We start from the raw sequence: 54863 nt of genomic DNA, 5'->3' as shown, positions 1-54863 counted from the left end.
TGTGTAGTGGAGCTGGTAGGGCAGAAAAAAACGCCCGCCATGCTTGATCGTCACGTCGATCAGCGCCCTTGTCAGCGCCCGCATCCTGGCATTGCCGTCGGCGTCTGTCGGCTGATTGATGTAGAGCACCAGCGAATAGGCCGGCTCCGGCGCATAATTCAGCGCCACATCCTCCTTGTGGACGATGCGTACCGACGCGTTGAGCACCGGCAGGGTCTGGTTGCGCAGGATCTCGCGCGCTTCCGCGATGAACGGGTTATAGGCCGCCCGCGGGATGAAATACTCGTGCAGGATGTCGGTCTCATCGAGCAGATCGTTGAACAGATAGGGCACTGAATCGTGCATCGGATTGTTGCGCGTGACGAGGCAGGCCTCGCCCTCGGCCATTGCCGTCGTCCGCGCCACCGTGCAGCTCTCGAATTGCGGCTCCAGCGTCTTTTCGGTGAACCATTTCAGCTCCTGGAACAGGCTGCCCCATTTCGCCAGGTTGATGATCACCCGCTTGAGCCCGACCGAACCCGGTTCACCGATTGCCGGCTGGTCGGCCGGCGGCTGGTCGGCCACCTTGTCATAGCGGTAGACGATCATATCCTCGAGGAAATTGCCCGGCGCAGTCGACAGATGCCCATAAAACAGACCGATCGCCCTGTTTGGCTCCAGAACCTCGGCGAAGAACGTCGGGAAATCGTCCGATTTGATGATCTCGCGCGAGGTCCGGTAGACGGCGTTCTCGACGATGTCGAGTGTCGCCTCCAGCACCACGCCGAACAGGCCGTAGCCGCCGACGACGTGGCGGAACAGCTCGGTATTTTCGGCCGGTGAGCAGGTCGTCACCGAACCGTCCGCCAGCATCACCCGCATCGATCGGATCGAGCCGGCGACCGAGCCGGCCTGGTGGTCCATGCCATGCGCGTTGACCGACAGCGAGCCGCCGACCGAAAAGATGTCGGTCGACTGCATCGCCTTCACCGCGAAGCGCGGGTGCAAAAGGTTCTGGATGTCGTGCCAGCGCGCGCCCGGCTGCAAGGTGATCGTCTTCGCCGTCGGGTCGACACTGACCTTGTTGAATTTGCGCATGTCGAGGACCAGCGCGTTGTCGTCGAAGGCGTGGCCGCCCATCGAATGGCGCACCGCCGCGACCGAGACCTTCAGGCTATTGGCGCGGGCAAGGGCCAGCGCGCTCGCGATGTGGTCTTCCTCGCTGACTTCGATAACGCCGTAGACCGGTGTCATCGACAGGCCGCTGGCATCGTTGATGTTGCCGCCCTTGGTCAGCCATGGCAGCGCCGGATCGTAGGCTGGCGGGCCCTCCAGCGGCTTCTGCGCCAGGTCGATCCCGTCAATGTCGGCGATGCGCCCGGAATTCTTCTGCCCCGACGGACCGCGCGCCAGCCGCGCCACGGTCGTCCCGCCCCAGAGCATCGCGCCGCCGACCACCGCCGCACCCAGCAGCAGCCGCCGCGACAGGCGAAACCCCTTGCGTTCCTCGACCATAGCCCCACCCCACTGTCCCAGGAATAGCGCCAGATGGAGACAAAAACCAGTTGCCATCAGACGTTCGGCAAATGATGATCACAGTCGTTCTGGCGAAAGCGTCGAAAGCAGCCGCACCATGAAGCTTGCCGTCCGTGCCACGATTGCCCTGGTACTCGCGTTTGCTCCGGTCTCAGCCGACGCCCAAAGCGGTGAAAAGGGAGTCCTCGGTGTGGCAAGGGACGATCCGGAGATGGCGGCGGCGATTGAGCAGGCCCGCGCCAGCCTGGATGACTTCCTGATCCTGTCCGAGGCGCCGCCGTCCGGAACAGCCACGTTCAAATTGAAGGTAAGGATCGAAGACGGAACCGCGACGGAACATTTCTGGATCATTCCCTTTCACCGAACGGCGAGCGGATTTGCCGGAATTTTAGCAAACGAGCCGCAGGCAGTGCACAACGTCGTCGCCGGCCAGGAGATCGAATTCACCCGGGACGAAATTTCGGACTGGGGATACACCAAGAACGGCCATCAGGTGGGCAGCTTTACCGTCTGTGTGATGCTCAAGAAGATGTCGAAGGAAGACGCGGACTATCTCCGCGACAATTACGGCTTCGACTGCTGATGTCCGAGCGCGAGGCGCTTTAGCCGCTACCCCGCCTCCTCGTCCTGCGCCCCGATCTTGCGCACCAGCGCCGCGGTCGCCAGGATCGTGGCCATGTCGGCGATGATCGGCGCAACATGCTTGACATAGTCGAGCGGCACAGAGATGTCCGGCAGCTCGAAGAAGTTCTTCGTCTGCGGAAGCAGCAGAAAGCCGTCGCTGCCGTTGAGCGCGACGCGTGCCGGTTCCTTCGGCCATGTTTCGCCAAGCCATTCGAGTGCCTGCGCCAGCCGGCCGGTCACCAGCGGCCGCGCCGCCTCGATATTGTCGGTGCGGAACTCGTAGGCGGCATCGAGCTCCGGCACGCCGCTGGACAGTTCCTGCATCTTGCTGCCTAAGATGCCGCGGAAGAAGCCGACGACCTTGTTGGTCCGGCGCGCGGCCACCAATGTGCCGGGGAACGGCACGATCGTCTCGAAGGCGACGATGACGCCCTTGAACACTGCCGTCGTGCTCTTGCCCGTCCCTTCCCGGAGATCTGCTTCGTAAAGCTCGAACGGAAACCCCTCATAACGGCCGGAAAAAACATCATCGAAAGATTGCCGGTTGAACGGACCAACCGTCTCGCGCGGCAACCGGTCGAACGAATTCGGCTTGATGTTGTGCCGGTACCGCATGTCGTCGATGAAGCCGAAGATGATCGGCAACAGCGTGCTGCGAAACGACTGCTGCAATTTGCTCGCCGGCTTGATCGCCTGGAAATAGAGCAGGATCGCGGCCAGGAATCCGCCGATATAGAGGAACACATGCGGGGTCGAGAACCACTGCTCGTTGGGGTCGGCAACCCCGTTGAAGAGCCAGGCCACAAGCGCCACGAACACCAGCACCAGCCCGATGAAAAGTGGCACCCGCCAGCGCGTCCGGCGATGGGCCGAAGCTCGTTGCGCCTCATAGGCCTCGATGTTCTTCCTGAGGCCGGCGATCACCGCTTCGTTCGGCATGAAATCCGCAGTTTCCATCACCCACCCGCCGCCACAAGCCTGCCCGCGCTGGGCATGATAGCCGGTTTGGTGGACTGCGTCAGCGCACGGCACCGAAGACCGCATCGAGGCGGGCTAGAACCCTTTGCCTGGATTTTCCCGCCAGCGTTTCAAGCGGGACCAGCCGCTCGTGATCGCCGGCGCGCAACCGCATGAAGGCATGCAGCCGGTAGGCGGCGATGGCCCCGCGCGTGCCGGGATCGTCGCTGATCTCGACGACGAGAATGGCGCCGATGCGGCCGGGCCATGGCTGCCGCGCGAAGGCGGTGCCGATGAAATCGCCGAGCCCATAGGCAACGAGCGTCTTGCCGATCCGCTCGATCGGCTGCACGACATGGGCATGATGTCCGGCGATCAGGCCGACGCCATGTTCGGCCAGAAGTCGCGCCATTGCCCGCGTCTTCGCACGTGGAAAATGCCGGAATTCCCAATCCCAATGCGGCACCGCGCAGAGGAGGTCGACACCCAAAGCGGCAGCGTGCGGCCATTGCGTCGGATCGGCTTGCATCGAGACTCGGCCCGCGAACTGAGCCTCGTCGGTATTGCGCCACAAGGTAAAGGCGGCAAGGCCTATGGTCAGCGAACCAACCGCAAACCGCTCGACCGGAGCCGCAGTGCCGATCGTGCGGATGCCTAATTGCTCCAGCGCGGCGACGGTCTCGTCGAAGCCGGCAATACCCTGGTCGAGCACATGGTTGTTGGCCAGCGACAGCACCAGTTTTTCACGCGAAATGCCGGCGGCGGCCAGCGCCTCGGCAAGGAACCGCTCGCTCATCGCGTGGTGCGTGCCAAGCCTGGTGCCCAAAACAGCGCTCGGCCGCTCCACCACCGGGCTTTCGCAATTGCCGACCACCAGATCGGCCGAGGCAAGCAGTGCCGCAATCGCCGGATCGCAGTCCGGCGCGCGGCGATTGGCCACCGCCGAGATATCGCCGACGAAAACCAGCCGCACCGTCCGCGCCGGCAGTGGTTCGAGCACGGCTGCGGCCGCCGGAGCAAAGCCGCGCGCGTCGCCATCGAGCGAAGGCCGGAGGAAGCGTGGCAGCCACGACAGTTTGTAGGAAAGCGGATAGTTCGACACGCGACGCCCAATCGTTTGCCTTGTGTAGACCGTCCGCCGGATTGATTGAAGCGTCGACTGTTGTGGGTGAACCACAGGGCCACAGGCGCAGCGAACCAAATGCGTGTATGATCCACTGCGGAGCGACAAAAGGGGCGATCACGATGAAGCGTTTTTCCAGGCTGGTGGCGTGCGCCATCATTCTTCTCCTGCCGCTGGCTTTACCCAGCGCCGCGGCTCCCGAAGCGGCGGCCCTGTTTGAGGCAAAAATCGTAGCCGAACGCGACAGCGCTCTTGCCGCTCTGGAAGCCGCCGCGCCAGGCGATCCGGCAGCCGCCTACGCCGCCGGCGCCGGCGAATTCTTCACAGCGCTGGAGATCCTGGCCGGCGGTCTGCACCGCCACGGTTTCGACAGCCCGCAATCCTTCATGCTGCCGCTGATGCGGCTGCCGGTGCCGGACAATGCCAATCCCGAGCCGCTGACCTACGAACAATTCCGCGCCATTCTCGTCGCCTTCCGCGACCGGCTGGAGAAATCCGCAGCCACGCTGGGTTCGGTACCCGCCGACGCGGACATCGGCATGGTCATCGACCTCACCCGCCTCGGCATCGACCTCAACGAGGACGGTACGATCGCGCCGGACGAAAGCGCCGCGGCGATCATGGCGTCTCTGTCACGCGGCGGCGGTGCGCCAGACGCGGCCGCACCCGCCCTCATCTTCCGCTTCGACCGCGCCGACGGCTACTGGCTGCAGGGCTATGCCGAGTTCCTGATGGCGCAGGCCGACTTCTGGCTGGCGCATGATTTCAGGGACACGTTCGACGGCTCCTTCCACATGCTGTTCCCGCGCGCCAAACTACCGCTGCAGGACACGCTCGTTCCGCCGGACGGCGGCATGAGCGGCGGCATTCTGTCGTCCGAATGGCGCATCGCCGATTTCATCTCGCTGGTCCATCTCATCAACTGGCAAGTGGTCGAGCCGGAGCGCCGGCAAGCGGCGCGCCGCCATCTCATGGAAATGATCCGGCTGTCGCGCGAGGACTGGAAAGCCATCCGAGCCGAAACCGACAATGACCGTGAATGGCTGCCCGGCCCGCAGCAAAAAGGCGCCAGCCCGCTGACCGGCCTCGAAGTCGGCGAGCAGCAGGTGCAGGCCTGGCTCGCCGCCTTGGCCATGGCCGAGGATCTGCTGGAAGGCCGCACCTTGCTGCCGCATTTCCGCATCGCCGACAAAGGCATCAACATGAAGCGCTTCTTCGACGAGCCGAAGCCCTTCGACCTGGTGCTGTCGATCACCGGCCCGGCCATCGCGCCCTATCTCGAACGCGGGAAGATTCTCACCAGCGAGGAGTTCGATCAGATCCAACGCCAATTCGGCGGCGCCGGGTTTCTGACGTTCGCGCTTTGGTTTAATTGAGCGGGAAACGTGGAGGGTGCTCCTGACACCCTTCTGTCAGCAGCTGGATTGCGCCTCGCGCCACCCGCCACTCCGCTCTTTCCATTTTGGCCGATACCTCCCATATTCGGGCCATGGCCAGACTGTCCGACAAGAAAACGCCTCCGCCGGCGAATGACGAGCGCGCTTCACCGCCCAAGCGGCGCAGTCCGCTGACCGATTTCCTCGATGCGTCGGAGCCCCTGTACAAGGGCGGCTTTGCCGAGGCGCCGCAGACCGAGTTCACCGGCGCCCCGCTGACCGGCTCGATCGCCGACTGGGCCGAGCAGATAGAGCAGGAAGCCGAGAAGGAAGGGCGCCAAATCTCCCCCCTCGAGGGGGAGATGTCGCCGAAGGCGACAGAGGGGGTCGCCGGAGGCAGCGCGGGACGCAAAGGAACGTCGAGTACTGCCGCACCGACCCCACCCGGCGGCTCCGCCGCCACCCTCCCCTCGAGGGGGAGGGAAGGCGCCAAGTCTGCCAAGAAAATCCCCGAGCGCTCCTCTTCCCCCGGCCGTACGGCACGCGGTACCTCGATGGGCGGCGCGGCTTCGGCGCGGGAGCGCACTGCGGCCGGTCTCAACCCTGTCGCCGGCCTCGATGTCTCACTGGAAGAGGCCGAGACAATGGCCTCGGGCGGCGTCACCGCCACCGTCGCGGCGCTGTCGGCGCTGATCGAATCCGGCAATCCGTTGCATAAGGACGGCGTGCTGTGGACGCCGCACCGTCCCGCCCGGCCGGAAAAATCCGAAGGCGGCATCGCCATCAAGATGGTCTCGGATTTCGAGCCCGCCGGCGACCAGCCGACGGCGATCAAGGATCTCGTCGAGGGCGTCAGCAGCAACGACCGCACCCAGGTTCTGCTCGGCGTCACGGGCTCGGGCAAGACCTTCACCATGGCCAAGGTGATCGAGGAGACGCAGCGCCCCGCTCTGATCCTGGCGCCCAACAAGACGTTGGCCGCGCAGCTCTATTCCGAATTCAAGAAATTCTTCCCGGAAAACGCCGTCGAGTATTTCGTCAGCTACTACGACTATTACCAGCCTGAGGCCTATGTGCCCCGGACCGACACCTACATCGAGAAGGAATCCTCGATCAACGAGCAGATCGACCGCATGCGCCATTCGGCGACGCGCTCGCTGCTCGAGCGCGACGACGTCATCATCGTCGCCTCGGTGTCCTGCATCTACGGTATCGGCTCGGTCGAGACCTACACGGCGATGACCTTCCAGATGCAGATCGGCGACCGGCTCGACCAGCGCGCGTTGCTCGCTGACCTCGTCGCCCAGCAGTACAAGCGCCAGGACATCAACTTCGTCCGCGGCTCGTTCCGGGTGCGCGGCGACACGATCGAGATCTTCCCGGCCCACCTCGAGGACCGCGCCTGGCGCATCTCGCTGTTCGGCGACGAGATCGAGGCGATTACCGAATTCGACCCGCTGACGGGACAGAAGACCGGCGAGCTGAAGAGCGTCAAGATCTACGCCAATTCGCACTATGTGACGCCGCGTCCGACCCTCAATCAGGCCATCAAATCGATCAAGGAAGAGCTCAAGCACCGGCTGGTCGAACTCGAACGGGCCGGTCGGTTGCTGGAGGCGCAGCGACTTGAGCAGCGCACCCGCTTCGACCTGGAGATGCTGGAAGCGACCGGCTCCTGCGCCGGCATCGAGAATTACTCGCGCTATCTGACCGGCCGCCAGCCGGGCGATCCGCCGCCGACCTTGTTCGAATACATCCCCGACAATGCGTTGGTCTTTGTCGACGAAAGTCACGTCACCATACCGCAGATCGGCGGCATGTATCGCGGCGACTTTCGCCGCAAGGCGACGCTGGCCGAGTATGGGTTCCGCCTGCCGTCCTGCATGGACAACCGGCCGCTGCGCTTCGAGGAGTGGGACGCCATGCGCCCGCTTTCCGTTGCGGTTTCGGCAACGCCCGGCGGTTGGGAGATGGAGCAGTCCGGCGGTGTCTTTGCCGAACAGGTCATCCGCCCGACCGGCCTGATCGATCCGCCGGTCGAAGTGCGCCCGGCCAAGAGCCAGGTCGACGACGTTGTCGGCGAAATCCGCGAGACCACCAAGGCGGGCTACCGCACGCTGGTCACCGTGCTGACCAAGCGCATGGCCGAGGATTTGACCGAATATCTGCACGAGCAAGGCATACGCGTGCGCTACATGCACTCCGACATCGACACGCTGGAGCGCATCGAGATCCTGCGCGACCTGCGCCTCGGCGCCTTCGACGTGCTGGTCGGCATCAACCTGCTGCGCGAAGGCCTCGACATTCCCGAATGCGGCTTCGTCGCCATTCTCGATGCCGACAAGGAAGGTTTCCTGCGCTCCGAGACATCGCTGATCCAGACCATCGGCCGCGCCGCCAGAAACGTCGACGGCAAGGTCATCCTCTATGCCGACCAGATCACCGGCTCGATGGAGCGGGCAATGGCCGAGACCAACCGCCGTCGCGAAAAGCAGATGGAGTGGAACGCGGCCAACGGCATCACCCCGGAATCGGTCAAGTCGCGCATTTCGGACATCCTGGACTCGGTCTACGAGAAGGACCATGTCCGCGCCGACATTTCGCAGTTCACCGACAGCGCCGGCGCGATGATGGGCAACAATCTGAAGGCGCATCTCGACGCCCTGGACAAGCAGATGCGCGACGCCGCCGCCAACCTCGATTTCGAGAAGGCCGCCCGCATTCGCGACGAGATCAAACGGCTGCGCGAGATGGAACTGTCCATCTCCGACGATCCGCTGGCCAAATATGCCGACATGGAAAGCCCGGTCTCGGGCCGCGAAAAGGGCAAGCACAACAAGGGCATGGCCAAACATCGTACGGCTGAGGAACAGGAGCGTTTCCGCAAGCTCGACGAGGCACGTGCCGCCGAAGAGGCGGCCCGGCCCAACCTCTTTCGCAAGCCCGCGCTCGACGAGATGGGCGCCGACGGCGCCGTACCGGTCAAGAAGCCGCTCTTTGCCAAACCGTCGCTCGACGCAATGGGGCCGGGCACCGACATGCCGACGCCGGCCGGCGCGGTGTCGCGTTCACTGTTCAAGAAACAGTCGGCCGAAGAAGCGCACGGCTCCGATTTCGGCATCCCCGGTGACTCCACCAAGCCGCTGTTCAGGAAGAATTCGCTGGATGAGATGACCGTGCGGCGCACAGAAAAGCCTGTTGAGGGAAGAGTGCCGGCGAAGCCGCAGCCGATCTCCCCCCAAGTGGGGGAGATGCCCGGCAGGGCAGAGGGGGGCGCGAAGGAACGCGACGATTCCGCCAAACCTGTTGCCCGCCAGCGCGCCGGCATCGGCTCCTACGAAGACCCCGCCGACGCCCGCCGCGAAAAGCGCCGTCCCGGCAAGACGGGACGGCCGGGACGGTAGCGAGCTTCCCTTCTCCCCTTGTGGGAGAAGGTGGATCGGCGCGCAGCGCCGAGACGGTTGAGGGGTGCTGGACGGATCGCCGTCGGTGCCAAGCTGGAGCACCCCTCATCCGACCGCTTCGCGGCCACCTTCTCCCACAAGTGGAGAAGGGGGAGCCTAGCCACTTGCCATCGGCCCTACCCTTGGTGTAGCCAGTTTCTACAACTCGAACGTCTTGAAAGGAGGGCTGCGTGTTATTTTCTCACCACCGTCAGCGCGGCCCTGTCCCTGCCCTGCGAGCTTGCTTGCAGGGCTGACCAGAGACGGTCCGGGTTTTTCTTCCCGCTTCGATTTTTTTGGTCCGCCCTTCGTGGTGCTGCAACGCTGAGCCTGATGGCCAGCCTGCGCACCGTCAAAGTGCATTGAACCGGAATTCACTCCGGACAGACCAGAGAAATCGACATGGCCCTGATCAGCCTCAAGTCTCTCGGCGTCACCATGAGTGCGCCGCTCTTGTCCAACCTCGACCTCACCATCGGCACCGGCGACCGGCTCGGCATCGTCGCCGCCAATGGTCGGGGCAAATCCACTTTGCTGAAGTGCCTGACCGGCGAGATCGAAGCCACCACAGGCGACATCACCCGCACGCGCGGCCTGCGCGTCGGTTATGTCGAGCAGGTCGTCCCCGCAGCCTTGGCCGGACGTAGCTTTCATGAGGTGGTGGCCGACGCCTTGCCGGCCGAGCAGGCCGAAAGCGAGCAATGGCGCGTTGACGTGGTTCTCGACTCGCTCGACGTGCCGGAGCCGATGCGCGAGCGGCCAATCCAGGCGCTGAGCGGCGGCTGGCAAAGGCTGGCGTTGATCGCCCGCGTCTGGGTCACCGATCCCGACGTCCTGCTTCTCGACGAGCCGACCAATCACCTCGATCTCGGCAAGATCAGCCAGCTCGAGACCTGGCTGAACGCGCTGCCACGTGAGGTGCCGCTGGTGATCGCCAGCCACGACCGGGCGTTCCTCGACGCGACGACCAACCGGACGCTGTTCCTGCGCCCCGAACAGTCGCCGGTGTTTTCGCTGCCCTATTCGCGGGCGCGGCTTGCACTGGACGAGGTCGATGCCGCGACCGAACGCAAGTTCCAGCGCGACATGAAGATGGCACAGCAGTTGCGCCGGCAAGCGGCCAAGCTGAACAATATCGGCATCAATTCCGGCAGCGATCTTTTGACGGTCAAGACCAGGCAACTGAACCAACGCGCCCAGCGCCTCGAGGCGGTCGCAGCCCCCGCGCATCGCGAAAAGTCGGCGGGCGCGATCAAGCTCGCCAACCGCGGCAGCCATGCCAAGGTGCTGATCACGCTCGACGAGTTGGTGGTCGGAACACCTGACGGCACGGTTCTGTTCAGCACCGGCAAGCGCCACATCCGCCAAGGCGACCGCATCGTCCTGCTCGGCCGTAACGGCGTCGGCAAGTCACGGCTGATCGGCCTGATCCGGAACGCCATCGTCGAGCCGGAAACGGCGGCGCGAAGCCTGAAGGTGACGCCGTCGACGGTGCTCGGCTATAGCGACCAGGCATTGTCGGGCATCGGCGGCGACGACACGCCGCTGGCGATGCTCTCGCGCAGATTCGATGTCGGCGAGCAGCGCGCCCGCTCGCTGCTGGCGGGCGCCGGCGTCAGCATCGACATGCAGGAGCGCAGGATCGGCGTGCTGTCGGGCGGACAGAAGGCACGGCTGATGATGCTGGCGCTGAGGCTCGCCAATCCCAATTTCTATTTACTCGACGAGCCGACCAATCATCTCGATATCGATGGTCAGGAAGCACTGGAAGCGGAATTGCTGGAACATCAGGCGAGCTGCCTGCTTGCCTCGCACGACCGCTCCTTCATCCGCGCGGTTGGCAACCGCTTCTGGCTGATCGAGAAACGGCGATTGACCGAGATCGACAGCCCGGAGGAGTTCTTCCGGGAGGTTGCCGAAGCCGGCGGCTGAAGGCTTGCGGAAAAAAATTCCGGCGCTCTGTCGGATGATGATCGCATGCCACGTCCTTGGGTTGCCGACACGGTGATGCCGGCGCCAATCGAGGAGAAAGCATCATGTCTATTCTGTCATCCATAGGTCACGCCGTGACGCGTTACTCGGCGGCTCGCGCCCGTTATCGCAGCGAACGCGCCATCCTTTCATTGCCGATCGAGCTGCGCAAAGATATTGGCTGGCCGGAAATCGTCGTCGACGCGCAAAACAGCCCGCGGATTCGCATCGAAGGTTGAAAGGTGGCATTTTGCCGTCGCGGCAGGCGCCATTTCGAATCCAAAAACCATCGGCCGTGTAGGATCGTCGCCGTTCCGTTCGTCCTGTGGTTCGCAAAGGCAAACCAGACGCAAAGAGGAGCATGACATGAATGACCAGCCGCAGACCCAGCCCGCCGCCAAAGTGCTTGGCGGATTGACGCCCTACCTTCAGCTGGACGGCGCTTTCAAAGCCGCAGAATTTTACCAAAAGGCCTTCGGTGCCGAGCAGGTCTTTGCCTATCCGCCGGACGAACAGGGCCGCACCATGCATATCCATCTCCACATCAACGGTTCGACCCTGATGCTTTCCGACTTCTATCCCGAGCATGGAATGGCCGCTGTGAAGCCGCAGGGCTACACCATGCAGCTCCATCTCGGTAGCGACGACATCGACGCCTGGTGGCAGCGAGCCGTCGAGGCGGGCTGCGAGGAAGTCGTGCCGTTGCAGGTGATGTTCTGGGGCGATCGCTGGGGCAATATGCGTGATCCGTTCGGCGTCGAATGGGCAATGAACGCACCGGTGAAGAAGGCTTAGCACATTCTTTCCTTCGCCCCTTGCCGGAGAAGGAAAACCTACCAGGAGGAAATCCAAATGTCTTATGTCGATGGTTTCGTTCTCGCCGTACCCAAGGCCAATCTGGAAGCCTACAAGAAAATGGCCGAGACGGCAGGTTCCGTCTGGAAGGAGCACGGTGCTCTTGCCTATGTCGAATGCGTCGGCGACGACGTCCCTTATGGCGAGCTCACCTCGTTCCCGCGCGCCGTTCAGGCCAAGGACGACGAGATCGTCATCTTCTCGTGGGTGGTCTATGAATCGCGGCAGAGCCGCGACGTGGTGATGGCCAAGGTGATGGCCGACCCACGCCTCAAGCCGGACTGGTCGACGATGCCGTTCGACGGCAAGCGCATGATCTTCGGCGGCTTCCAGCCCTTCATCGAGCTGTAGGCGCCCCTCGATCAAGTTTGTTGAGCAGCGGCTTCAGCCGCTCGCCATAGCGCTTCCACAGGTCGACCGAGCCCTGATACATCGGCTGGCGCACTTGCGCAGCCGACGCCGTTCGCACCGGCCGGTCGGTCTGGTGGAACGACAGCACGGCGTCGTCCCACGGCAGGCCGAGATGGGCGATCAGCGCCCGCGACTGGCCTTCCTGGTCGGCGACGAAATCCTCGTAGCGAACGTCGTGCACGACATCAGGCAGCACGGCGTGCCAGTGCGCCATGATGTCGGTGTACAGATTGTGGAAATCGGCGAGCTCGTCGAGATCGTAGCCGTAGCGATGGCTGTCGCCTCGGAAGTGCACCTTGTAGATCGACAGGCAGGTCGCCGCCGCATCGCGCGCGCAATGGATGATCTTGGCCTTCGGCAGCATCAAATGGATGAAGCCCACCAAGAGGAAATTGCCGGGCATCTTGTCGGTGACGTGCCGAGAACCCGGATAGCGGGCGTGCAGCATGTCGAGATAGGCCTGGCCGGCCTCGGCATAGGCCTTGTCGGGCATGTCGGCGATGCCCCAGGGAAAGCCGCCCTTCATGCTGAGCGGAAACTGCTTGCCGACCGCCGTCTTCAATATGCTGAGCTCGCCGGCGCCATAGACCTGCGGATGGCTGGCGATGATCTGCTCGACCAGCGTGGTGCCGGAACGCGGCATGCCGACGACGAAGATCGGCGTGTCGTCGGCTATCCCGCTCGGCCTGTGCCTTTCAAAAAAGGCCTTGTCGAACACCGCCTTCATCGCCTCGAACTCGCCGCGCGTCTTGCCGGCGTCGTAGTCGATGCCCTGGCGGCGGATCGCGTTGCCTTCGGCGAAATAGTCGAAAGCGCGGCCATAATCCCTGAGGTCGTCATTGGCCTTGCCGAGGCCGAAGGAAAGCTGCATGCGCGCCAGGCTGCCTTGCGGCGCCTTGGCGTGCTCCGCCTCCATGCGGGCAAACTCGGCGTCGCGCTCCTTCTGGCGCTTGACCTGGGTAAGCATCAGCCAGGCCCTCGCCATGCCGGGGTCCACAGCCAGCGCCTGCCTGAAAAGATCCGCAGCCTCGTCGAGATTTCCCTTTTCCATCAGCCCGACACCCAGGCCGTGCAAAAGATCGGCATCCTTCGGCCGGATCGTCAGCGCCTCGCGAAAGACAGCCAGTGCCTCATCCAGCCGGCCCGCTTCCTGCAGCGTTTCGGCAAGCCCGACGCGGGCGCGGACATGGAACGGGTTACGGCCGATCGTGCCGCGATAAATATCCTCGGCGCCTTCGAATTGGCCGAGCTGCTTCAGCGACGAGCCGAGATTGTCACGCGCCGCCAGCTGGTCCGGCCGAATCGCCACCACCTTGCGGAAGAGATCGGCGGCGGCCGCGACCCGGCCGAGGTCGCGCAGCACGGTGCCGAGATTGTTGAGGAAATCCGGATTGTTCGGTTGCAGACGCACCGATTGTTCGATCAGCGCCAGCCCCTCGGCGCTGCGCCCGGTCTGGTGCAGCAGAAGCCCGAGGAAATGCGCAGCAGCCGGGTGGTTGGCCTTTTGCGCCAGCACCTGTCGGTAAAGCGCCTCGGCTTCCTGCCGGCGCCCGGCCTGGTGCAGCTGCAGCGCCTGCTGCACGTGCTGGTCGAGCCCCAGCGGCGGCTGTCCGCCTGAGCCGTAACGTGCGCCTGCCGGTTGTCTCGGATCTCTGTTGATGGGAAACCTGCCGTGTTGTCCGCCTGCCGCGATCTAGGCCATCGCTGCGGCGCGTGCAAGAGCAGACGGCGGTCGCTACGAAGCAAAACTTCGAACCCGGGGGAGCCTACCGAAAGTCGGCCGGCGTCAGCACATACATGTTCCTGCGGCCGTGCGAGTAGGCTTGGCGCGCAATCTCGTGGATCGACGAACGCTTGGCGTCGAAGGCGCTGAGAAATTCGGCCTCGGCTCCGCTTGCTGCCGGGTTTGCCGCCGAAAGTGCCGCGACCTCGACAAAGAACGGGACTTCGAACATGCCGTCATGGCCGACGAAACGAATGCGCTTGGCCGCCGCGTCATAGGAGCGGCTGGGATTGGGAAAATTGAGCGTCATGGCTTGCGCGTCAAATCAGGCGGTTGCTTTCGGCAAGCTGGCGCGCCCGCCGCGCCGTGCCGTCGGTGTCGGCAATCCTTCGCCTTGCCGCCTCGTCGCTTCTTATCGTGAGACGCGGCGACAAGACCTTTATCGGCTTTGCGACAGGACTGACTGCAACTGTCGGGACATCCGGTGTTCTTGCGGAGTTCATGACTCTCTTCCTTCCATTGCTAGATAAATACAAATGCCGGAGGAATTTTTTCGGAAGTTCTTCAAACAATTTTTGAGGTGCACCGGGACCGTATCATCGTTCTGCGGATAACTATAGAAAAGTAATTTGACGTTGGTAGGGGTAAGAGGCCGAAAACTTCTTGAATAAGCCGCATTTTCAGACTATTGGTATGAAACCGTTTTGGGCCATGCTTGGCCCCGCGGTGTCAGGGATTCTCGGCCCGCCAAACTTATCCAAATCGCCGACACCTGGTACCGCAATGCAGGCTCCGCTTCCGGGGCAGGCCGGAAAGAAACTTCAAGGCACGAGAACTTCAAGGCACAAGCGAGAACTTCGAGGCACAAGAATGTCTGCTCGCACCACCCATTCCATAGCGCATTTCGCGGCACCTTTCGTGCTTGGCGGGCTGGATGGCGTGCAGCCGGCCGGCGACTATGACATCGACCACGACGAAGAACTGATCGACGGCATGTCCTGGCCTGCCTGGCGCCGCGTCGCCACTTTCATCCATCTGCCGGCAAGGACAGTGAAAAGCGCGACCAGCCAGCTTGTCGCCATTGACCATGCCGAGCTCGACGCAGCGCTTCGGCACGACCGGGAGAATGTCACATGATCCGCTTCCAGCAGAATGCGCGGCGCACGGACACGCCGGCGCATATCTTCACCGTCGGCCAGACCGTCCGCATGAAGAGCCGCACCGGCCTTGCCCAAAAGACCGCGGAGCTGTTCCAGATCAAGAGCCGGCTGCCGGTCAAGGACGGCTCGCCGCAATATCGCATCCGCAGCGATCAGGAGACCTATGAGCGGGTCACCACGGAAGACAATCTCGAACCGGTCGACAACCCGGCCAACTGAGCCGACGCGCCGCAACGCTGCTTCACATGCTGATGGTGCCGCAGATCTGCGTCGCCTGCGCATCTCCAACGGGAACGGCGCTGAGCTCTACGCCGGCCCCCAGATGGTGCTTATCCGGCCAGGCTGTAGGTCGGTGCGCTAGCAGGGCCCGTCATCGACGACGCGATAATCCGCCGCGCGGGCTTCGCATTCGTTGGGGAATGTGCGCAGTTCGCCATGGCGACGGGCACAGACCGGGCGGTATTCGCGGGTGCAGAATGTCTGCTCCTCACCGCCACCACCACCGCCGCGGCACTCGCCCTCGCGAATGATGCGGTATCCGGCCCGTTCGGCAAGGCAGGCATTGGCGAAGGTCTGGCGGTCGCCGCCGCGCCGGGCACAGACCGGGTCATATTGCCTAGTGCAGAATTGCGGCCCCGGCCGTGGCGGGCGCGGCCCCGGCCCCTCATCATCCACCACGACGGTGCAGGCTGCGAGAATTACCGACAGGAACAGGATGGAAAAAACCTGCCGCGGAAAGATTGCCGCAAGAAACCGCATGAATGTTCCCTCCCTCGAAACTCCTGCCTGCACAAATGGTGCCTGGGTCAGGCCGATCCTCGTCATTCCGCTGCCAGATGCAACCCCTGTTTGCAACTGGCGAGCCAGGGCGGTATGGCGGCGCAAGCCAAGACAGCACCTGCCCCGCTGGCTGGACCATGCCTGGGTGAAGTCTGGCCGATGACCGCGCAGAGAACCGGGACTATCGGTGCGATGCGTCGGGATGCGCCTGTTGGGGCCGCCCGCGGCTGTGTCTTGCAAGGATCACGTTTCCGTGCGATAAATTTTGTGTTCGGGCATTTGCGACCCGGAGAGCGGAACGTTTTGGACGACCTTTCCCCGATACTGTGAATCTCTGACAGCCCCGTTTTCGGCGGGGGGTTTTACCCATGCGCCAATGCATGACTGCCGAAGCAACCACCGGGACTTGCCCACGGCGCCAGGCGGCGGGCGGAACCACCAAGACTGACACGGGTGAAGGAGTTTCCCCAATGGCCCAGACCGGCACCGTTAAATTCTTCAACGCTACCAAAGGCTTCGGCTTCATCACGCCCGATGGCGGCGCCAAGGATGTGTTCGTCCACATCTCGGCGATCGAGGCTTCCGGGCTGCGCACGCTCGTCGACGGTCAGAAGGTCACCTTCGATGTCGAGCCCGACCGTATGGGCAAGGGTCCGAAAGCGGTCAATCTCCGCGCTGCCTGAAACCACAGCGTGCCGCGCGTCCTTTCGGGGTGAGGATGCTGCAAGGCTTTTGGAGTGAACTTGAATTCTGTAAAGGCGCGGCGGTTTTCGTCGCGCCTTTTGTGTTCCGGGATGCTTGCCCGCAGCCGCAAAACTTTCTCTTGCCGATGGCACTAAAATAAAGGACAAATTTCCGTCCGGGCATTTGCCGGCCCGAGACTGGACTTGTGGGATCAAAGGAGCTTCCCATGCCGCAGACCGGCACCGTCAAATTCTTCAATCACGCCAAGGGCTTCGGCTTCATCACGCCGGACGACGGGGCAAAGGATGTCTTCGTCCATATTTCGGCCGTGCAGGCGTCGGGTCTTCCCGGTCTTGAGGATGGGCAGAAAGTGACATTCGACACCGAGCCGGACAAGCGCGGCAAGGGTCCGAAAGCCGTCAACCTGTCGATCGGCTGAACCACCCCCGGACAGAATGGACGTGGGCCGGTCTGGCCTGCGGTGTTTGCCGCACGCTTGAACCGCCCAGTTAGATGAACCGCCTGGTCAAATTTCGTTCAGCCCCCGTTCAGCCACGGTCGCATATTAATCTTCGTTAAAGCCGGACCGCATCCCCCGAAAACGACCCGGGCCGGCACGAAGGAGACCGACATGAACCGAATTTTCAAGACTGCCATCCTGTCCGCCGCGGTCGTTGCGACCACGCTTGCGACCTTGCCCGCGGCCAATGCCGACGAATGGCGCCATCACCGCCGCCACCACGGCCACGGCGACGCCGTTGCGGCCGGCGTGCTCGGCCTTGCGGCCGGTGCCCTGATCGGCGGTGCGCTCGCCAGCCCGCAGCCCCGCTATTACGACCCGGCCTATGATGATGAATACTACAGGCCTGCCCCGGTGCGCCGTTATTACTTGCAGCCGCGAGTGGCCTATGCCGAAAGCTATGCGGAGCCGTGGACCCGCGGCTGGTACGAATACTGCTCGGACCGCTACCGGAGCTTCAACGCCCGTACCGGCACGTTCACCGGCTATGACGGCGAACAGCATTTCTGCACCGCCAATTAGCGGAGGCAGTTTCCCGTCGGAAAAAAGCGCGGTCGCACAGGCCGCGCTTTTTGTTTCCGGCAAGCGGTTTCAGACCAGAAAAGGATTGCTCCGCCGCTCCTCACCAAAACGGCCGCTGGGACCATGGCCGCAGATAAAGCCGATGTCGTCGCCCAACGGCAAAAGCTTCTCCTTGATCGAGGCGATCAGCGCGGCGTGGTTGCCGCCCGGCAGATCGGTGCGGCCGACCGAACCGCGGAACAGCACGTCGCCGACATGGGCGAACTTCGCAGCCCGGCTATAGTAGACGACGTGGCCGGGTGCATGGCCCGGACAATGGAGCACCTCGAACTCGTGTGAGCCGAACGAAACGGTCTCGCCTTCGGCAAGGAACCGGTCGGGGACACAGTTGCGCACGGGATCGGTGATGCCGTAGCGCTTCGCCTGGTTCTCGAGATTGGCGAGCAGCGGCCGGTCGGCGGCATGCGGACCGATGATCTCGATACCGAGCGCCTCCTTCAGTTCCATGGCCCCGCCGGCATGGTCGATATGGCCATGCGTAATCCAGATCGCGCCGGCAGTGATCGCATTGTCCTCGAGCGCCGCCAGCACCTTGTCGATGTCACCGCCCGGATCGACGACAACGCCTTGTCTGTCGTCCATGTCGAAGAGGATGGTGCAGTTCTGCTGGAACGGCGTGACCGGCACGATGCCGGCGTTGAGCTGACCCATATTCGTCCTTTCACGCTGTCGGAGTGCTGCGCTTCCCCTCGAACGCGTCAGGAGAGCTCCAACCTTGAACCATACACTGATGTAGAGACACACGCGAACGGCGTCCACCGCTCCACAAACGGCAAACGAAATGGGCGGCCGAAGCCGCCCATTTGAAAACCTGAATCGTCGAAGCTTATTTCTTCATCGCGTTCATGACCGCACCGATGATGCCGGTCAGGATGGCGCCGCCGCCGGCACCGCCAACGATATTTGAAATGTTCAACGCGCTGCCGGCCCCTGCCGCCGTGGCGGCTGCTGCCGGATCGACCGCGCCACCCAGCAGACTGTTGAGGATGGCCGCACCGCCGACGCCGCCGACAGCGCCACCCAGGATTTTGGTAAGCTGCCCCATCGCCGCACTCTTGATAGCCGCACCCACCGCCTGGCCACCGATGATGCCCGTAATCACCTGAATAATGATCGGAAGAAGCGTGTTCATATCCATATTTCCAGTCCCTCCATAGCTGCCAGCCTCCCAGGCCGACGCCATCATGAGACGCCGAATTGAATGAAAGTCAAATGCGCAAACGCTTAAATAAAAGGCGCGGCCCGAAAACCGCCCCTACTTGATAAAAAACCTGTGACTTTCGTTATTCTGCAGCAATCGCGTGGTTGGGTTGAACCGCCGCAGAATAGTCGTTCATCAATGTCTTGGCGATATCGCCGACCTCGAATCGGTACGGACCGATCTCCGAAACCGGTGTCACCTCGGCCGCCGTCCCGGTGAGGAAGCACTGGTGAAAGCCTTCAAGCTCCTCCGGCATGATGGCGCGCTCGATCACCTCCACACCGCGGTCCTTGGCAAGGTCGATGACCGTGCGGCGGGTGATGCCGTCGAGGAAGCAATCAGGCTTGGGCGTGTGGATCTTGCCGTCCTTGACGAAGAAGATGTTGGCGCCTGTCGCTTCCGCCACCTGGCCACGCCAGTCGAGCATCATGGCGTCGGCATAGCCCTTGGCCTCGGCGGCATGCTTGGACATGGTGCAGATCATGTAGAGGCCGGCCGCCTTCGATTTCGACGGTGCGGTGCGCGGGTCGGGGCGGCGCCATTCGGCCATGTCGAGCCGGATGCCCTTGAGCTTCTGCGCCGGGTCGAAATAGCTTGGCCACTGCCAGATGGCGATGGCGCAGTTGATCCGGCTGTTCTGTGCGGAAACGCCCATCTGTTCACTGCCGCGCCACGCGATCGGCCGGACATAGGCGTCCTGGAAACCTTGCTTCTTCAACAGCGAGCGGCAGGCGTCGTCGATCTCGGCGACCGAGTAGGGTATCTTGAAGCCGAGCAGGCGCGCCGATTCATGCAGGCGTTCGGTGTGGTCGGTCAGCTTGAAAATTTCGCCGCCGTAAGCGCGCTCGCCCTCGAATACCGCGCTGGCGTAGTGCAGCCCGTGGGTCAAGACGTGGATCTTGGCGTCGGCCCATTTGACGAACTCGCCGTTCATCCAGATAAAGCCGTCCAGTTGGTCGAAGGGAACGGATGCCATGGTAACCTCCCGCGGGCGGCGGCCCGCACATCATTGTGTCGTTGCGTGTTTCGTTTCGGCCGCTGTGGGCGGCCATTGTCTCAAAGCGTAGGCGGATATTTAAGGTCTGGCAAACTCAGGAAGTTCCGGAAAAAACGGCTTCGCTTGCCTTTTCGTTCGCAATCCGCCGAAAAGCTTGCCAAAAATTAGCATCGCGCGGAAAATACGTCAATAGTGCTGACATAATTTCCTGCTTCACACGGAGAAAAGATGACGAGCCACGCAGCCGCAGAACCGATCAGGACGGCGATCACCGACGAGGACGGCATCGATTTCGCCATCATCGAGTTGTTCTTCTTCGCCTATCGCGACTTTACCTCCGATCCGGACCAGATCCTGGCCGAATACGGTTTTGGCCGTGCCCATCACCGGGTTCTGCATTTCGTCAATCGCCGGCCCGGTCTGACGGTCGCCGAACTCCTCGACGTGCTCAAGATCACCAAGCAGAGCCTGGCGCGCGTGCTCAAGCAACTGATCGACACCGACCATATCGTGCAATTGCAGGGCCCTCGCGACCGCCGCCAGCGCGAGCTTTATCCGACGGCCAAGGGCCGTGCGCTGGCACTGGCGCTGGCGCGGCCACAGTCGCGCCGCATCCATGCTGCATTGGAAGATTCCGGAGCCACCGAACGCGCCGTTATCGAACGGTTCCTTGAAGCGATGGTCAATCCGGAACTAAGGGCGCAGATCGACATTGTGCCCGCAAAGATGTCAGGGAAAAGCCATGGAGACCATTGAGAGGGTTGATCATCCGACAGCACCGGAAGACGATGCGCCGCATCTGCTTGTGGTCGACGACGACACCCGTATCCGCAATCTTCTGAAACAGTATCTGACCGAAAACGGCTTTCGCGTCACCGTCGCCGGAAATTCCGGCGAGGCGCGGCGCAAGCTCGGCGGCCTCGACTTCGATCTGATCGTGCTCGACGTCATGATGCCGGGTGAAAGTGGCGTCGACCTCACCAAGGCGCTGCGGGCGGAGAAAAACGTGCCGATCCTGATGCTCACCGCACTGTCCGAAACCGACAGCCGGATCACCGGGCTCGAGGCCGGCGCCGACGACTATCTGCCTAAACCGTTCGACCCGCGCGAGCTGATCCTGCGTATCAACAATATCCTGCGCCGCGGCGGCCCCGCGACAACGCCTAAGGTCGAACAGCTGGTCTTTGGCCCCTATACATTCCAGATCGCCAGGCGTGAGCTGAAGCGCGGCGGCGAGGCGCTCAAGCTGACCGACCGCGAGCAGGAAATCCTGGCGATCTTCGCTGCGCGTGCCGGCGAAACGATACCGCGGCATGAGCTTGTCGGCGATGAATCCGAGGTCGGCGAGCGCACGATCGACGTCCAGATCAATCGGCTCCGCCGCAAGATCGAACGCGATCCGTCCAATCCGGTCTGGCTGCAGACAGTGCGCGGTATTGGGTATCGGCTCAGCGTGGAATAGAATGTCGCCGACAGCGGTCCTTTGCCGGGCCGCCGGTGAGCGAAAAGACGAATGGCGACCAGGCAACTCGAACGGCCGGGAGATGGCGGCTTGAGCGCTCGCGCGACGCGGGCGCTCAAGGCCGTGCCGCGCGCCTGGAACCGTTTCTGGCGCCTGGTGTCGCTTTACATGCCGAAGCGGCTCTATGCCCGCTCGCTGATCATCGTCATCGCGCCGATGATCATGCTGCAGTCGGTCGTCGCCTTTGTCTTCATGGAGCGCCACTGGCAGACCGTGACGCAGCGCCTGTCGCAGGCCACGGTGCGCGACATCGCCGCCATCATCGACCTGATAGAGACCTATCCTCACGACGCCGACTACGCCAACGTCATTCGCATCGCCCAGGATCGCATGCAGCTGAAAGTCGACCTCCTACCGCCCGACCCGCTGCCGCCTCCCGGGCCAAAGCCGTTCTTCTCGATCCTCGACGAGATCCTTTCGTCCGAGATCACCCGCCAGATCAACCGTCCGTTCTGGATCGATACGGTCGGCAATTCCAATATCGTCGAGGTCCGCGTCCAGCTCGAGAACAAGGTGCTGCGCGTCTTCGTGCGCCGCAGCCAGGCCTATGCATCGAACACCCATATTTTCCTGATCTGGATGGTCGGCACCTCGCTGGTGCTGCTGATGATCGCCATTCCCTTCCTGCGCAACCAGATCCGGCCGATTCTGACGCTGGCCGAGGCGGCCGAGAGCTTCGGCAAGGGCCGGCCGATGCCGCGCGATTTTCGCCCGCGCGGAGCCGAGGAGGTCCGCCGCGCCGGCTTTGCCTTCATCCAGATGCGCGAACGCATCGAACGCCAGCTCGAGCAGCGCACCGCCATGCTGAGCGGCGTCAGCCACGATCTGAGGACCATCCTCACCCGCTTCAAGCTGCAATTGGCGCTTGCCGGGACCAAGGCAGCCGATACCCAGGCACTCGACCAGGACATCGCCGACATGCAGTCGATGCTGGAAGGCTACCTTGCCTTTGCACGCGGCGAAGCTTCGGAAGACGCCGGCCAGTTCGATCTCGAAGCCTTCTTCGATAAGCTTCGCGAGGAGGCCGCGCTGCGCAAGCGCAAGCTGTCGACCGTGCTCGTCGGCGATCCGCATGTGCACGTGCGCCCCAATGCCTTTGCCCGGCTGCTGTCCAACGTCGTCGGCAATGCATTCCGCTATGCCAAGTCGGTGGAGATCAATGCCAATCATGGGCGCGGTTCGCTGCTCGTCACCATCGACGATGACGGTCCGGGAATTCCGCCCGAAAAGCGGGAGGATGTATTCAAGCCGTTCGTGCGGCTGGACGAGGCCCGCAACCTCGACGCCAGCGGCACCGGCCTTGGCCTCTCCATCGCACGTGACATTGCCCGCAGCCATGGCGGCGACATCGTCCTCGAACGCAGCCCGCTCGGCGGCCTTCGGGCGGTGATCAAGGTCCCCGCTTGACGGCAGCGACACCCGGCCTTCATCGGCCCGTCATGAAACCATGGTGAAGAGCGCCAATGAAGCGCGCGATCCTGATTGATTCGGCCCTGCGGCCTCATTTCGACCCCGCGCCTGTCCGGGTGCGCCGGTGCGAGGCCAGAGTGGCGGCGTGGTCGCCGTTCAGGCATCGCGGCAAGCCAATCAAGGTTGCCGCCAAGGGACCGCCATGCGCATCCTGATGGTCACCGACGCCTGGCGCCCGCAAGTCAACGGCGTCGTCCACACGCTGGAGCGCCTCTCGGAGACCCTGAAATCCTTCGATATCGAGACGGACTTCCTGACGCCGAATATCTTTCGCACCCTGCCTCTGCCGACCTATCCCGATATCAGGCTGGCGCTGACGACGCCGCACCGCGTGGCGCAGCTGATCGAGGCACGCAAGGTGGACCACATCCATATCGTCACCGAAGGACCGCTCGGCATTATGGCCCGGCGCTACTGCCGCAACGCCGGCCGCCCGTTCACGACCAGCTATCACACACGTTTTCCGGAATATCTGAGCGCGCGCCTGCCGGTGCCTGAAGCATGGGCCTATCGCTGGCTGCGTGATTTCCACAATTCAGGACAGGGCACGCTGGTTGCCACCCAGTCGCTTGCCGACGATCTTGCGGCGCGCGGCTTCACCAAGCTCCGGCCGTGGACGCGCGGCGTCGACACCGATCATTTTCGGCCGGATAAAAGAAAGGACCTGGGATTTCCCGGACCGATCTTCCTCTGCGTCGGCCGCGTCGCGATCGAAAAGAACCTGCCGGCCTTCCTCGACCTCGACCTGCCGGGCAGCAAGGTGATCGTAGGCGAAGGGCCGGAATTGGCGAAGCTGAAGGCCAGATATCCCGATGCCCATTTCCTTGGCCATCGTCCGAACGACGAACTGGCCGAGATCTACGCCTCGGCCGATGTTTTCGTCTTCCCCAGCCGTACCGACACGTTCGGCAACGTCATCATCGAGGCGCTGGCCAGCGGCACGCCGGTCGCAGCCTATCCCGTCACCGGACCGATCGATATCGTCGGCGACAGCATCGGCGGCGCGGTATCGGACGACCTGCGGCAAGCAGCGCTCGCCGCCCTTCATGTCGACCGCGCCGAGGCGCGGCAACGCGCGATGCGCTACAGCTGGAAGGCCTGCGCGGAAATGTTCATGGAAACGGTCGAAGAGGCGCTGGGTACCACGCGTAAACTGGCTGCGTGAACAACAGCGCAGCTAGAACAACCTGCCGCCGTCCGGCACCTTGCGCTCGATCGCGCCAAGGACGACGGCGCCCTCCTCGTCAGGAAAGCCGAGCGTCAGCACTTCCGACATGAATGGCCCGATCTGACGCGGCGGGAAATTGACCACAGCGAACACCTGCCGGCCGATCAGGGTTTCGGGCGTATAATATTTCGTGATCTGGGCCGAGGATTTCTTCACCCCGATCACGGGACCGAAATCGATTTTCAATTTGATCGCCGGCTTGCGCGCCTCGGGAAAAGGCTCGGCCTCGACGATCGTGCCGGCGCGGATGTCGATGCGGTCGAAATCGGCAAAGCTGATCTCGGGTTTTCGCGCGTTGCTCGAACTCATCGACGGTCAGGCGTTTCCGTAGGTTTCGAACAGCACGCCGGCCAACGCATCCTTGGCCGAAGTGCCTGACCAGACGACGAACTGGAACGCCTGGAAATAGCATTCGCAGGCTTCCAGCGCCGACGACAGCAGCACCTCGACCTGCTGGCTCGACGGCTCGACCCCACCGGCCAGCAGCAGCGACTGGCGGAACATGATGGCGCCTTCCTGCTCCCAGAGGTCAAAATGGCCAAATAGCATCTGCTCGTTGATCAGCGAAAGCAGCCGCATCACCTCGAGCGCGCGCGCCTCCGGGACCTTGATGTCGAAGGCGCAGGCCAGGTGCAGCGCCTCGTAGTCCTCCATCCAGGAGAATGAAACGTGGTAGTCGGTCCAGCTTCCGGCAACCGAGATCGAGATCTCGTCGTCACCGGCCCGCTCGAAGGACCAATCGTTGTTGTGCGCCACCTGCTCGATAACGTCCACCGGATGGATTTCGCGGGAGAATTCGAGTTCGAGAAGTTCCATGAAATGCTTCCTGTCGTTCTGGGAGCGCCACCACACGCTCCGCGGGAGAGGCACACTCGAACAATTCTGCCTAGAACTCGGACGGCCAGGACTTCGTCAACGCAAAGACCCCGGACCGGACCCCACCGCCCGGCGCATGACCCTGCTCCGAATCATGCAACAAATTCAGTCTATTGATCGGGAGTCGCGTGACCAGCCAAATTTTTCGCACTGCGTCATTCGCATGTGGAAAGGCGCTGTCACAAAGATTCACGCAGTACCGGTAAGCGATTCACGACAAAGCGCTTTTTGCGATCCGGCTTTGTGGAAAAGTTTAACGATTTATTTCTTGTTATTTTTTTGCACGCGGCTTTGCCGCAGCCGCAGGCGCTGCTTGACCGGTCAATTCGGCAAGCCTGGCCTCGAGCGCCTCGATGCGAGCGGCGAGGCGGGTGTTTTCTTTCCTGGCCTTCGCCGCCATGTCGCGAGCGGCCTCGAATTCCTCGCGCTGCACCACGTCCATGGAGTTGAGTATGCGCTCGGCCTGGCCCCTGAAGGCGGTCTCCACCTCGCGCCGCACGCCTTGCGCGGCACCGGCTGCATCGGTCATCAGCTTGGCGAATTCATCGAGAATGCGGTTCGGTCCGGTCGCCATGGCAAATCCTCGCTTGGTCGAATTGACGTAGTGGCGCGCGATTCGGAATGCAAGCATATGCTTGCCTTGACCGCGCCAAAAGCCTGCCGCATGGTCCGCGCCCGAACCTGATTGGGAACCCGGAGACCCTGTTGAGCGAATATTTGCTGCCGCTGGCCGCCCTGCCCTTTCCCAACATCGACCCGGTCATCGTCCGGATCGGACCGCTGGCGGTGCATTGGTACGGCGTCGGCTACATCGTCGGCATTCTGTTCGCCTGGTGGTATGCCAAGCGCCTCGTCACCAACCCAAAACTGTGGCCCGACGGCACCCTGCCGATGAAGCCCGTCGACCTCGATGACTTCATCGTCTGGGCAGCCATCGGTGTGGTGCTCGGCGGACGCACCGGCTACGTGCTGTTCTACGATCTCAAGCGCTATATCGCCCATCCGCTCGATATCGTTGCCGTCTGGCAGGGCGGCATGTCTTTCCATGGCGGCCTGCTCGGCGTCATTGTCGCCATGACGCTGTTTTCCCGATCGCGCGGCATCCGAACGTGGTCGCTGTTTGACGTGGTGGCGGCCGGCGTGCCGGTGGGGCTTGGTCTTGTCCGTCTCGCGAATTTCGTCAATGCCGAACTCTGGGGCCGCGTTACCGATGTGCCATGGGGCGTCGTCTTTTGTAACAACCGCATTCTGCAGGCCGGTCAGTGCCTGGCCGGCACCGATCCACGCCATCCGAGCCAGATCTACGAGGCGCTGCTCGAAGGCTTGGTGTTGTTCCTTGTCCTGCGCTTCCTCACCCATTCGCGGCTCAAGCTGAAGACGCCGCGCTTCGTCGGCGGCGCCTTCATCGCCGGCTATGGCGCCTCGCGCATCTTCGTCGAATTCTTTCGCGAGCCCGACCAGCAGCTTGGCTACCTCCTTGGCACGAGCTGGCTGACCATGGGAATGGTGCTGTCACTGCCGATGGTGCTTGCCGGCATCTGGGCAATGGCAACGGCCAAGCCGGTGACAAAACCGCAGCCGGCATGACGCGGCTGAAGACCCGCATCGCCGAGCTGATCGGTGCGGTGGGACCGATCCCCATCAGCGAATACATGGCGCTCTGCCTGTTCGATCCGCAGGACGGCTATTATACGACACGCGAGCCGTTCGGCGCTGCCGGCGATTTCATCACCGCACCGGAGATCAGCCAGATGTTTGGCGAACTGGTCGCCATCTGGCTCTACCAGGCGTGGCTGGCGATCGACCGGCCGACGCCGGTCGCCATCGCCGAAATAGGCCCCGGCCGCGGCACGCTGATGAGAGATATGCTGCGCACGCTTTCGCGGCTCGATCGGACGCTTACCGCCAGCGCATCGTTCGCCTTGATCGAGACCAGTCTGCGGTTGACCGAGGTCCAGAAACGAACGCTTGCCGGGACGTCGGCCACCATCGCCTGGCATGAGGCCGTGGACACACTACCGCAGGGGCCGCTTCTGATTGTTGGTAACGAGCTGTTTGACGCGGTGCCCATCCGCCAGTTCGTCCGCGCTGGGGCCGGCTGGCGCGAGCGGATGATCGGTCTCGACGATGCGAACCGGCTGCGCTTTTTCGTCGGCGCCGGCTCGCTTGACCCGATGCTGCTGCCGGAGGGTGCCGAGAATGCGCCGCAAGGTGCCGTCGTCGAGGTGGCGCCAGCCCGCGCCGCCCTGATGGCGGCCATCGCCGGGCGACTTGCCGGATTTGGCGGCGCCGGCCTGTTTCTCGACTACGGTCACCTCCAGCCCGGGATCGGCGACACCTTGCAGGCGTTGCGCAAGCACGGTCATGAGGACGTGCTGGCCAATCCGGGGCAGGCCGATCTCACAGCCCATGTCGATTTCGCTGCCCTCGCGGCAACCGTTCGGGCACACAGCCTCGATGCCCACCTCTCAACGCAAGGTGAATTCCTGCTCAAGATGGGGCTTCTCGAACGGGCTGGCCGGCTCGGCGCCAATGCCGATGAGGCAGCTCGCGAAAAGATCGCGGCCGACGTCGAGCGCCTCGCCGGCCCGCTGGCCATGGGCGAACTCTTCAAGGTGCTTGCCGTCCTCCCCGCCGGCATTGCCGTTCCGCCGTTTCCAAGCACGGATTGACTTTTCGCTGCCGCCTCTCTCACTCTCCCGTCTCCGACTAGCGCCCGACATCAACTGCGCCAGCCTTCAACTGACTAGCCTTCAACTGCGCCCCTTCAACTCGCTTGACGAAATCGCCCATACGGACAACAAAGCCGCCATGCTGAATCAGACCAAACCGGATCCCGTTCGGTCGCCCTTGCTGGAAACGGCGCAAGGCATCCGCCACGGCTACTTCACGCGAGTCGGCGGCATTTCCAGCGGCATCTACCGGGGCCTCAACATCGGCACCGGCTCGAACGACGACCAGACGCTGGTGCGCGAGAATCGCCGCCGGGTCGCCGAATGGATGGGCGTGCCTGCAAACCATCTGCTGACCGCTCACCAGGTTCATTCGCCGGACGTCGTCATTGCCAGGGAGCCTTTTGCCGGCGAGCGGCCCAAGGCCGACGCCATTGTCACCGACCGGCCGGGCATTGCCGTCGGTGCCTCGACCGCCGACTGCGGACCGGTCCTCTTCGCCGACGCCGAGGCGCGCATTATCGGCGCCGCCCATGCCGGCTGGAAAGGCGCTTTCACCGGAGTGCTGGAAAACACCATCGCGGCAATGGAAAGCCTCGGCGCCCGGCGCGACCGCATCGTCGCAGTGCTCGGTCCTTCGATCGGCCCACGGAATTACGAAGTCGGACCGGAATTCGTCGCCCGTTTCGTCGACGCCGATGCCGGCAATGCTCGCTATTTCGCGCCCTCCGCAACTGCCGGACACGCGATGTTCGATCTCAACCGCTACACGGTCGACCGGCTGACCAAGGCTGGCATCAACGCCGAAGGACTTGGCCGCTGCACCTATGCCGAGGAAGAGCTTTTCTACTCCTATCGGCGCAGCACGCATCGCAACGAGCCCGACTACGGGCGGCAGGTTTCGGCAATCGTTTTGGAGGCTGACTGATGGCGCTGCATTTCGAACGCTCGGAATTCGACGCGCGGCGCGATCGACTGATGATCGAGATCGCCGAAAAGAAGCTCGACGCCGTCCTGCTGTTTGCCCAGGAAAGCATGTATTGGCTAACCGGCTACGACACCTTCGGCTTCTGCTTTTTCCAGTCCCTGGTGGTCAAGGCCGACGGCTCGATGGTGCTGCTGACGCGTTCGGCCGACTTGCGCCAGGCGCGCCACACCTCGATCATCGACAACATCGTTTTGTGGACGGACCGCAACGGCGCCAATCCGGCGGTAGATCTGCGCAATCTGCTCAACGAGCTTGACCTGCTCGGCGCCCGGATCGGCGTCGAATACGACACCCACGGCCTGACCGCCTATAATGGCCGGCGCCTCGACGAGCAGTTGCAGACCTTCGGGCAGATCGCGGATGCCTCCGGCATTGTCAGCCGGCTACGGCTGTTCAAGAGCCCGGCAGAAATCGCCAAGGCGGAAAAAGCCGCAAATCTGGCCGACGACGCGCTGGACGCAGCACTGCCGCTGATCAAGCAGGGCGGCGATGAGGCGCTGATCCTCGCCGCCATGCAAGGTGCGATCTTTGCCGGCGGCGGCGATTATCCGGCCAACGAGTTCATCATCGGCTCCGGAGTCGACGCCCTGCTTTGCCGCTACAAGGCCGGTCGCCGCAAGCTCACCAAGAACGACCAGCTGACGCTCGAATGGGCCGGTGTCTTCCACCACTACCATGCGGCAATGATGCGCACGGTGTTGACCGGCAAGGTATCGAAACGCCACCAGGAATTGTTCGATGCCGCCCGCGCCGCGCTACTTGCAGTCGAGAAGGCGATGACGCCCGGTAATACGTTCGGCGACGTGTTCGACGCCCATGCCCGCACCCTCGAAGCCCACAATTTGACCAAGCACCGGCTCAATGCCTGCGGCTATTCGCTCGGCGCCCGCTTCACCCCGTCCTGGATGGATATGCCGATGTTCTATCAGGGTAATCCCGAACCGATTGCGCCGAACATGACGCTGTTCGCCCATATGATCATCATGGACTCCGAAACCGAAACCGCGATGACGCTTGGCCGCACCTATCTGACCACCGAATCCCAGCCGAAGCCGCTGTCCCGCCATGATCTCGACTTGATCGTGCAGTGAATCCATAATGGAAAGAGTGTGAGGGGCGTTCGTCGCCAAGGAGTTTTCAGGCTAATGAGACGATCGCATGTGACGACCGTGTCATTGCTCGTGGCGCTGGCACTGGCGGCCTGCACCAATGCGAAGGACGTTCTCGAACCCTCGGCCATTGCCCCGCAATCGACGCAATCGCTCTCCGGAGCCGGAGGTGCCGCAACGCCCCCCGCAACTCCGGCTCAGCCTGCCGGCACCGCGCAAACTGGAGATACGGCGCAGCCTTCCGCTGCAGCAGCCGTGCCGCCCGCCAAAAGCGCGGCTGCCATTGCGCGGACCCGGCTGCAGGTGGCGCCGATCGTCGGCGCCTCGGTAGAAGCCGCGACACCGCTGACCGCCGAGCTTCAGACACGCGCCAGGCAGCGCGGCATCACCTTGGCCGGCAGCACCGACCAGACCCCTACGCATGTGCTCAAGGGCTATTTCTCGACCATGACGGAAGGCAAGGACACTACCGTCATCTATGTCTGGGACATTTATGACCCGGCCGGCAACCGGCTGCATCGCATCAACGGCCAGCAGAAGGCGCCGTCCGTTGGCGGCGGCGAAGGCTGGACGGCGGTCGCGCCGGCGACCATGCAGGCAATTGCCGACCAGACAATCGACCAGTTCGCCACCTGGCTTGGCGGCGGCGCCGGCTGACCTGGAGCGTGATTCCGAAAAGTGGAATCCGGTTTTCGGAAAAGAGCATGCTCAGACTGAAAGTTAGAAGCTATCCCGATTCCGTCGGCATGGAACTGGCTCTATCGCCGCATGCTCAAGCCGTAAGCGTTTATTGAGATTAGCCGGCGGATTCCCATTCACGACGCTTGCAATACCGGCGCGGGCCGCTAAAAGCCCGACTAAGAGGCTGGAGTGCTATCGGAGTCTCTCAATCCTTCGCCAGGAACGGTGCATGAAGCTCTTCGCGGGCAATTCCAACAGGGTGCTGGCCGAATCAGTCGCCCGTTACCTCAACATTCCGCTGGGCAAGGCCAGCGTCAGGCGCTTCGCCGACCAGGAAATCTTCGTCGAGATCCAGGAGAACGTGCGCGGCGAGGACGTCTTCATCCTGCAGTCCACCTCGTTCCCGACTAACGATCATTTAATGGAACTGCTCATCATGATCGACGCCTTCATGCGCTCCTCGGCCAAGCGCATCACTGCAGTTATTCCTTATTTCGGCTATGCCAGGCAGGATCGCCGTGCCTCGGGCCGCACACCGATCTCGGCCAAGCTGGTCGCCAACATGATCACGAGGGCGGGCGTCAACCGGGTGCTGACCCTGGATCTCCATGCCGGCCAGATTCAAGGCTTCTTCGACATCCCGACCGACAATCTGTTTTCCGTGCCGGTCATGGCCCGCGACGTAAAGGCGAAATACAAGCAGCTTGCCAACGTCATGGTGGTGTCGCCGGATGTCGGCGGCGTGGTCCGCGCCCGCGCGCTCGCCAAGCGCATCGACGCCCAGCTTGCCATCGTCGACAAGCGCCGCGAGCGCCCCGGCGAATCGGAAGTCATGAACGTCATCGGTGACGTGCGCGGCAAGGATTGCCTGTTGATCGACGACATCATCGATTCGGGCGGCACGCTGTGCAATGCGGCCGATGCGCTGCTTGCCGACGGCGCCACCAGTGTCACTGCCTATACTACCCATGGCGTTTTGTCCGGCGGCGCCATCGCCCGCATCGGCGCCTCGAAACTGCAGGAACTGGTCATCACCGATTCCATCCAGCCGACCCAGGCAGTGCTGGACGCCGCCAATATCCGCGTCATCTCCATCGCCGAATTGATGGGCGAGGCGATCTCGCGCACGGCGACCGAGGAATCGGTGTCGAGCCTGTTCGATTAATGCGTGTCGCGCAAAGTGCAGCGGTTTTGCGATAACGACATGCATAAAAGCAAGAACCCAAAGCGCGTCGCATGAGGCCGGTCGAACGCGACGCCCTTCAGGGCTGCGACTCAGGCCGAGCCGGACCGCTTATTCGCCGCACACCTTCGCCAGCATCACGGGCGCCCCGCATGTAACCGCGTGGCGAGGCTCCCAGCATGCGCTTGAACATGGTGATGAACGCCGGCACGCTGTCATAGCCGAGATCGAGCGCCACCCTCGTGATCGGCTCGCCGTCGGCCAGCCGTGGCAGCGCCGCGAACAGACAGGCCTGCTGACGCCAGGTCGACAGCGACAATCCGGTCTGGCGGTGGAACGCGCGGGTGAAAGAGCGGCGGCTCATGCCAACGATAGCGGCCCACTCGTCGATCGTCGCATGCGGTGACGGTGCCGAGACGAAGCGCCGGCATAGCGTCGCCAGCCTTGCATCGGACGGGAACGGAAGGCCGAGCGGCCGTTCCGGCAGGTTCGGGATTTCGTGCAGCAGGAGCTTCATGATCAGTCCGCCCCGCCCCTCCAGCTCGGCGCCTTGCGGCAGCTTTTCCGATTCCACGATCAGGCTGTGCATCAGGTCGGTGATGCCGACGACACGCAACCCGTCCGGCAGGCCGGGAATGGCCTCCGGCATCACATAGACGGACCGCATGCTGACGTCGCCCAGCATCTCGACGGAATGTTCGGTGCCGGCGGGGATCCACATCGCGTGGTCCGGAGGCACCATCCAGCGCCCATGCCGCGTCGTCACCAGCACGACACCGACCAGCGCGTGCAGCAACTGGCTGCGGCTATGATGGTGCCGTGGCACATGGTAGCCGTCCGGATATTCGGTCGGCAGCGCCACTGCCGGCCCTACGGCCTGCTCCAGCCATTGCCAGCGACGCTCATGCAACAGCCCGAGATCGGTGTCGCCCGCTCTGAACATTTCCCTGCCATGCGGCATCAGCTATGGCCCACTTGCGAAACTATTGGACCAAACCACGAAAGAAGTCGCGTGACAAGCAACGTATAAGGCTGCGGCCTATAAGACCGCCTGCGGGAGCGCCCGCCAAAAAGACCACGGAGCCTGCCTTGACCGATACCACAGCAACCGCCGACGCCAAGCCGGCAGCGGCCAGCCACATTTCAGCTCAGGCGACGGCCTTCACCGTCATCCTGGCGGTGAGCTTCTGCCATTGCATCAACGACATCATGCAGTCGCTGCTGTCGGCGATCTATCCGCTGCTGAAGGACAATTACGGTCTCGATTTCTGGCAGATCGGCCTTTTGACTTTCACCTTCCAGGTGACGGCATCCTTGCTGCAGCCGGTGATCGGCATGATTACCGACAAGCGGCCGATGCCTTATTCGCTGCCCTACGGCATGGCTTCTTCGCTGATCGGGCTGGTCGTGCTGGCCTATGCCGGACATTACTCGCTGCTCCTCATCGGCGCCTCGCTGATCGGCATCGGCTCGGCGATCTTCCACCCGGAATCCTCGCGCATCGCCCGCTTCGCCTCCGGTGGCCGGTTCGGTCTTGCGCAGTCGCTGTTCCAAGTCGGCGGCAATTTCGGCCAGGCGATGGGGCCGCTGCTGGCAGCCTTCATCGTCGTGCCCTTCGGCCAGACTAGCATTGCCTGGTTCGCCGGGGGCTCGCTGATCGGCATCATCGTGCTTTGGCAGGTCGGCGGCTGGTACAGCCGCCTGCATGCCGCACAGGGCACCCGCAAGGCGGCAGGTTTCGTCTCGCCCTTCCCGCGCCGCAAGGTCCTGGGCGCGCTGGCGGTGCTGACCTTGCTGGTATTGACCAAGAACGCCTACATCGCCAGCCTGTCCAGCTACTACACCTTCTATGCGATCCATAAATTCGGCGTTTCGGTGCAGATGTCGCAGGTCATGCTGTTCCTGTTCCTCGGCGCCTCGGCCCTGGGCATCCTGCTCGGCGGCCCGTTCGGCGACCGCTACGGACAGAAGGCGATGATCTGGTTCTCGATCGTCGGCGTGCTGCCCTTCACGCTGGCCCTGCCCTATGCCAATTTCGAGTGGACGATGGTTCTCACCGTGCTGATCGGCCTGATCCTGTCCTCGGCCTTCTCGAACATCGTCGTCTTCGCCCAGGAACTGGTGCCCGGCCGCGTCGGCATGATCGCCGGCATCTTCTTCGGCTTCGCCTTCGGCATGGGCGGCATCGCCGCCGCCGTGCTTGGCGTCGTCGCCGACATGAAAGGCATCGATTTCGTCTTCCAGGTCTGCTCGTATTTGCCGCTGCTCGGGCTACTGACGGTCCTCCTGCCTAACATGAAGGAAGCGAGGAAGATGGAGGCGGCGGCCAGCTAAAAATCAGTTCATCTTTCGGAATTGATACGAGTGCGCGACAGTTGCCGCGCCCTCGATGATTCTTTCATCATACGCCGGGTGAAAAGCCTGTTAGAGAGGGTCACCCCTGAAGGCAAAATTTTGGTCAGCAACGCCTTCAAGTTGAACATACCGGGCTCAACCCTGATGCTGCGCAGCGCTCCGCGCCAGGAAAGGCAATTCGCTTATGTCCAGACTAAAAGGCAAGGCCGCATTGATTACCGGCGGCACCAGCGGCATCGGCCTGGTGACGGCGCGACGTTTCATCGAGGAAGGTGCGCGCGTCGCTATCACCGGAACAAATGCGAGCCGTCTCGAGGAGGCGCGCACCATCCTCGGCAGTGATGTGCTTGTCATTGCCGCCGACGCCGGAGATGCTGCTGCCCAGAACGACATAGCGCGGCGGATCGAGGAAACCTTCGGCAAGCTCGACGCTCTCTTCCTCAATGCCGGTATCGCCGACCTGCGCCCGCTTGGCGACTGGACCGAGGCCGCGTTTGACAGGAGCATCGACGTCGACCTCAAGGGGCCGTACTTCCTGGTCAAGGCGCTCGTTCCGCTGTTTTCGAACCCGTCGTCGATCATCCTCAGCGGCTCGGTCAACGCGCATATGGGAATGGCTGGAACGCACGTCTATGCGCTGGCCAAGGCCGGCATGATTTCGCTCGCCCGGACGCTCTCGGGCGAACTGATAGAACGCGGTATTCGCGCCAATGTGATCAGCCCGGGTCCGATCGACACTCCGCTCAACGACAAACTTGGGCTGGACCCCGAAGCGGCGAAGGCGCGTGCGAAAGCTGTGGTCGGCCTGGTGCCTGCCCGTCGTTTCGGAACCGCCGAGGAAATTGCCAACGCGGTGGTTTTTCTTGCTTCGGACGAATGCCCGTTCATGGTCGGTGCGGAAATGCTGATCGATGGCGGCTTGAGCATCGCCTGACATCGGCACGACCTGACACGAGATCACCCGCAGATGGCGGGTTTTTTGTTACGTTCTGAAAGGCCTTACGCCCTGAAGAAGGCCAGCATGTCGGTGTTTATAACATCGGCATGGGTGGTCGCCATGCTATGGGGGAAACCCTTGTAGACCTGTCGCCTGCCATGACTTGCACCCTTTCCCGCCTTCGGCTATAGAGCCGCCACCCGCGTAGACACCCTTGGAGGCAACGCGGCGGAAGGCTGCCTTCCCTTGTGATCCCGAACAAAGGTCCGCTTGCTTATGCGGCTGCCGGCTTTCGGATATGCAGGCCCGGCGGCTTTCGACGTTTACGGCCCAGCCACGCTGACCGTGAGCGCTCCAGAACAACGCGAAAGGAAATGCCATGAGCCACGATACTTACGAGCTCAAGGCCGAAGCGCGCGAACAGGTCGGTAAGGGGTCCGCCCGTGCAGTTCGCCGCAACGGTAAAGTGCCTGCAGTGATTTACGGCGACAAGCAGCCTCCCCTGGCGATTGCGCTGACCTATAAGGACATCTACTACAAGATCCATGGCGGCGGGTTTCTGACCACGGTCGCCACGATCGATGTCGACGGCAACAAGATCCAGGTTCTGCCCAAGGATTTCCAGCTCGACCCGGTCAAGGATTTCCCTGTCCATGTCGATTTCCTGCGCATCGGCAAGGATACCGAAGTCAATGTCGACGTGCCCGTGCACTTCATCAATGAAGACAAGTCGCCCGGTATCAAGCGCGGCGGCGTGCTCAACATCGTGCGCCACGAGGTCGAGTTCCACTGCCCGGCCAATGCGATCCCGGATTTCATCACCATCGATCTCACCGGTACCGATATCGGCGATTCGATCCACATTTCGGCCATCACCTTGCCGGCCGGCGTCAAGCCGGTGATCTCCGACCGCGACTTCACCATCGCGACCATTGCCGGCTCCTCGGCGATGAAGCCGGAGGCCGCGGAAGAGACGACTGAAGCGGCTGAGCCCGAAGCGGCCCCTGCCGCCGAAGAGAAGTAACCCCTTCCCGCCCGGAGGCGACGATGCTTGTCTTTGCAGGCCTCGGCAATCCGGGCGCGAAATACGCCAACAACCGGCACAATGTCGGCTTCATGGCGGCGGACGCGATCGCCCGCCGCCATTCCTTTTCGCCCTGGTCGAAGAAATTCCAGGGTCTGATCGCCGAAGGCACGCTTGCCGGCGAAAAGGTGATCCTGATCAAGCCGCAGACCTTCATGAACCTGTCCGGCCAGTCGGTCGGCGAAGCCTTGCGCTTCTACAAGCTCGGCCCTTCGGCGCTGACTGCCTTTTATGACGAGATCGACCTTGCCGCCGGCAAGGTGCGGGTCAAGGTCGGTGGCGGTTCCGGCGGCCACAACGGCATCCGCTCGCTCGACCAGCACGTCGGCAAGGATTTTCGCCGTGTGCGCATCGGCGTCGGCCATCCCGGCGTCAAGGAAATGGTGCACGGCCATGTGCTTGGCGATTTCGCCAAGGGCGACCGCGAATGGCTGGACGTGCTGCTCGACGCAATCGCCGATGGTGCCGGATTGCTTGCCAAGGGCGACGACAATTCGTTCATGAACCGCGTGACGCTGGCGCTGCGCGACAAGCTCACGCCGACGGACGACGACGATCGCCCGCCGCCCAAGGCGCCAAAGGCGCAAAGCCACGTCCGCCAGGCGCGGCCGCAGCAGCCGGCGGCCAAGCTGCCCGAAACCGGCCCGATGGCGGCCATGCTGAAGAAGCTTTTTGGCGGCAAGGACTGAGCCATGGATCTGGATGACATTCAGGAATTGGTCCGTCTCATCAGACAGAAGTATGTTGATTATTTCGTCGCCGCTGCCGGCGAACTTGCTCGCAACAGCCAAGGATCGCATGCGACCGAAATCAAGTTTTCGAACGTCGATTCCTTCTATCGAAATTTCATTGCGGTTGATTTCGTCAGTAATGACGGACAGCCAAATCCGCAATTCATCAACAGCGATTCCTATGTGAAATTCTCTCCGGATATTCACGCCGGGATGGGTGGAATGGATGTCCTCATCTCACCTTTCAGGTGGGATGAGGTTAATTTTAAATTCCCTATAAATGAGCTCGACGGCGATCTCTTCGACGAATGGTTTCGCGGCTGGTTCGATATCGATGGCGAGCGTGAAACATCGGAGATCGTCGGAAACGTCATTCACAGTGCGCAATTGCTCGACGGGCAACTGACCATCGATTTCGGAACCGCTGAGGTCGACGCGTTCTGGCATCTTCTGCAAATACTGAGCAGGTCCGGCGTTCGTTCGTTGGCGATAGGCACCGATGACATCGCGCAGCGTCTGAATTGAATTGCGCCTTGACGATCATCGGCGCTTTCGCCCATAGCCCTGATCAAATTTCGATTTCCCGATAGGACCAGACAAAAATGGGTTTCAAATGCGGCATCGTTGGCTTGCCCAATGTCGGCAAGTCGACGCTCTTCAATGCGTTGACCAGGACGGCGGCGGCGCAGGCCGCCAATTATCCGTTCTGCACCATCGAACCGAATACCGGCGAGGTGGCGGTGCCCGACCCGCGCCTGCAGAAGATCGCCGCGATCGGCAAGTCGAAGGAGATCATCCCGACCCGCATCTCGTTCGTCGACATTGCCGGCCTGGTGCGTGGCGCCTCCAAAGGCGAAGGGCTTGGCAACCAATTCCTCGCCAACATCCGTGAGGTCGACGCCATCGTCCATGTGCTGCGCTGCTTCGAGGATGACGACGTCACGCATGTCGAGGGCCGCATCGATCCTGTCGCTGATGCCGAGACCGTCGAGACCGAATTGATGCTTGCCGACCTCGACAGCCTTGAGCGCCGCATCGTGCAGATCCGCAAGCGTGCCGCCGGCAAGGACAAGGAAGCAGCGACCGTACTTCCGATGATGGAAGCGGCGCTTGAACTGCTGCAGGCCGGCAAGCCCGCCCGCATCCTGCTCAACGGCATCTCGGCTGAGGATCTGCGCATCCTGCAGGGGCTGAATCTCTTGACCTCACACCCGGTGCTTTACGTCTGCAACGTCGCGGAAGCCGATGCCGCCACCGGCAACGCGCATACCAGGGCGGTCGAGAAGATGGCCGCCGCGCAAGGTGCCCGCACCGTTGTGATTTCCGCGGCGATCGAGGCCGAGGTCGCCCAGCTCTCGGACGAAGAGGAAATGGAATTCCTGGCAACGCTCGGTCTGGACGAACCCGGCCTGAACAAGGTCATCCGCGCCGGCTACGAGCTGCTCCAGCTCATCACCTACTTTACCGTTGGCCCCAAGGAGACACGCGCCTGGACCGTGCACAAGGGCGCCAAGGCGCCGCAGGCGGCAGGCGTCATCCACACCGATTTCGAGCGCGGCTTCATCCGCGCCCAGACCATCGCCTATGACGACTTCGTCAGGCTGGGCGGCGAAGTCGCGGCCAAGGAGGCCGGCAAGGCGCGCGACGAAGGCAAGGAGTATGTCGTCCAGGACGGCGACATCATGCTGTTCAAGTTCAACACCTGACCCGGCGAGGGAGCCCAATGGTCACCATTGCCGTCGCTCGATGACAAACTTCAAAGCAGGGTGTCGCAGTGCCTCTTGCGCTGCTTGACGCGCCATCGTGCGGGGTCTAAGGGGCCTCTGCACCGGCCTCGCGCCTCGCCTGCCCGCGTCCGTGCGATGTGACTGACGCGCCCCCTCCAAACGAACGCTCTTTGGCAACAGCAAGGGAGACCCGGCGATGATCAAGGCCTTCGTCGTCGACAATGATCGCCTGCGCCTGGTCGACGATCTCCTGCAAAACAGCGACACTGTCGTCTGGGTCGACCTCTTCAACCCGACAAAGGAAGAAGAGACGACAATCGAGACCTGGCTCGGCATCGCCGTTCCGACCCGCGAAGAGATGGAAGAGATCGAGATCTCGAGCCGTCTCTACGTCGAGGACGGCGCCTACTTCATGACCGCCATTCTGCCTGCGCAGACCGAGGTGAACGATCCGTTGATGTCGCCGGTTACCTTCGTGCTCGCCGGCAGCAGGCTGATCACCGTGCGGTACCACGAACCGAAGGCGTTCAAGACCTTTCCGCTGCGCGCCGAAAAGGTGGCGACCGGTTGCACCAGCGGTGACACCATCCTGATCGGACTGCTGGAGGCGATCGTCGACCGCCTCGCCGACATTCTGGAGCGCGCCGGCCGCGACGTCGAGGCGATCTCGCGCGACATCTTCGAGGCACGCTCGACCAAGGTTTCCAAGCGCAACCGCGACTTCCAGGAGCTGTTGAAAGGCATTGGCCGCAAGGAGGACCTCGCCTCCTCGATCCGCGACAGCCTGATCTCGCTGCAGCGCCTTGCCGGCTTTCTCGCCCATGCCTCCACGCAAAGCAGGATGAGCAAGGACAGCCGCGCTCGCATCAAGACCTTGTCACGCGACGTCCTGTCGCTCGCCGACCACGCCACCTTCCTGTCGCAGAAGATCAGCTTCCTGCTCGACGCGACGCTCGGCATGATCTCGATCGAGCAGAACGCCATCATCAAGATCTTCTCCGTCGCCGCTGTCATCTTCCTGCCGCCGACGCTTGTCGCTTCGATCTACGGCATGAATTTCGACATCATCCCTGAGCTCAAATGGCACTTTGGCTATCCCTTCGCCATCGGCATGATGGTGCTTTCGGCAATCCTGCCCTTCTGGTATTTCCGCCGCCGCGGCTGGCTATAGGGTCGTCAATACCGCGCTGCGGCTTGGGCGCAGCGGGCTGGCGCAATAGAAATTGCTTGACCAAATGCCACGCTGCTTGCATCCGGGACCCGGACCCGTAGCGATCGTACAATCCTGAACAGGATTTCCAGACCATGACCGCAAAGACCTGGGCTTATGAGGATTTTGTCGAGGGCGCTTCGCTCGACCTCGGCACCAAGCTGGTAAGTGCCGCCGAAATCATAGAATTCGCCGGTGAATTCGATGCCCAGCCGATGCATCTCGACGAGGCCGCGGGCCAGGCCAGCATTCTCGGCGGGCTGGCGGCTTCGGGCTGGCACACCTGCGCCATGTTCATGCGCATGCTGTGCGATGCCTTCCTGCTCGACTCGACCTCCCAGGGCGCGCCGGGCGTCGACCAGGTCAAATGGAAACGGCCAGTCCTGGCCGGCGACCTGTTGACCGGCAGCACCACCGTCCTTGCCAAGCGACTGTCCAGATCGAAGCCCCGGCTTGGCCTGGTGACCATGCGCAGCGAGTTGTTCAACCAGCGCGGCGAAGGTGTTTTCGAGCTCGAAAACACCGTCATGTTCCTCACCCGCGAGGGCCGTGCGTGAGCCTCGACGAATTCTTCTGCATCGGTATCACCGTCACGCTCGGTTCACATCGATTCGAACCGGAGGCGATCAAGGCGTTCGCCCGCAAATACGACCCGCAGATATTCCATATCGACGAAGAGGCGGCGAGGAACAGCATATTCGGCGGGCTCTGCGCCTCGGGCTGGCACACCGCCGCCACCTGGATGAAATTGAACCTCGAGGCTGGCATAGAGGCAGAGGTCGCCCGCTGGCCCGGTCCTGGGCCGGTGCCGGAATTCGGCCCCTCGCCCGGCTTCAAGAATCTCAAATGGCCCAAACCTGTCTATGCCGGGGAAACCGTGACTTTCACCCGCACCGCGCTGGCCCATCGCCCCATTGCCTCGCGACCGGGCTGGCGGCTGCTGACGCTCCGCTCAGAGGCCTTCGATTCGACCGGCGACAAGGTCATCGAATTCGAAAGTGCCGTGCTGGTGAAGGTTGGGTGAGCGGAATTCTTCCCTTCTCTCCCTGTGGGAGAAGGAAAGCGCACTCAATGCCCCTCAAACCCGATCAGCGTCCTCACCGGTACGCCGAGCGCCTCTAACCTCTCGCGGCCGCCAAGGTCCGGCAGGTCGATGACGAAGCAGGCGGCGAGGATGTCGGCGCCGATCTGCCGCAATAGCTTGACGGCCGCCTCGGCCGTGCCGCCGGTGGCGATCAAATCGTCGACGAGGATTACCTTCTCGCCTGGAGAAACACCGTCTTTGTGCATCTCCATCTCGTCCAGCCCGTATTCCAGGCTGTAGGCGACGCGCACCGTCTCGTAAGGCAACTTGCCCTTCTTGCGGATCGGCACGAAGCCGGCCGAGAGCTGGTGGGCGATGGCGCCGCCGAGGATGAAGCCGCGCGCCTCGATGCCGGCGATCTTGTCGATCTTGAGGCCGGCATAGGGATGCACCAGCTCGTCGATGGCGCGGCGGAAGGCCCGCGCATTGCCGAGCAGCGTGGTGATGTCGCGAAACAGGACCCCCGGCTTGGGATAATCCGGAATGGTGCGGATCGCGGCAAGCAGCGTCTCTTCGAGCGAGGATTTCATCAAGCGGCTCTCCGGGCCTTTCAGATTCGGCTGAAGACGTGAAGGGAATTGGCCAATCGTAACCCGGTGCAGCTAAGTCCGGCTACCGCCATGTGACGCCTGACGGAAAATTGTCCGGCAAAGGGCGTGCTCAGCGACGGCTGCAATGAATCGAAATGCCTGCAATGAAAAGGGCGCCTTTCGACGCCCTCCCGGTCTCGTGTGTTGCAGGGCTCAGTGCGCTACGCCGGCCCACACCTTGCGCTTGGTCAGGTAGACCAGCGCACCGAACAGCAGCAGGAAGGCCAGCACGCGAAAGCCGGTCTTCTTGCGATCCTCGAGGTGTGGCTCGGCCGCCCACATCAGGAAGGCCGACACGTCGCGCGAATACTGGTCGACCGTCTGCGGCGCGCCGTCATCATAGGTTACCTGGCCGTCAGAGAGCGGCTTCGGCATCTTCAGCGACACGCCGGACAGGAAGTACGGATTGTAATGCGTGCCTTCCGGTATGACCATGCCCGCCGGCGGCTGCTGGTCGTAGCCGGTCAGCAGCGAGTGGATGTAGTCGGGACCGCCCTGGGCATATTGCGTGAAGATGTCGAAGACGAAGCGCGGGAAGCCGCGTTCGACGCCGCGCGCCTTGGCCAGCAGCGACATGTCGGGCGGTGCTGCGCCGCCATTGGCCGCCGCCGCCGCTTCCGCATTGGGGAACGGCGCCGGGAAATGGTCGGACGGCTTGCCGGGGCGATCGAACATGTCGCCGGCATCGTTCGGGCCGTCGTGGATCGTGTATTCGGCCGCCAGCGTCTTGATCTGCGCATCCGAATAGCCAAGGCCTTCCAGCGTGCGGAACGCCACCAAATTCATCGAATGACAGGCTGAGCAGACTTCCTTGTAGACCTTCAGCCCGCGCTGCAGCTGGGCCTTGTCGTAGGTGCCGAACGGCCCGGCGAAGCTCCAGTCCATTTCCTTTGGTTCGTGTATCGGGAAATGCGTCGGCGCCGCCTCGTTGTGCGCCTCTTCCTGGGCGCGCGCTCCAGTGCCTGTGGCCCCAATGCCAGCGGCCACAAGGCCAAGCAGCGCCAGCGAGGTGAGAATCTTCTTCATGCAAATCCCCTTGAGATTCTCTGACGCGCTGTCATCGTCTCGAGCATGATCTTGTCCGAAAACCGGTTTCCACTTTTCGGGATCATGCTCAGCCTTTGGTTTCCGGCGCGGCCGTGGCGCCGGCAGGATGTCCACCGCTACCCTTGTTCTTCCCGAGCACCGCCTCGGTGATCGAATTCGGCAGCCGCCGCGGCGTCTCGATCAGCCCAAGTACCGGCAGCGCTACCAGGAAGAAGGCGAAGTAGAACAGCGTCGCCATCTGCGCCATGAACACATAGCTGCCCTCGGCCGGCTGCGAGCCCAGCCAGCCGAGCAGGATGGCGTCGGCCACGAACAGCCAGAAGAACAGCTTGTACCAGGGCCGGTAGACTGCCGAGCGCACCTTCGAGGTGTCGAGCCACGGCACCAGGAACAGCATGACAATCGCGCCGAACATGCAGAGCACGCCGCCGAGCTTGGAGTTGATGGGCCCGATATTGAAGGTGATAGCGCGCAGGATCGCGTAGAACGGCAGGAAGTACCATTCCGGCACAATGTGGGCCGGCGTCTTCAGGGGGTTGGCAACGGTGTAATTGTCCGGATGGCCGAGATAGTTCGGCAGATAAAAGACGAAATAGGCGAAGACGAACAGGAACACGATCATGCCGAACCCATCCTTGATGGTCGCGTAAGGCGTGAAGGCGAGCGTGTCGGTCTTCGATTTGACCTCGATGCCGGTCGGATTGTTCTGGCCGACGACGTGAAGCGCCCAGATGTGCAGCACGACGACGCCGGCGATCATGAACGGCAATAGGTAATGCAGCGCAAAGAAACGGTTCAGCGTCGGATTGTCGACCGCGAAGCCGCCGAGCAAAAGCTGCTGGATCCAGTCGCCGACCAGCGGGATGGCGGTGAAGAAGCCGGTGATGACGGTGGCGCCCCAGAAGCTCATCTGGCCCCAGGGCAGCACATAGCCCATGAACCCGGTCGCCATCATCAAGAGGTAGATGATGCAGCCGAGGATCCACAGCAACTCGCGCGGCGCCTTGTAGGAGCCGTAGTAGAGGCCACGGAAAATATGGATGTAGACGGCGACGAAGAAGAACGACGCGCCGTTCGAATGCAGATAGCGCAGCAGCCAGCCCGAATTGACGTCGCGCATGATCTTCTCGACCGAATCGAAGGCGAGAGTGCTGTCGGCCGCGTAGTGCATGGCCAGCACGATACCGGTCAGGATCTGCGCCGCCAGCATGAGCGCGAGAATGCCGCCGAAGGTCCAGGCGTAATTCAAATTGCGCGGCACCGGATAGGCGATGAAGCTGTCATAGACCAGCCGCGGCAGCGGCATGCGCGAATCGAACCAGCGTCCGATGCCGGTCTTGGGCGTATAGGTCGAGTGTCCCTCGCTCATGGAAATATCCCTTGCCTCAGCCGATACGGATCTTGGTGTCGGAAATGAACTGGAACACCGGCACCGCCATGTTCTCGGGCGCCGGCCCCTTCCGGATGCGGCCGGCGGTATCGTATACTGAACCGTGGCACGGGCAGAACCAGCCGCCGAAATCGCCTTCCTGGCCGAGCGGGATGCAGCCGAGATGGGTGCAGACCTGGATCATCACCATCCAGGCTTCCTTGCCCGGCGTGGTGCGGTTGGCGTCGGTTGCCGGGGCGTCGGCCGGCAAATTGGCGTTGCGGGCGATTGGATCCTTGAGCTCGGCGAGATTGACCGCCTCGCCGTCCTTCATCTCTTGCTCGGTGCGGTTGCGCACGACCACCGGCTTGCCCCGCCACTTCACAACGAGCGACATTCCTGGCGTCAGCGAAGAGACGTCGACCTCCACCGAGGCAAGGGCCAGCGTCGAGGCATCCGGACGCATCTGATCGATGAACGGCCAAGCGACAGCGCCCGCGCCGACCACCGCCGCCATGCCGGTGGCGACGTAGAGAAAATCACGACGGTTGGGATCCTGGGTGTCGGTTGCGCTCACGGGTGCCTGATCCTTTCGTCTCTTCCGTGCCGGCGGCCGAGCCTGTTCCCCGCTCAATCACGCCGGCCCGACAGCGCATGGCGAACAGGCTAGCGAATTCCTCCGGCATTTGGGACTTGGGTTTATGCGTGAAGCCTGTTTTTGTCCAGACGGGTGAAGGCACAAGGGCAGATTGTCGCGGGGACGTAATTTGCCCAGCGGAACGATTGGAAAACAGCAGCAAAACCAAACGGCTGCGCTCACCTCGACAGCGGACGCTGGCCCGGTTTATCCTCGCCCTATGGCGCATGTCATAGACCGCGACAAGTGGGCCGAAGCGCCCGACCCACTGGCCCGACCACTGGCAGGGCGAGCTGCAATGCGGCGCCTACGGCTCCAACAGCTGCCTGATCTTCAACTACCTGCCCGAGATCGGCGGCGGCCCCAGGCTGCACAGCCACCCCTATTGCGAGATTTTTATCATCCGGACCGGGACCGGCCTGTTCACCGTCGGCGACCGGCAGATCGAGGCCACAGCCGGCCAGATCCTGATCGTGCCGCCGAACACGCCGCACAAATTCACCAATCTCGGGCCAGGCCCGCTGGAAACCACCGACATACACGAGAACGGCAGCTTCATCACCGAGTGGCTGGAATAACGCTTCCCAAACCAGTTCCGGTTCGGATCATGCGCTAGCGCCGAGCCTGGCCAGCACGGCCTTGGGAATGTTGTATTCCCGGATCACCGCGTCGTGCTTGCGCAGGCCGCAGAGTTCGCGCTGGATGAAATACCCGTGCACCGCTTCGGCTGCATCCCTGAGCAGCCGGGCACGGTCGACACTGTCGCAATTCTCGCGCAGCCTCGTCAATGTTTCCTCGACGCGCCGGCCGGCGCGGCCGAGCGCTGCCGCCTTTTCACCGAGGATTTCATGGCCAAACAGGTCCAACGCGCTCTCCTGCGCGCCGGACCGTCCGAAATTCGATGGCATTCTCACCGCCATGATTTCACTCCGCTCTATATAAAACTACTCCGCCGGCCGGGTCTCGGCCAACGCGCTCTCTTCGTTGAACAGGAAGCCGCCGGACTGCCGCTTCCACAGCCTGGCATAGAGCCCGTCGAGCCCGACCAGCTCGTCATGCGTGCCTTGCTCGACGATGCGGCCCTCGTCGAGCACCACCAGCCGGTCGAGTGCCGCAATGGTCGATAGCCGATGCGCGATGGCGATGACCGTCTTGCCTTCCATCAGCCTTGCCAGATTTTCCTGGATCGCCGCCTCGATGTCGGAATCGAGCGCCGAGGTCGCCTCATCGAGCACCAGGATCGGTGCATCCTTGAGGAAGACGCGGGCGATCGCCACGCGCTGGCGCTGGCCGCCGGAGAGCTTGACGCCGCGCTCGCCGACATAGGCCTCGTAGCCGATACGATCGCGATTGTCGCGCAGACCGAGGATGAACTCGTGCGCCTCGGCCTTCTTCGCTGCCGCGACCACCTCGGCGTCGGTCGCTTCCGGCATGCCGAGCTTGATGTTGTCGCGCAGCGAGCGGTGGAAAAGTGCCGTATCCTGGCTGACGACGCCGATATTGGCGCGCAGCGAATTCTGCGTGACCCTGGAGACGTCCTGCCCGTCAATGGTGATCTTGCCGCTCTCGAGGTCGTAGAGGCGCAGGATCAGATTGACCAAGGTCGTCTTGCCGGCGCCGGACGGGCCGACCAGGCCGACCTTTTCGCCCGGCCGCACGACGAGGTCGATGCCGTCGAGCACGCCGGACCCCTTGCCGTAGTGGAACTCGACATTGCTGACGTCGATGCGCCCGCCGACGACGACAATCTCTTTCGCGTCCGGCGCATCGGTCAGGCCGAGCGGCTGTGAGATCAGCGCCTTGGAGTTTTCCAGCACGCCGAGGTTCCGCAAGATGCCGTTGAGCTGCATCATCAGCCGGCCGAGCAGCATGTTCAGCCGCAGCACCAAAGACAGCGTGAAAGCCACGGCGCCGACTGTGATCGAGCCCTCGACCCAGAGATAAACGGCAAAGCAGGCGATCGCCGTGATCATAATGCCCGACAGCATCGTCAGTGCCATGCGCACGCCGGTCAGCCGGCGGGTGAACGGGCGCAGCGCGTCGAGATAGATGTCGAAGCCGTTCCTGATGTAGCGGTCGTCGCCATCGGCCGAGAACAGTTTCAGCGTCTGCACGTTCGAATAGGAATCGACAAGGCGGCCGGTGATCATCGAGCCGGCTTCGGCGGTGGCTTCGGCATGCTTGCGGATCGCCGGCAAATAGCGCCTGGCCAGCAAGCCGAAGGCGGTAATCCAGATCACCACCAGCACCGCCAGCCGGAGATCGAGCCCGGCGACCAGCGCCAGCGTCGTCACCGTATAGACGACCATGAACCAGACGACCTCGATGAAGCTTTCCATCAGATCGCCGGTCGCCTGTCCCGCCTGCCAGACCTTGGTCGCGATACGTCCGGCAAAGTCGTTCTGGAAGAAGGCGTAGGATTGGCGCGAGACATGGCGATGCGCCTGCCAGCGCACCAGATTATAGAAACCCGGCGTGATCGTCTGCTCGTCGACCAGCGCCGACAGGCCGACGACGATGGTGCGGATGACCAGCACCACCGCGATCATGAAGACAAGTTCCGGGCCGGCGGCAGTCCACAACGCGTGCCAGCTGCGTTCGCCGGGAAGCTGGTCGAGGATGTCGACCAGCCGCCCGACGAAATAGAACAGTCCGGCTTCGACTAACGGCGCGATGCCGCCGATCAGCAGCATGGCGAAGAAGGCGATCTTCGCCTGCCCGACATAATGCCAGAGGAAACCCCTGACGCCGGCAGGTGGCCGAAGGTCCGCAGGCTCCCGGAATGGATAGACCCAGTTCTCGAACCAGCGGTAGATGGCAGTCATTCGGCGGCTTCACCCTTGACGAGTGCATCGTTGGCGGCTGCATCGTTGGCAGAGGGGCCGTCGTCGAGCAGGAAGCCGCCCGACTGGCGCTGCCAGAGCTGGGCGTAGAGCCCGCCGCTGGCAATCAGTTCCTCATGCGAACCTTCCTCGATGACGCGGCCCTTGTCCATGACGACGAGCCGGTCCATGGCGGCGATCGTCGACAGCCGGTGCGCAATGGCGATGACGGTCTTGCCTTGCATCAGTCTGTAGAGGTTCTCCTGGATGGCCGCCTCGGCCTCGGAATCTAGGGCGGAGGTCGCTTCGTCGAGGATAAGGATTGGTGCGTCCTTCAGCATAACACGGGCTATGGCGATGCGTTGCCGCTGGCCGCCGGACAATTTGACGCCGCGATCACCGACATGCGCGTCGAAACCCTTTCGACCGTTAGAATCCGACAATCCGGCGATGAAATCCAGCGCCTCGGCGCGCCGCGCCGCCTCGATCAGCATCTGGTCACTGGCGTCCGGCCGGCCATAGAGGATATTCTCGCGCACCGAGCGATGCAGCAGCGAGGTGTCCTGCGTGACCATGCCGATCTGGGCGCGCAGCGAGTCCTGCGTCACCGCCGCAATGTCCTGGCCGTCGATCAGGACCTTGCCGCTTTCGAGGTCATAGAAGCGCAACAGAAGATTGACCAGCGTCGACTTGCCGGCACCCGAACGGCCGACGATGCCGACCTTCTCGCCCGGCTTCACCGTCAGCGACAGGCTTTCGATCACGCCCTTCTGCTTGCCATAATGGAAGCGGATGTCCTCAAAACGGATCTCGCCCTTGGTCACGGCAATATCCTTGGCGCCAGGCCGGTCTTCGACGAGGCGCGGCAGCGAGATCGAGGCGATGCCGTCCTGCACCGTGCCGATATTCTCGAACAGCGTGGACATCTCCCACATGATCCATTGCGACATGCCCCAGAGCCGAAGCACGAGGCCGATGACCAGGGCGACGGCGCCGATCGTCACGGCTTGGCCGAGCCACAGCCATAGCGAGATTGCGGTGACCGAAAACAACAGCAGCGAATTCAGGACGTAGAGCAGGCCGTAGAGCTGTGTCACCAGCCGCATCGACCGGTAGACTGTATCGAGAAAGCCGGCCATACCGTCCTTGGCGAAGGATGCCTCGCGCCGCGCATGCGAGAACAGCTTGACCGTCTGGATGTTGGAGTAGCTGTCGACGACACGGCCGGTCATGGTTGAGCGCGCATTGGCCTGCTCCTCGCCGACCTTGCCCAGCCGCGGGATGAAATAGCGCAACAGCAGGACATATCCGGCAAGCCAGACGGCAAGCGGCGCAGCCAGCCGCCAGTCTGCCGAGCCGACAATGAACAGCATGCCGAGAAAATAGACGACGATATAGTTGAGCACATCGATGAGCTTGATGACGCACTCGCGCACCGCGAGCGCGGTCTGCATCAGCTTGGTCGCGATGCGCCCGGCAAACTCGTCCTGATAGAAGCTCATTGACTGCTTGAGCAGATAGCGATGCACCTGCCAGCGGATACGCATCGGATAATTACCCATCAGCGTCTGCTGGTTGAGCAGCGAATGGAACCAGACCGTCGCCGGCAGCGCGAAAATCACGATGAAGGCCATGCCGACCAGCTTCAAGCCTTCGGTCTGCAGGAACGTCTCGCGATTCTGTCCGGACAGCCAGTCGACGATCCGGCCCATGAAGCCGAACATCCACACCTCGGCAAGGGCGATGGCCGTCACCAGTACCGCATCGAGAGCGATGTAGGGCCACGCGCCGCGCGTATAATGCACGCAGAAGGCGATCAGTGTCCGCGGCGGCTCGACCGGCTCCTTGGCAGGGAACGGATCGAGCCTTTTTTCAAACCAGCTAAACATAGAGATGCTCACAATACTGTTTCCGCTCACGCGGCACGCGAACGGACGAGGTGCCCAGACCGCATGGCGTCAAGGACCGGCGATACGGAATCGTCCGCCTCGCCGGTCCTGCTTCGCGCTATATAGGTTGTCGCGGGCCTTTCGCCGACAGTCTCGTTTGACGATGCTGACGACGTTTTGACGATCCGGATTTTCGCGCTGGTTTTTGCACCAGGCCGGATCAGCCTGATGATCCGGCGCACCAGCGACGGCCGGCTATAGTCCGGAACGGCGCGCGAGAAATCGACGTCCGGCAGCATGCCGCGATGCGGACGCCGGCGGGTCTCGGCGTGAACCGCCGACGAGTAGGTCTCGCCGATCAAAAGCGCCCAGGTCGCAGTCTTGCGCTCGTGCAGGCTTCTTGAGCCGGGTATTCTACATGGATCGAACATCGGTCCGTCCTCCAGTTGAAGATGCAGGTAGAAGGGTGAACCAACCCAGGCCGCGGGCACGCGCGGCGCGGCAAAGGTGGCATCGGTCGAAGCGTGTTCAGGTGGGGCGTTCAGCCCCTTCCACAGCTTGAAAAACATCGCAGGATTCCTTCAAAGGCCGAAAAAGGTTTCGGCGGGAATCGGTGCGATTGAAGTCTAGAAGGTCAGGAGAATCGTCGTACCGAAACCGCCGTCGGGCTGGTAAGCCCACGAGAGGGGTGGTGGATGTGCATGGCCATCATGAATTACCCCTCCATCGGTTCGGGTTGACAATGCTGGCCGTATAACCGACTTCGCAGAAAATGACCACCCGCCAGTCCAGGAATTTCCAAAACCGCGAGAGCTCTGTGGCTGATCTGCCACTTATTAGAAAGACGCGGAAATGAACGACCGTCTCCGCATCGCGCTCTATCAGCCTGATATCGCCGGCAACACCGGGACAATCCTGCGCTTCGCCGCTTGCCTCGGTCTCGGCGTCGACATCATCGAACCGGCGGGCTTCCCGCTCGGTGACCGGGCGCTGAAACGGGCCGGCATGGACTACCTCGAAATGGCGGCGCTGACCCGCCATGTCGACTGGCACGCCTTCGAGGACTGGCGCAAGCTTGCCATGCGGCGGCTGGTGCTGCTGTCGACCAAAGCAGCTGCCGCCTACACGGATTTCGCTTTTGCCGGCGACGACATTCTCTTGTTCGGCCGTGAATCCGCAGGCGTGCCGGACGCCGTTCACGAGGCGGCGGATGCGCGACTGATCATCCCGATGCAGCCCGGCGCGCGCAGCATCAACGTCGCGCTTTCCGTTGCAATGGTGGCGGCCGAGGCGATCCGGCAGCTCCGCTAGGATGTGTACGCGATCGCCGGCCGCAGCGACCAAGGCGTCATCCTCACGCAACACTGCGTCCTCTCCGGTCATTCTCATCCAGACGCCCATCGCCTTCTCCTGCCGTTTGCATCTTCGAGGCTTCTTCGCTACAAGCTCAACTTAACTTGAGGTCAAGCGGAAAATCGGAGATGGCTGCGGCAACGGAATTAACAGTCGGCCAGGTGGCGATGCGCAGCGGCGTGGCGGTGTCGGCGCTGCATTTCTACGAAGCACGCGGGCTGATCCGCAGCCACCGCACATCAGGCAACCAGCGGCGTTACGGCCGCGACGTGCTGCGACGGGTGGCGATCATCAAGGTAGCGCAGGAGGTCGGCATTTCGCTGGCCGAGATCGGCACAGCCCTTCGATCATTGCCTGAAGGCCGGACGCCGACGCGCGAGGATTGGAACCTGCTTTCGACGGCTTGGCGCGACGACCTCGACCAGAAAATTAGTCAGCTCAAGAAGCTGCGCGACGGGCTGAGCGACTGCATCGGCTGCGGCTGCATGTCGATCGACAAATGTCCGCTGCGGAATAAGAACGACAGGCTGGCAAGGGACGGCGCGGGCGCCCGCAGGCTGGTCGTGCGTTGAAGCCATGACGGTCTGGACGGGTTCAGCGAACTTATCCTGTCCGTTAGTCACTATACAGTCTTGTGAAGGTCATGTGCCCGTGCTTGATACGCCCCTGCAACTAACCTTGGGGGGCAGAATTGAAATTTGCATACAAGACTTACGCCGCGTTGCTTGGCGCCATTGTGTTGGCTGGATGCATGCCGAGCGAAGGTGAATGGAATACGGCAAGGACTTTGGTTCAGGGCAGTCCTGCCATGTATAAGAAAGTGCTTACGGAATGCATCAGGCATTCGGAGCAATCGCCTCTCAGTTCGAAGCAGGAAGCTGGCAAGATCATGAATGTCAGCGCAGCCGCGGCGCCACGTGTCTGGTGCGGAAGAACCGTGCGGGCCTTCGCGAATGGGCGCCTGACGTATGCCGAGATGAAACGAGCGCATCTTGGAACGGGCGACAGAAGCGTGTTTATCAAGATCGTTCAGGGCAGATGAACTAGCCCTGATACGTTCAGCCTCGAGACCGGAGCGTTAATCCGCCGCCGGCAGCCGCCTGATGGTGAATTCGATGACGTCGCCCGGCCGCTCGAACCAGCTTTCGATCTCGGTCCAATAGGCCTGCTTAGGAAAGCGCTCGAACCATTCCTTCGCCTTGAGACGAGCGTCCGAGCGCGGCAGCACGAAGGTCTCGCGCAGGAAGCCGTCGCGCGGCATGCGCGCGTTCTCGGCGCGCGAACGGTCGAGCCTCTTCTTCAGGCCATCCAGCGGCGGTCTTGCCGGGGTGCGCACGAAAGAACTCCATTCACACTTGACCCTTGCACCCAAGAGATTAGGGATCGCGGCCGGAAAAGACGAGTCATTTGTCGGGCGCGCCCGCAACCGGAGACAGGATTTGCAACGACCCGAGATACCGGCGGGGCTGCCAGCCGACATCGAACAGAAGAAGACGAAGGCACGGCTGTGGTTCGAGACGTTGCGCGAGCGCATCTGTGCCAGCTTCGAGCAGATCGAGCAGGACCTGCAGGGGCCGCAGGCCAGCTGGTCGCCCGGCCGCTTCGAAAAGACGCCGTGGCAACGCGATGCCGGCAAGGGCGGCGGCGGTATCATGTCGATGATGCACGGCCGCGTCTTCGAGAAGGTCGGCGTCCACACCTCGACCGTCCACGGCGAGTTCTCGCCCGAATTCAGGAAGCAGATGCCGGGCGCCGAAGAGGACCCCTCCTTCTGGGCAAGCGGCATTTCGCTGATCGCCCATCCGTGGAACCCCAACGTGCCGGCCGTGCATATGAACACGCGCATGGTCGTCACCTCGCGCCAGTGGTTCGGCGGCGGCGCCGACCTGACACCGGTGCTCGACCGCCGCCGCAGCCAGGACGACCCCGACACGATCGCCTTCCACAGAGCGATGCAATTTGCCTGCGAGAAGAACGCGGCGATCGCCGACTACGTGAAATTCAAAGCCTGGTGCGACGAGTACTTCTACCTGCCGCACCGCGACGAGCCACGCGGTACCGGCGGTATCTTCTTCGACTGGCTGCATTCGGATGAGGACAATGGCGGCTGGGACGCCGATTTCAACTTCGTCCAGGACGTCGGGCGATCTTTTCTCGTCGTCTACGGACATCTGGTGCGCGCCAACTTCAATGACAACTGGACCGATGGCGACCGTGACGAGCAGCTCATCCGCCGCGGCCGTTATGTCGAATTCAACTTGCTTCACGATCGCGGCACCATCTTCGGGCTGAAGACCGGCGGCAATGTCGCCTCGATCCTGTCCAGCCTGCCGCCAGAAGCGAAATGGCCGTAAAATCTCGGTGAGCACGACGTGAGCCGCAATCGGGTCCAAATCCCCAGAATTTGACGGCGAATGTGGCGCAAGGCGCGCCAGAAAATATCTTTTTCGTCTAATATACCATTGTAAAGATTGGGCTATTTGTCGCGTCGGGCCGGGAAACGCCGGCGGTTCTTTACTCCCGAGAGCCGCGACCCGACGTGACCGGACGGCCCATGATTGAATGGGGCACCTTTCCCAAGCGGTGCCCGCATTTTCCAGGAGAGCATGCCATGCGCAAGCTTATTATGACCGCAGCCGCCGCTGCCGTTCTCGCCTCTGGTACTGCCGCATTCGCTGCGGTCAAGCACACCACCGGCACGATCAAAAGCTTTGATGGAACGGCGATGAGCCTAGTTCTGGATAACGGAGCCACCTTTACGTTGCCCCAGACCTTCAAGGATCCTGGCCTGAAGGTCGGCGAAAAGGTCCGCGTCACGTGGGATATGAGCGGCAAGGATAAAATTGCCGAGGCAGTCAAGATCGTGAAGTGATGTCCTGCCCGCTGGAGCAAGACGAGGTCTTACTCCTGGGTAGCGTAAGAGGGCGGAGCAGCGATGCTCCGCCTTTTCGCAACCCGATCACTAGAGGGCCGCGTGTCGGCTTGGACGCACGGCACTCTAAGGCAACCAAAACCGTTCGATCGTGTTATGCTAAGCTGGCCAGCGTGTAGCCCGGATACCGGACGCGGTTTCCGGATCGCGCGGTCAAAGGTCTGGAGCTTCCGTGTCATTGCGCGGCGCGGCGCTCCAAGGAGGAAATGAGGAGAAGCCGATGAAGGAATTCCATTGCGGGTCGCTCGTACCCGGCTGCGAGTGGCACACACGCGCCGAGGAGGAGGCTGAGGTCATGCGCCGTGCCGTCGAGCATCTGCGCGAGACGCACGGCGAGACGGTGATCCGCGAGACGATGATCGAGGCGATCCGCTCGCGCATCGAAAAGGTCCGCGACGCAGCGTGACAGTCAGGATTCGAGTGCCTCCGCGGCGCGCTTGAGCAGCGCGCCGCGATCAAGCGCAAAACCGGACTCGACCCATTCCTTTTCGAGATTCTTCAACGTTGCACCAAGCTTCGGCCCCGGTGATGCGCCAAGCGTCGTCAGATCGGCGCCCTTGACCGGAAAAACAGGGTTTTGCCATTTTGCAGCGAAGGCAAGCAGGCGCGAGAAGCCGCCGGCTTCGAGCAGTGCGTCATTGTCCTCGATCGCGCGGGCTCGAGCGGAAGCGAGCAACAGCCGCAACCGATCGACAAAGCCTTGGCGGTCGCCAAAATAGAGCCTTTTCGCCAACTCTCCTTCGGTCGTTTTCGGATCGACGGCAGCTGTGATCGCCCAATTCCGCAGCCGGCTTGCTTCGCTCACGGAAAGCCTCAATCTCTCGGCAAGCGTTTTCATGCGCGCGGCATCCGGCGGCACGATGGCTTCCAGCCTGAGCAGCGGGTCCGGCGCCCAGGCCAGATCCTTCTCGGTCTTGGTCAGCCCGTGGATGGCATCGATGCCCCATTTCTCGCTTTCCGGCAAAACGGCGGTCAGAACGCCGGCCTGGCGCATCCACAGCAGCGCCCGCGACGGATCCGGCGCCGACAGCAATTTCTTCAATTCCCACCAGACGCGCTCGACCGAAAGCTGGTCGAGCCCCTGCTTCAGCCGGGCACAAGCCTTCAACCCTTCGGCATCCGGCCTGCCGTCGCCATACCATGCGAAGAAACGGAAGAAACGCAGGATGCGCAGATAATCCTCGCGGATACGCGCTTCCGGATCGCCGATGAATCGCAGCCTCCGCGCTTCGATATCGGCGATACCGCCGACCAGATCGACGACCGTTCCATCGGCCTCGGCATAGAGTGCATTGATAGTGAAATCACGCCGCTCAGCGTCGGCTTTCCAGTCGCGGCCGAACGACACTTTGGCGCGCCGGCCGTCGGTTTCGATATCGGCACGGAGCGTGGTGACCTCATAGGCCTTGCCGTGGCCGACCGCGGTGACTGTGCCATGCTCGATG

61 protein-coding genes and 2 pseudogenes (2 of these 63 running past the window's edge) are annotated in these 54863 nt (G+C 62.5%); 38 read left to right on the top strand and 25 right to left on the bottom strand.

Translation table 11 applies throughout. The features are described 5' to 3' along the window. Positions 1-1551 carry the 5' portion of an FAD-binding oxidoreductase gene (locus NKI52_RS08150; RefSeq protein WP_352697580.1) on the bottom strand. It extends 129 nt beyond the left edge of the window, so the window shows 1551 of its 1680 coding nt (coding positions 1-1551); the start codon lies at positions 1549-1551; its stop codon lies off the left edge, out of view. A 61-nt stretch (positions 1552-1612) separates the two neighbouring features. Between NKI52_RS08150 and NKI52_RS08145 the strand changes: the two genes are divergently transcribed. Beyond that, positions 1613-2098, top strand: a complete 486-nt coding sequence (locus tag NKI52_RS08145; RefSeq protein WP_352697578.1) for a YegJ family protein — start codon at positions 1613-1615, stop codon at positions 2096-2098. A 26-nt stretch (positions 2099-2124) separates the two neighbouring features. Here the strand turns inward: NKI52_RS08145 and NKI52_RS08140 are convergent, their stop codons facing one another. Together NKI52_RS08140 and NKI52_RS08135 are read right to left on the bottom strand one after the other, a co-directional pair. Further along, entirely contained in the window at positions 2125-3096 is a 972-nt protein-coding gene (locus NKI52_RS08140) for a hypothetical protein (RefSeq protein ID WP_352697576.1), read from the bottom strand. 61 nt (positions 3097-3157) lie between these two features. After that, positions 3158-4198, bottom strand: coding sequence for a CapA family protein (locus NKI52_RS08135; protein WP_352697574.1), 1041 nt, complete (start codon positions 4196-4198; stop codon positions 3158-3160). Positions 4199-4341: 143 nt separating this feature from the next. On the opposite strand from NKI52_RS08135, the gene NKI52_RS08130 reads away from it, so the two are divergent. From NKI52_RS08130 to NKI52_RS08105, 6 genes are all read left to right on the top strand, one after another. Then, complete coding sequence (locus tag NKI52_RS08130; RefSeq protein ID WP_352697572.1) at positions 4342-5595, top strand: hypothetical protein; 1254 nt, start codon at positions 4342-4344, stop codon at positions 5593-5595. A 113-nt stretch (positions 5596-5708) separates the two neighbouring features. Further along, complete coding sequence (gene uvrB, locus NKI52_RS08125; protein WP_352697571.1) at positions 5709-8999, top strand: excinuclease ABC subunit UvrB; 3291 nt, start codon at positions 5709-5711, stop codon at positions 8997-8999. Positions 9000-9440: 441 nt separating this feature from the next. Beyond that, positions 9441-10970: an ABC-F family ATP-binding cassette domain-containing protein gene (locus NKI52_RS08120; RefSeq protein ID WP_352697569.1), complete on the top strand. Its 1530-nt coding sequence runs from the start codon at positions 9441-9443 to the stop codon at positions 10968-10970. Positions 10971-11074: 104 nt separating this feature from the next. Continuing rightward, a complete protein-coding gene (locus NKI52_RS08115; protein WP_023719167.1) occupies positions 11075-11248 on the top strand; it encodes a hypothetical protein in 174 nt (57 codons plus the stop codon). Between the two features lie 127 nt (positions 11249-11375). Next, positions 11376-11804, top strand: a complete 429-nt coding sequence (locus tag NKI52_RS08110; RefSeq protein ID WP_352697567.1) for a VOC family protein — start codon at positions 11376-11378, stop codon at positions 11802-11804. A 57-nt stretch (positions 11805-11861) separates the two neighbouring features. Further along, positions 11862-12215 (top strand): DUF1428 domain-containing protein, encoded by a 354-nt coding sequence (locus tag NKI52_RS08105; RefSeq protein ID WP_352697565.1) that lies wholly within the window; start codon positions 11862-11864, stop codon positions 12213-12215. Here NKI52_RS08105 and NKI52_RS08100 read toward each other — a convergent pair. From NKI52_RS08100 to NKI52_RS08090, 3 genes are all read right to left on the bottom strand, one after another. Continuing rightward, positions 12202-13857: a tetratricopeptide repeat-containing sulfotransferase family protein gene (locus tag NKI52_RS08100; RefSeq protein WP_352697563.1), complete on the bottom strand. Its 1656-nt coding sequence runs from the start codon at positions 13855-13857 to the stop codon at positions 12202-12204. The genes NKI52_RS08105 and NKI52_RS08100 overlap by 14 nt on opposite strands. A 184-nt stretch (positions 13858-14041) precedes the next feature. After that, positions 14042-14308 carry a DUF1488 family protein gene (locus NKI52_RS08095; protein WP_352567998.1) on the bottom strand — a complete coding sequence of 89 codons (267 nt, stop codon included), beginning with the start codon at positions 14306-14308 and terminating at the stop codon, positions 14042-14044. Positions 14309-14318: 10 nt separating this feature from the next. Beyond that, positions 14319-14501: a hypothetical protein gene (locus NKI52_RS08090; protein WP_023678406.1), complete on the bottom strand. Its 183-nt coding sequence runs from the start codon at positions 14499-14501 to the stop codon at positions 14319-14321. A gap of 367 nt (positions 14502-14868) precedes the next feature. Here NKI52_RS08090 and NKI52_RS08085 point away from each other — a divergent pair, with 367 nt between their 5' ends. Next, positions 14869-15135: a hypothetical protein gene (locus NKI52_RS08085; protein WP_352697561.1), complete on the top strand. Its 267-nt coding sequence runs from the start codon at positions 14869-14871 to the stop codon at positions 15133-15135. After that, entirely contained in the window at positions 15132-15377 is a 246-nt protein-coding gene (locus tag NKI52_RS08080; protein WP_023678408.1) for a hypothetical protein, read from the top strand. The genes NKI52_RS08085 and NKI52_RS08080 overlap by 4 nt, the downstream gene beginning before the upstream one ends. A gap of 138 nt (positions 15378-15515) precedes the next feature. On the opposite strand, the gene NKI52_RS08075 is transcribed toward NKI52_RS08080, so the two are convergent. Continuing rightward, positions 15516-15917: a Kazal-type serine protease inhibitor family protein gene (locus NKI52_RS08075; protein ID WP_352456930.1), complete on the bottom strand. Its 402-nt coding sequence runs from the start codon at positions 15915-15917 to the stop codon at positions 15516-15518. Positions 15918-16408: 491 nt separating this feature from the next. On the opposite strand from NKI52_RS08075, the gene NKI52_RS08070 reads away from it, so the two are divergent. From NKI52_RS08070 to NKI52_RS08060, 3 genes are all read left to right on the top strand, one after another. Further along, positions 16409-16621 (top strand): cold-shock protein, encoded by a 213-nt coding sequence (locus NKI52_RS08070; protein WP_006202520.1) that lies wholly within the window; start codon positions 16409-16411, stop codon positions 16619-16621. Positions 16622-16848: 227 nt separating this feature from the next. Next, a complete protein-coding gene (locus NKI52_RS08065; RefSeq protein WP_006202521.1) occupies positions 16849-17061 on the top strand; it encodes a cold-shock protein in 213 nt (70 codons plus the stop codon). A 192-nt stretch (positions 17062-17253) separates the two neighbouring features. Then, the gene (locus NKI52_RS08060) at positions 17254-17664 is read left to right on the top strand and encodes a BA14K family protein (protein WP_352697559.1); all 411 of its coding nucleotides are present in this window, start codon (positions 17254-17256) and stop codon (positions 17662-17664) included. A 69-nt stretch (positions 17665-17733) separates the two neighbouring features. Here the strand turns inward: NKI52_RS08060 and NKI52_RS08055 are convergent, their stop codons facing one another. The 3 genes from NKI52_RS08055 to NKI52_RS08045 all read right to left on the bottom strand — a co-directional run bounded on the left by NKI52_RS08055 (position 17734) and on the right by NKI52_RS08045 (position 19901). Next, positions 17734-18375, bottom strand: a complete 642-nt coding sequence (locus NKI52_RS08055; RefSeq protein WP_352697557.1) for an MBL fold metallo-hydrolase — start codon at positions 18373-18375, stop codon at positions 17734-17736. A gap of 175 nt (positions 18376-18550) precedes the next feature. Continuing rightward, the gene (locus tag NKI52_RS08050; RefSeq protein ID WP_023678412.1) at positions 18551-18862 is read right to left on the bottom strand and encodes a hypothetical protein; all 312 of its coding nucleotides are present in this window, start codon (positions 18860-18862) and stop codon (positions 18551-18553) included. 145 nt (positions 18863-19007) lie between these two features. Beyond that, a complete protein-coding gene (locus NKI52_RS08045) occupies positions 19008-19901 on the bottom strand; it encodes a branched-chain amino acid aminotransferase (RefSeq protein ID WP_352456927.1) in 894 nt (297 codons plus the stop codon). 249 nt (positions 19902-20150) lie between these two features. On the opposite strand from NKI52_RS08045, the gene NKI52_RS08040 reads away from it, so the two are divergent. From NKI52_RS08040 to NKI52_RS08025, 4 genes are all read left to right on the top strand, one after another. Further along, positions 20151-20678 (top strand): MarR family winged helix-turn-helix transcriptional regulator, encoded by a 528-nt coding sequence (locus NKI52_RS08040; protein WP_352697555.1) that lies wholly within the window; start codon positions 20151-20153, stop codon positions 20676-20678. Continuing rightward, entirely contained in the window at positions 20665-21384 is a 720-nt protein-coding gene (locus tag NKI52_RS08035; RefSeq protein ID WP_352697553.1) for a response regulator, read from the top strand. Before NKI52_RS08040 ends, NKI52_RS08035 begins: the two co-directional genes overlap by 14 nt. A 51-nt stretch (positions 21385-21435) precedes the next feature. Beyond that, entirely contained in the window at positions 21436-22851 is a 1416-nt protein-coding gene (locus NKI52_RS08030; RefSeq protein WP_352697551.1) for an ATP-binding protein, read from the top strand. Between the two features lie 205 nt (positions 22852-23056). Continuing rightward, the gene (locus tag NKI52_RS08025; protein ID WP_352697549.1) at positions 23057-24079 is read left to right on the top strand and encodes a glycosyltransferase family 4 protein; all 1023 of its coding nucleotides are present in this window, start codon (positions 23057-23059) and stop codon (positions 24077-24079) included. A 12-nt stretch (positions 24080-24091) separates the two neighbouring features. On the opposite strand, the gene NKI52_RS08020 is transcribed toward NKI52_RS08025, so the two are convergent. The 3 genes from NKI52_RS08020 to NKI52_RS08010 form a co-directional block, all read right to left on the bottom strand. After that, positions 24092-24451 (bottom strand): tRNA-binding protein, encoded by a 360-nt coding sequence (locus NKI52_RS08020; RefSeq protein WP_352568003.1) that lies wholly within the window; start codon positions 24449-24451, stop codon positions 24092-24094. 6 nt (positions 24452-24457) lie between these two features. Continuing rightward, the gene (locus NKI52_RS08015; protein WP_023678420.1) at positions 24458-24958 is read right to left on the bottom strand and encodes a type III secretion system chaperone family protein; all 501 of its coding nucleotides are present in this window, start codon (positions 24956-24958) and stop codon (positions 24458-24460) included. 331 nt (positions 24959-25289) lie between these two features. Next, positions 25290-25592 (bottom strand): accessory factor UbiK family protein, encoded by a 303-nt coding sequence (locus NKI52_RS08010; protein ID WP_352697676.1) that lies wholly within the window; start codon positions 25590-25592, stop codon positions 25290-25292. 131 nt (positions 25593-25723) lie between these two features. On the opposite strand from NKI52_RS08010, the gene lgt reads away from it, so the two are divergent. The 6 genes from lgt (at position 25724) to NKI52_RS07980 (ending at position 31633) form a co-directional block, all read left to right on the top strand. After that, positions 25724-26605: a prolipoprotein diacylglyceryl transferase gene (gene lgt, locus NKI52_RS08005; RefSeq protein WP_352697547.1), complete on the top strand. Its 882-nt coding sequence runs from the start codon at positions 25724-25726 to the stop codon at positions 26603-26605. Beyond that, positions 26602-27690, top strand: coding sequence for a class I SAM-dependent methyltransferase (locus tag NKI52_RS08000; RefSeq protein ID WP_352697545.1), 1089 nt, complete (start codon positions 26602-26604; stop codon positions 27688-27690). Before lgt ends, NKI52_RS08000 begins: the two co-directional genes overlap by 4 nt. A 139-nt stretch (positions 27691-27829) precedes the next feature. Then, a complete protein-coding gene (gene pgeF / locus NKI52_RS07995) occupies positions 27830-28618 on the top strand; it encodes a peptidoglycan editing factor PgeF (RefSeq protein WP_352697543.1) in 789 nt (262 codons plus the stop codon). Further along, entirely contained in the window at positions 28618-29769 is a 1152-nt protein-coding gene (locus NKI52_RS07990) for a M24 family metallopeptidase (protein ID WP_352697541.1), read from the top strand. Before pgeF ends, NKI52_RS07990 begins: the two co-directional genes overlap by 1 nt. A 54-nt stretch (positions 29770-29823) precedes the next feature. Then, complete coding sequence (locus tag NKI52_RS07985; protein WP_352697538.1) at positions 29824-30444, top strand: hypothetical protein; 621 nt, start codon at positions 29824-29826, stop codon at positions 30442-30444. Between the two features lie 253 nt (positions 30445-30697). Continuing rightward, complete coding sequence (locus NKI52_RS07980) at positions 30698-31633, top strand: ribose-phosphate pyrophosphokinase (protein WP_023678427.1); 936 nt, start codon at positions 30698-30700, stop codon at positions 31631-31633. 97 nt (positions 31634-31730) lie between these two features. On the opposite strand, the gene NKI52_RS07975 is transcribed toward NKI52_RS07980, so the two are convergent. Then, complete coding sequence (locus NKI52_RS07975; RefSeq protein ID WP_023678428.1) at positions 31731-32612, bottom strand: AraC family transcriptional regulator; 882 nt, start codon at positions 32610-32612, stop codon at positions 31731-31733. 128 nt (positions 32613-32740) lie between these two features. Here NKI52_RS07975 and NKI52_RS07970 point away from each other — a divergent pair, with 128 nt between their 5' ends. Continuing rightward, positions 32741-33985, top strand: a complete 1245-nt coding sequence (locus tag NKI52_RS07970) for an MFS transporter (RefSeq protein ID WP_352680840.1) — start codon at positions 32741-32743, stop codon at positions 33983-33985. A gap of 205 nt (positions 33986-34190) precedes the next feature. Next, positions 34191-34940 carry an SDR family oxidoreductase gene (locus tag NKI52_RS07965; protein WP_352456918.1) on the top strand — a complete coding sequence of 250 codons (750 nt, stop codon included), beginning with the start codon at positions 34191-34193 and terminating at the stop codon, positions 34938-34940. Positions 34941-35005: 65 nt separating this feature from the next. Here NKI52_RS07965 and NKI52_RS07960 read toward each other — a convergent pair. After that, positions 35006-35101 (bottom strand): annotated as a pseudogene (locus NKI52_RS07960) (alpha/beta fold hydrolase); the annotation flags it as partial. Between the two features lie 221 nt (positions 35102-35322). Between NKI52_RS07960 and NKI52_RS07955 the strand changes: the two are divergent. The 7 genes from NKI52_RS07955 to NKI52_RS07925 all read left to right on the top strand — a co-directional run bounded on the left by NKI52_RS07955 (position 35323) and on the right by NKI52_RS07925 (position 40719). Continuing rightward, complete coding sequence (locus NKI52_RS07955; protein WP_023678438.1) at positions 35323-35967, top strand: 50S ribosomal protein L25/general stress protein Ctc; 645 nt, start codon at positions 35323-35325, stop codon at positions 35965-35967. 23 nt (positions 35968-35990) lie between these two features. Next, positions 35991-36716 (top strand): aminoacyl-tRNA hydrolase, encoded by a 726-nt coding sequence (gene pth / locus NKI52_RS07950; RefSeq protein WP_352680842.1) that lies wholly within the window; start codon positions 35991-35993, stop codon positions 36714-36716. Positions 36717-36719: 3 nt separating this feature from the next. Then, on the top strand, positions 36720-37283 hold the full coding sequence (locus tag NKI52_RS07945) for a hypothetical protein (RefSeq protein WP_352697536.1): 564 nt from the start codon (positions 36720-36722) through the stop codon (positions 37281-37283). Between the two features lie 77 nt (positions 37284-37360). After that, positions 37361-38464, top strand: a complete 1104-nt coding sequence (gene ychF, locus NKI52_RS07940) for a redox-regulated ATPase YchF (RefSeq protein WP_352568011.1) — start codon at positions 37361-37363, stop codon at positions 38462-38464. A gap of 217 nt (positions 38465-38681) precedes the next feature. Further along, positions 38682-39656, top strand: a complete 975-nt coding sequence (gene corA / locus NKI52_RS07935) for a magnesium/cobalt transporter CorA (protein ID WP_352637247.1) — start codon at positions 38682-38684, stop codon at positions 39654-39656. Positions 39657-39790: 134 nt separating this feature from the next. Further along, entirely contained in the window at positions 39791-40252 is a 462-nt protein-coding gene (locus tag NKI52_RS07930; RefSeq protein ID WP_023678443.1) for a MaoC family dehydratase, read from the top strand. After that, positions 40249-40719 carry a MaoC family dehydratase gene (locus NKI52_RS07925; protein WP_352697534.1) on the top strand — a complete coding sequence of 157 codons (471 nt, stop codon included), beginning with the start codon at positions 40249-40251 and terminating at the stop codon, positions 40717-40719. The genes NKI52_RS07930 and NKI52_RS07925 overlap by 4 nt, the downstream gene beginning before the upstream one ends. 44 nt (positions 40720-40763) lie before the next feature. On the opposite strand, the gene NKI52_RS07920 is transcribed toward NKI52_RS07925, so the two are convergent. The 4 genes from NKI52_RS07920 to petA all read right to left on the bottom strand — a co-directional run bounded on the left by NKI52_RS07920 (position 40764) and on the right by petA (position 44362). After that, on the bottom strand, positions 40764-41309 hold the full coding sequence (locus NKI52_RS07920) for an adenine phosphoribosyltransferase (protein ID WP_023679476.1): 546 nt from the start codon (positions 41307-41309) through the stop codon (positions 40764-40766). Positions 41310-41522: 213 nt separating this feature from the next. Beyond that, a complete protein-coding gene (locus tag NKI52_RS07915; protein ID WP_352586770.1) occupies positions 41523-42395 on the bottom strand; it encodes a cytochrome c1 in 873 nt (290 codons plus the stop codon). Positions 42396-42483: 88 nt separating this feature from the next. Continuing rightward, positions 42484-43785, bottom strand: coding sequence for a cytochrome b (locus tag NKI52_RS07910; protein ID WP_352568013.1), 1302 nt, complete (start codon positions 43783-43785; stop codon positions 42484-42486). A 16-nt stretch (positions 43786-43801) separates the two neighbouring features. Next, a complete protein-coding gene (gene petA, locus NKI52_RS07905) occupies positions 43802-44362 on the bottom strand; it encodes a ubiquinol-cytochrome c reductase iron-sulfur subunit (RefSeq protein ID WP_023679478.1) in 561 nt (186 codons plus the stop codon). A 280-nt stretch (positions 44363-44642) separates the two neighbouring features. On the opposite strand from petA, the pseudogene NKI52_RS07900 reads away from it, so the two are divergent. Next, a pseudogene (locus tag NKI52_RS07900) lies at positions 44643-45000 on the top strand (cupin domain-containing protein). Between the two features lie 27 nt (positions 45001-45027). On the opposite strand, the gene NKI52_RS07895 reads toward NKI52_RS07900, so the two are convergent. The 4 genes from NKI52_RS07895 to NKI52_RS07880 are packed head-to-tail and all read right to left on the bottom strand — an operon-like array spanning position 45028 to position 49702. Next, positions 45028-45342: a DUF6665 family protein gene (locus NKI52_RS07895; RefSeq protein WP_352568014.1), complete on the bottom strand. Its 315-nt coding sequence runs from the start codon at positions 45340-45342 to the stop codon at positions 45028-45030. Between the two features lie 24 nt (positions 45343-45366). Then, the gene (locus tag NKI52_RS07890) at positions 45367-47247 is read right to left on the bottom strand and encodes an ABC transporter ATP-binding protein (RefSeq protein WP_023679481.1); all 1881 of its coding nucleotides are present in this window, start codon (positions 47245-47247) and stop codon (positions 45367-45369) included. Further along, positions 47244-49133, bottom strand: a complete 1890-nt coding sequence (locus NKI52_RS07885; protein ID WP_023679482.1) for an ABC transporter ATP-binding protein — start codon at positions 49131-49133, stop codon at positions 47244-47246. The genes NKI52_RS07890 and NKI52_RS07885 overlap by 4 nt, the downstream gene beginning before the upstream one ends. Positions 49134-49159: 26 nt before the next feature. After that, the gene (locus NKI52_RS07880; RefSeq protein WP_031212588.1) at positions 49160-49702 is read right to left on the bottom strand and encodes a hypothetical protein; all 543 of its coding nucleotides are present in this window, start codon (positions 49700-49702) and stop codon (positions 49160-49162) included. Between the two features lie 283 nt (positions 49703-49985). On the opposite strand from NKI52_RS07880, the gene NKI52_RS07875 reads away from it, so the two are divergent. The 3 genes from NKI52_RS07875 (at position 49986) to NKI52_RS07865 (ending at position 51528) form a co-directional block, all read left to right on the top strand. After that, positions 49986-50444, top strand: coding sequence for a tRNA (cytidine(34)-2'-O)-methyltransferase (locus NKI52_RS07875; protein WP_023679484.1), 459 nt, complete (start codon positions 49986-49988; stop codon positions 50442-50444). A gap of 170 nt (positions 50445-50614) precedes the next feature. Then, positions 50615-51058 carry a redox-sensitive transcriptional activator SoxR gene (gene soxR, locus NKI52_RS07870; protein WP_023679485.1) on the top strand — a complete coding sequence of 148 codons (444 nt, stop codon included), beginning with the start codon at positions 50615-50617 and terminating at the stop codon, positions 51056-51058. A 119-nt stretch (positions 51059-51177) separates the two neighbouring features. Next, positions 51178-51528 (top strand): hypothetical protein, encoded by a 351-nt coding sequence (locus NKI52_RS07865; RefSeq protein ID WP_156937440.1) that lies wholly within the window; start codon positions 51178-51180, stop codon positions 51526-51528. 36 nt (positions 51529-51564) lie between these two features. Here NKI52_RS07865 and NKI52_RS07860 read toward each other — a convergent pair whose 3' ends face one another. Next, a complete protein-coding gene (locus NKI52_RS07860; RefSeq protein ID WP_023679487.1) occupies positions 51565-51822 on the bottom strand; it encodes a hypothetical protein in 258 nt (85 codons plus the stop codon). 103 nt (positions 51823-51925) lie between these two features. On the opposite strand from NKI52_RS07860, the gene hemF reads away from it, so the two are divergent. From hemF to NKI52_RS07845, 3 genes are all read left to right on the top strand, one after another. Beyond that, positions 51926-52840 (top strand): oxygen-dependent coproporphyrinogen oxidase, encoded by a 915-nt coding sequence (gene hemF, locus NKI52_RS07855; RefSeq protein ID WP_352456466.1) that lies wholly within the window; start codon positions 51926-51928, stop codon positions 52838-52840. 257 nt (positions 52841-53097) lie between these two features. After that, positions 53098-53358, top strand: a complete 261-nt coding sequence (locus tag NKI52_RS07850) for a DUF1344 domain-containing protein (RefSeq protein WP_023679489.1) — start codon at positions 53098-53100, stop codon at positions 53356-53358. Between the two features lie 280 nt (positions 53359-53638). After that, a complete protein-coding gene (locus tag NKI52_RS07845) occupies positions 53639-53824 on the top strand; it encodes a DUF1059 domain-containing protein (protein ID WP_023679490.1) in 186 nt (61 codons plus the stop codon). A 3-nt stretch (positions 53825-53827) separates the two neighbouring features. On the opposite strand, the gene NKI52_RS07840 is transcribed toward NKI52_RS07845, so the two are convergent. Next, positions 53828-54863, bottom strand: the 3' portion of a protein-coding gene (locus tag NKI52_RS07840; RefSeq protein WP_352568017.1) for a CCA tRNA nucleotidyltransferase. The gene runs 233 nt beyond the window's last position; only the last 1036 of its 1269 coding nucleotides appear in the window; its start codon lies beyond the right edge, outside the window — the gene reads right to left on this strand; the stop codon is at positions 53828-53830.

Source organism: Mesorhizobium sp. M0590 (genome assembly GCF_040320905.1).
GTDB lineage: Bacteria > Pseudomonadota > Alphaproteobacteria > Rhizobiales > Rhizobiaceae > Mesorhizobium.
This window is presented reverse-complemented; position numbering and strand designations above follow the sequence as displayed.

Bases quoted from the DNA above. Each gene is read 5' to 3' on its own strand.
- NKI52_RS08145 (WP_352697578.1), top strand. From the start codon at position 1,613: ATGAAGCTTGCCGTCCGTGCCACGATTGCCCTGGTACTCGCGTTTGCT.
- NKI52_RS08140 (WP_352697576.1), bottom strand. From the start codon at position 3,096: ATGGAAACTGCGGATTTCATGCCGAACGAAGCGGTGATCGCCGGCCTC.
- NKI52_RS08130 (WP_352697572.1), top strand. From the start codon at position 4,342: ATGAAGCGTTTTTCCAGGCTGGTGGCGTGCGCCATCATTCTTCTCCTG.
- uvrB (WP_352697571.1), top strand. From the start codon at position 5,709: ATGGCCAGACTGTCCGACAAGAAAACGCCTCCGCCGGCGAATGACGAG.
- NKI52_RS08120 (WP_352697569.1), top strand. From the start codon at position 9,441: ATGGCCCTGATCAGCCTCAAGTCTCTCGGCGTCACCATGAGTGCGCCG.
- NKI52_RS08115 (WP_023719167.1), top strand. From the start codon at position 11,075: ATGTCTATTCTGTCATCCATAGGTCACGCCGTGACGCGTTACTCGGCG.
- NKI52_RS08110 (WP_352697567.1), top strand. From the start codon at position 11,376: ATGAATGACCAGCCGCAGACCCAGCCCGCCGCCAAAGTGCTTGGCGGA.
- NKI52_RS08105 (WP_352697565.1), top strand. From the start codon at position 11,862: ATGTCTTATGTCGATGGTTTCGTTCTCGCCGTACCCAAGGCCAATCTG.
- NKI52_RS08095 (WP_352567998.1), bottom strand. From the start codon at position 14,308: ATGACGCTCAATTTTCCCAATCCCAGCCGCTCCTATGACGCGGCGGCC.
- NKI52_RS08090 (WP_023678406.1), bottom strand. From the start codon at position 14,501: ATGAACTCCGCAAGAACACCGGATGTCCCGACAGTTGCAGTCAGTCCT.
- NKI52_RS08085 (WP_352697561.1), top strand. From the start codon at position 14,869: ATGTCTGCTCGCACCACCCATTCCATAGCGCATTTCGCGGCACCTTTC.
- NKI52_RS08080 (WP_023678408.1), top strand. From the start codon at position 15,132: ATGATCCGCTTCCAGCAGAATGCGCGGCGCACGGACACGCCGGCGCAT.
- NKI52_RS08075 (WP_352456930.1), bottom strand. From the start codon at position 15,917: ATGCGGTTTCTTGCGGCAATCTTTCCGCGGCAGGTTTTTTCCATCCTG.
- NKI52_RS08070 (WP_006202520.1), top strand. From the start codon at position 16,409: ATGGCCCAGACCGGCACCGTTAAATTCTTCAACGCTACCAAAGGCTTC.
- NKI52_RS08065 (WP_006202521.1), top strand. From the start codon at position 16,849: ATGCCGCAGACCGGCACCGTCAAATTCTTCAATCACGCCAAGGGCTTC.
- NKI52_RS08060 (WP_352697559.1), top strand. From the start codon at position 17,254: ATGAACCGAATTTTCAAGACTGCCATCCTGTCCGCCGCGGTCGTTGCG.
- NKI52_RS08055 (WP_352697557.1), bottom strand. From the start codon at position 18,375: ATGGGTCAGCTCAACGCCGGCATCGTGCCGGTCACGCCGTTCCAGCAG.
- NKI52_RS08050 (WP_023678412.1), bottom strand. From the start codon at position 18,862: ATGGATATGAACACGCTTCTTCCGATCATTATTCAGGTGATTACGGGC.
- NKI52_RS08045 (WP_352456927.1), bottom strand. From the start codon at position 19,901: ATGGCATCCGTTCCCTTCGACCAACTGGACGGCTTTATCTGGATGAAC.
- NKI52_RS08040 (WP_352697555.1), top strand. From the start codon at position 20,151: ATGACGAGCCACGCAGCCGCAGAACCGATCAGGACGGCGATCACCGAC.
- NKI52_RS08035 (WP_352697553.1), top strand. From the start codon at position 20,665: ATGGAGACCATTGAGAGGGTTGATCATCCGACAGCACCGGAAGACGAT.
- NKI52_RS08030 (WP_352697551.1), top strand. From the start codon at position 21,436: ATGGCGACCAGGCAACTCGAACGGCCGGGAGATGGCGGCTTGAGCGCT.
- NKI52_RS08025 (WP_352697549.1), top strand. From the start codon at position 23,057: ATGCGCATCCTGATGGTCACCGACGCCTGGCGCCCGCAAGTCAACGGC.
- NKI52_RS08020 (WP_352568003.1), bottom strand. From the start codon at position 24,451: ATGAGTTCGAGCAACGCGCGAAAACCCGAGATCAGCTTTGCCGATTTC.
- NKI52_RS08015 (WP_023678420.1), bottom strand. From the start codon at position 24,958: ATGGAACTTCTCGAACTCGAATTCTCCCGCGAAATCCATCCGGTGGAC.
- NKI52_RS08010 (WP_352697676.1), bottom strand. From the start codon at position 25,592: ATGGCGACCGGACCGAACCGCATTCTCGATGAATTCGCCAAGCTGATG.
- NKI52_RS08000 (WP_352697545.1), top strand. From the start codon at position 26,602: ATGACGCGGCTGAAGACCCGCATCGCCGAGCTGATCGGTGCGGTGGGA.
- pgeF (WP_352697543.1), top strand. From the start codon at position 27,830: ATGCTGAATCAGACCAAACCGGATCCCGTTCGGTCGCCCTTGCTGGAA.
- NKI52_RS07990 (WP_352697541.1), top strand. From the start codon at position 28,618: ATGGCGCTGCATTTCGAACGCTCGGAATTCGACGCGCGGCGCGATCGA.
- NKI52_RS07985 (WP_352697538.1), top strand. From the start codon at position 29,824: ATGAGACGATCGCATGTGACGACCGTGTCATTGCTCGTGGCGCTGGCA.
- NKI52_RS07980 (WP_023678427.1), top strand. From the start codon at position 30,698: ATGAAGCTCTTCGCGGGCAATTCCAACAGGGTGCTGGCCGAATCAGTC.
- NKI52_RS07975 (WP_023678428.1), bottom strand. From the start codon at position 32,612: ATGCCGCATGGCAGGGAAATGTTCAGAGCGGGCGACACCGATCTCGGG.
- NKI52_RS07965 (WP_352456918.1), top strand. From the start codon at position 34,191: ATGTCCAGACTAAAAGGCAAGGCCGCATTGATTACCGGCGGCACCAGC.
- NKI52_RS07955 (WP_023678438.1), top strand. From the start codon at position 35,323: ATGAGCCACGATACTTACGAGCTCAAGGCCGAAGCGCGCGAACAGGTC.
- pth (WP_352680842.1), top strand. From the start codon at position 35,991: ATGCTTGTCTTTGCAGGCCTCGGCAATCCGGGCGCGAAATACGCCAAC.
- NKI52_RS07945 (WP_352697536.1), top strand. From the start codon at position 36,720: ATGGATCTGGATGACATTCAGGAATTGGTCCGTCTCATCAGACAGAAG.
- ychF (WP_352568011.1), top strand. From the start codon at position 37,361: ATGGGTTTCAAATGCGGCATCGTTGGCTTGCCCAATGTCGGCAAGTCG.
- corA (WP_352637247.1), top strand. From the start codon at position 38,682: ATGATCAAGGCCTTCGTCGTCGACAATGATCGCCTGCGCCTGGTCGAC.
- NKI52_RS07930 (WP_023678443.1), top strand. From the start codon at position 39,791: ATGACCGCAAAGACCTGGGCTTATGAGGATTTTGTCGAGGGCGCTTCG.
- NKI52_RS07920 (WP_023679476.1), bottom strand. From the start codon at position 41,309: ATGAAATCCTCGCTCGAAGAGACGCTGCTTGCCGCGATCCGCACCATT.
- NKI52_RS07915 (WP_352586770.1), bottom strand. From the start codon at position 42,395: ATGAAGAAGATTCTCACCTCGCTGGCGCTGCTTGGCCTTGTGGCCGCT.
- NKI52_RS07910 (WP_352568013.1), bottom strand. From the start codon at position 43,785: ATGAGCGAGGGACACTCGACCTATACGCCCAAGACCGGCATCGGACGC.
- NKI52_RS07895 (WP_352568014.1), bottom strand. From the start codon at position 45,342: ATGGCGGTGAGAATGCCATCGAATTTCGGACGGTCCGGCGCGCAGGAG.
- NKI52_RS07890 (WP_023679481.1), bottom strand. From the start codon at position 47,247: ATGACTGCCATCTACCGCTGGTTCGAGAACTGGGTCTATCCATTCCGG.
- NKI52_RS07885 (WP_023679482.1), bottom strand. From the start codon at position 49,133: ATGTTTAGCTGGTTTGAAAAAAGGCTCGATCCGTTCCCTGCCAAGGAG.
- NKI52_RS07880 (WP_031212588.1), bottom strand. From the start codon at position 49,702: ATGTTTTTCAAGCTGTGGAAGGGGCTGAACGCCCCACCTGAACACGCT.
- NKI52_RS07875 (WP_023679484.1), top strand. From the start codon at position 49,986: ATGAACGACCGTCTCCGCATCGCGCTCTATCAGCCTGATATCGCCGGC.
- soxR (WP_023679485.1), top strand. From the start codon at position 50,615: ATGGCTGCGGCAACGGAATTAACAGTCGGCCAGGTGGCGATGCGCAGC.
- NKI52_RS07850 (WP_023679489.1), top strand. From the start codon at position 53,098: ATGCGCAAGCTTATTATGACCGCAGCCGCCGCTGCCGTTCTCGCCTCT.
- NKI52_RS07845 (WP_023679490.1), top strand. From the start codon at position 53,639: ATGAAGGAATTCCATTGCGGGTCGCTCGTACCCGGCTGCGAGTGGCAC.